This is a genomic window from Petrotoga sp. Shatin.DS.tank11.9.2.9.3, from assembly GCF_003665005.1.
Classification (GTDB): domain Bacteria; phylum Thermotogota; class Thermotogae; order Petrotogales; family Petrotogaceae; genus Petrotoga; species Petrotoga mobilis.
In genome coordinates this window covers 14,179-71,849 of the sequence record NZ_JGVT01000005.1, presented here as the reverse complement: position 1 = coordinate 71,849, position 57,671 = coordinate 14,179, and the positions used below count along the sequence as shown (strand labels likewise).

At 33.9% G+C, this 57,671-nt stretch carries 48 protein-coding genes and 2 tRNA genes (1 of these 50 running past the window's edge); 26 read left to right on the top strand and 24 right to left on the bottom strand.

The window, feature by feature from the left end; genetic code table 11:
* Both BZ25_RS05315 and BZ25_RS05310 read right to left on the bottom strand, forming a co-directional pair.
* Positions 1 to 916, bottom strand: partial view of an amylo-alpha-1,6-glucosidase gene (locus tag BZ25_RS05315; protein WP_121514582.1) — the 5' portion only. It extends 866 nt beyond the left edge of the window; 916 of the gene's 1,782 nt are visible here — the first part of the coding sequence; its start codon is at positions 914 to 916; its stop codon lies beyond the left edge, outside the window.
* A complete protein-coding gene (locus BZ25_RS05310) occupies positions 906 to 1,571 on the bottom strand; it encodes a PIG-L deacetylase family protein (RefSeq protein ID WP_121514583.1) in 666 nt (221 codons plus the stop codon). Before BZ25_RS05310 ends, BZ25_RS05315 begins: the two co-directional genes overlap by 11 nt.
* A gap of 243 nt (positions 1,572 to 1,814) precedes the next feature.
* Here BZ25_RS05310 and BZ25_RS05305 point away from each other — a divergent pair, with 243 nt between their 5' ends.
* Entirely contained in the window at positions 1,815 to 3,104 is a 1,290-nt protein-coding gene (locus tag BZ25_RS05305; RefSeq protein WP_121514584.1) for an RNA-guided endonuclease TnpB family protein, read from the top strand.
* Here BZ25_RS05305 and BZ25_RS10655 read toward each other — a convergent pair.
* Positions 3,022 to 3,414 (bottom strand): ABC transporter permease subunit, encoded by a 393-nt coding sequence (locus tag BZ25_RS10655; RefSeq protein ID WP_158245462.1) that lies wholly within the window; start codon positions 3,412 to 3,414, stop codon positions 3,022 to 3,024. The genes BZ25_RS05305 and BZ25_RS10655 overlap by 83 nt on opposite strands.
* A 67-nt stretch (positions 3,415 to 3,481) precedes the next feature.
* Here BZ25_RS10655 and BZ25_RS05295 point away from each other — a divergent pair, with 67 nt between their 5' ends.
* The 3 genes from BZ25_RS05295 (at position 3,482) to BZ25_RS05285 (ending at position 7,572) form a co-directional block, all read left to right on the top strand.
* Positions 3,482 to 4,207, top strand: a complete 726-nt coding sequence (locus BZ25_RS05295) for a metallophosphoesterase (protein ID WP_121514585.1) — start codon at positions 3,482 to 3,484, stop codon at positions 4,205 to 4,207.
* 191 nt (positions 4,208 to 4,398) lie between these two features.
* On the top strand, positions 4,399 to 6,276 hold the full coding sequence (locus BZ25_RS05290; RefSeq protein WP_121514586.1) for a BMP family ABC transporter substrate-binding protein: 1,878 nt from the start codon (positions 4,399 to 4,401) through the stop codon (positions 6,274 to 6,276).
* A 15-nt stretch (positions 6,277 to 6,291) separates the two neighbouring features.
* On the top strand, positions 6,292 to 7,572 hold the full coding sequence (locus BZ25_RS05285; protein WP_121514587.1) for a hypothetical protein: 1,281 nt from the start codon (positions 6,292 to 6,294) through the stop codon (positions 7,570 to 7,572).
* A 2-nt stretch (positions 7,573 to 7,574) separates the two neighbouring features.
* Here the strand turns inward: BZ25_RS05285 and BZ25_RS05280 are convergent, their stop codons facing one another.
* The 4 genes from BZ25_RS05280 to BZ25_RS05265 all read right to left on the bottom strand — a co-directional run bounded on the left by BZ25_RS05280 (position 7,575) and on the right by BZ25_RS05265 (position 11,996).
* On the bottom strand, positions 7,575 to 8,240 hold the full coding sequence (locus BZ25_RS05280; RefSeq protein WP_121514588.1) for an HAD family phosphatase: 666 nt from the start codon (positions 8,238 to 8,240) through the stop codon (positions 7,575 to 7,577).
* 16 nt (positions 8,241 to 8,256) lie between these two features.
* On the bottom strand, positions 8,257 to 10,200 hold the full coding sequence (ftsH, locus tag BZ25_RS05275) for an ATP-dependent zinc metalloprotease FtsH (protein ID WP_121514589.1): 1,944 nt from the start codon (positions 10,198 to 10,200) through the stop codon (positions 8,257 to 8,259).
* Between the two features lie 4 nt (positions 10,201 to 10,204).
* A complete protein-coding gene (locus BZ25_RS05270; RefSeq protein ID WP_103064596.1) occupies positions 10,205 to 11,143 on the bottom strand; it encodes a radical SAM protein in 939 nt (312 codons plus the stop codon).
* 61 nt (positions 11,144 to 11,204) lie between these two features.
* Positions 11,205 to 11,996, bottom strand: coding sequence for an energy-coupling factor transporter transmembrane protein EcfT (locus BZ25_RS05265; RefSeq protein ID WP_121514590.1), 792 nt, complete (start codon positions 11,994 to 11,996; stop codon positions 11,205 to 11,207).
* Positions 11,997 to 12,214: 218 nt separating this feature from the next.
* Here BZ25_RS05265 and BZ25_RS05260 point away from each other — a divergent pair, with 218 nt between their 5' ends.
* The 9 genes from BZ25_RS05260 to BZ25_RS05220 all read left to right on the top strand — a co-directional run bounded on the left by BZ25_RS05260 (position 12,215) and on the right by BZ25_RS05220 (position 20,445).
* Entirely contained in the window at positions 12,215 to 12,814 is a 600-nt protein-coding gene (locus BZ25_RS05260; protein ID WP_121514591.1) for a hypothetical protein, read from the top strand.
* Between the two features lie 2 nt (positions 12,815 to 12,816).
* Complete coding sequence (locus BZ25_RS05255) at positions 12,817 to 13,632, top strand: type I phosphomannose isomerase catalytic subunit (protein WP_121514592.1); 816 nt, start codon at positions 12,817 to 12,819, stop codon at positions 13,630 to 13,632.
* A gap of 115 nt (positions 13,633 to 13,747) precedes the next feature.
* Positions 13,748 to 15,460 carry a 2-oxoacid:acceptor oxidoreductase subunit alpha gene (locus BZ25_RS05250; RefSeq protein ID WP_121514593.1) on the top strand — a complete coding sequence of 571 codons (1,713 nt, stop codon included), beginning with the start codon at positions 13,748 to 13,750 and terminating at the stop codon, positions 15,458 to 15,460.
* Positions 15,457 to 16,335, top strand: a complete 879-nt coding sequence (locus tag BZ25_RS05245) for a thiamine pyrophosphate-dependent enzyme (protein ID WP_012208299.1) — start codon at positions 15,457 to 15,459, stop codon at positions 16,333 to 16,335. Before BZ25_RS05250 ends, BZ25_RS05245 begins: the two co-directional genes overlap by 4 nt.
* Positions 16,336 to 16,346: 11 nt before the next feature.
* A complete protein-coding gene (locus BZ25_RS05240) occupies positions 16,347 to 16,802 on the top strand; it encodes a peroxiredoxin (RefSeq protein ID WP_012208300.1) in 456 nt (151 codons plus the stop codon).
* Between the two features lie 65 nt (positions 16,803 to 16,867).
* Positions 16,868 to 17,332 carry a DUF192 domain-containing protein gene (locus tag BZ25_RS05235; RefSeq protein WP_121514594.1) on the top strand — a complete coding sequence of 155 codons (465 nt, stop codon included), beginning with the start codon at positions 16,868 to 16,870 and terminating at the stop codon, positions 17,330 to 17,332.
* A gap of 57 nt (positions 17,333 to 17,389) precedes the next feature.
* Positions 17,390 to 18,283: a glycine betaine ABC transporter substrate-binding protein gene (locus BZ25_RS05230; protein WP_012208302.1), complete on the top strand. Its 894-nt coding sequence runs from the start codon at positions 17,390 to 17,392 to the stop codon at positions 18,281 to 18,283.
* A gap of 15 nt (positions 18,284 to 18,298) precedes the next feature.
* A tRNA-Ser gene (locus tag BZ25_RS05225) sits at positions 18,299 to 18,387 on the top strand.
* Between the two features lie 27 nt (positions 18,388 to 18,414).
* Positions 18,415 to 20,445, top strand: a complete 2,031-nt coding sequence (locus BZ25_RS05220; protein WP_121514595.1) for an alpha-amylase family glycosyl hydrolase — start codon at positions 18,415 to 18,417, stop codon at positions 20,443 to 20,445.
* 20 nt (positions 20,446 to 20,465) lie between these two features.
* Here the strand turns inward: BZ25_RS05220 and BZ25_RS05215 are convergent, their stop codons facing one another.
* The 10 genes from BZ25_RS05215 to BZ25_RS05170 form a co-directional block, all read right to left on the bottom strand.
* The gene (locus BZ25_RS05215; RefSeq protein WP_121514596.1) at positions 20,466 to 22,604 is read right to left on the bottom strand and encodes an RNA degradosome polyphosphate kinase; all 2,139 of its coding nucleotides are present in this window, start codon (positions 22,602 to 22,604) and stop codon (positions 20,466 to 20,468) included.
* Between the two features lie 14 nt (positions 22,605 to 22,618).
* The gene (locus tag BZ25_RS05210) at positions 22,619 to 24,142 is read right to left on the bottom strand and encodes an HD domain-containing protein (protein WP_121514597.1); all 1,524 of its coding nucleotides are present in this window, start codon (positions 24,140 to 24,142) and stop codon (positions 22,619 to 22,621) included.
* 2 nt (positions 24,143 to 24,144) lie between these two features.
* Positions 24,145 to 25,086 carry an ROK family protein gene (locus BZ25_RS05205; RefSeq protein ID WP_012208306.1) on the bottom strand — a complete coding sequence of 314 codons (942 nt, stop codon included), beginning with the start codon at positions 25,084 to 25,086 and terminating at the stop codon, positions 24,145 to 24,147.
* A 30-nt stretch (positions 25,087 to 25,116) separates the two neighbouring features.
* The gene (locus BZ25_RS05200; RefSeq protein ID WP_121514598.1) at positions 25,117 to 25,995 is read right to left on the bottom strand and encodes a CHAD domain-containing protein; all 879 of its coding nucleotides are present in this window, start codon (positions 25,993 to 25,995) and stop codon (positions 25,117 to 25,119) included.
* The gene (locus BZ25_RS05195; protein ID WP_121514599.1) at positions 25,962 to 26,447 is read right to left on the bottom strand and encodes a histidine phosphatase family protein; all 486 of its coding nucleotides are present in this window, start codon (positions 26,445 to 26,447) and stop codon (positions 25,962 to 25,964) included. Before BZ25_RS05195 ends, BZ25_RS05200 begins: the two co-directional genes overlap by 34 nt.
* 31 nt (positions 26,448 to 26,478) lie before the next feature.
* Positions 26,479 to 27,168 carry a hypothetical protein gene (locus BZ25_RS05190; protein ID WP_233546292.1) on the bottom strand — a complete coding sequence of 230 codons (690 nt, stop codon included), beginning with the start codon at positions 27,166 to 27,168 and terminating at the stop codon, positions 26,479 to 26,481.
* 206 nt (positions 27,169 to 27,374) lie between these two features.
* A tRNA-Asn gene (locus BZ25_RS05185) sits at positions 27,375 to 27,449 on the bottom strand.
* 40 nt (positions 27,450 to 27,489) lie between these two features.
* A complete protein-coding gene (locus BZ25_RS05180) occupies positions 27,490 to 28,707 on the bottom strand; it encodes an anhydro-N-acetylmuramic acid kinase (protein WP_121514601.1) in 1,218 nt (405 codons plus the stop codon).
* 3 nt (positions 28,708 to 28,710) lie between these two features.
* The gene (locus BZ25_RS05175) at positions 28,711 to 29,721 is read right to left on the bottom strand and encodes a serine hydrolase (protein WP_121514602.1); all 1,011 of its coding nucleotides are present in this window, start codon (positions 29,719 to 29,721) and stop codon (positions 28,711 to 28,713) included.
* A gap of 4 nt (positions 29,722 to 29,725) precedes the next feature.
* Positions 29,726 to 31,411 (bottom strand): protein O-GlcNAcase, encoded by a 1,686-nt coding sequence (locus BZ25_RS05170; RefSeq protein ID WP_121514603.1) that lies wholly within the window; start codon positions 31,409 to 31,411, stop codon positions 29,726 to 29,728.
* Between the two features lie 245 nt (positions 31,412 to 31,656).
* On the opposite strand from BZ25_RS05170, the gene BZ25_RS05165 reads away from it, so the two are divergent.
* The 3 genes from BZ25_RS05165 to BZ25_RS05155 are packed head-to-tail and all read left to right on the top strand — an operon-like array spanning position 31,657 to position 34,631.
* The gene (locus BZ25_RS05165; protein ID WP_121567458.1) at positions 31,657 to 32,919 is read left to right on the top strand and encodes a sugar ABC transporter substrate-binding protein; all 1,263 of its coding nucleotides are present in this window, start codon (positions 31,657 to 31,659) and stop codon (positions 32,917 to 32,919) included.
* A gap of 9 nt (positions 32,920 to 32,928) precedes the next feature.
* A complete protein-coding gene (locus tag BZ25_RS05160) occupies positions 32,929 to 33,804 on the top strand; it encodes a carbohydrate ABC transporter permease (protein ID WP_121514611.1) in 876 nt (291 codons plus the stop codon).
* Positions 33,801 to 34,631 (top strand): carbohydrate ABC transporter permease, encoded by an 831-nt coding sequence (locus BZ25_RS05155; RefSeq protein ID WP_121514612.1) that lies wholly within the window; start codon positions 33,801 to 33,803, stop codon positions 34,629 to 34,631. The genes BZ25_RS05160 and BZ25_RS05155 overlap by 4 nt, the downstream gene beginning before the upstream one ends.
* Before the next feature lie 115 nt (positions 34,632 to 34,746).
* Here BZ25_RS05155 and BZ25_RS05150 read toward each other — a convergent pair whose 3' ends face one another.
* The 6 genes from BZ25_RS05150 to BZ25_RS05120 form a co-directional block, all read right to left on the bottom strand.
* Complete coding sequence (locus tag BZ25_RS05150) at positions 34,747 to 36,123, bottom strand: NlpC/P60 family protein (RefSeq protein ID WP_121514613.1); 1,377 nt, start codon at positions 36,121 to 36,123, stop codon at positions 34,747 to 34,749.
* Positions 36,124 to 36,126: 3 nt separating this feature from the next.
* Positions 36,127 to 37,437, bottom strand: coding sequence for a diaminopimelate decarboxylase (lysA, locus tag BZ25_RS05145; RefSeq protein ID WP_121567457.1), 1,311 nt, complete (start codon positions 37,435 to 37,437; stop codon positions 36,127 to 36,129).
* 9 nt (positions 37,438 to 37,446) lie between these two features.
* The gene (locus tag BZ25_RS05140; RefSeq protein WP_121567456.1) at positions 37,447 to 39,300 is read right to left on the bottom strand and encodes an ABC transporter substrate-binding protein; all 1,854 of its coding nucleotides are present in this window, start codon (positions 39,298 to 39,300) and stop codon (positions 37,447 to 37,449) included.
* A gap of 250 nt (positions 39,301 to 39,550) precedes the next feature.
* Positions 39,551 to 40,381, bottom strand: a complete 831-nt coding sequence (locus BZ25_RS05130; RefSeq protein WP_121514614.1) for an ABC transporter permease — start codon at positions 40,379 to 40,381, stop codon at positions 39,551 to 39,553.
* Between the two features lie 13 nt (positions 40,382 to 40,394).
* Entirely contained in the window at positions 40,395 to 41,348 is a 954-nt protein-coding gene (locus tag BZ25_RS05125) for an ABC transporter permease (RefSeq protein WP_121514615.1), read from the bottom strand.
* A 20-nt stretch (positions 41,349 to 41,368) separates the two neighbouring features.
* Positions 41,369 to 42,871, bottom strand: coding sequence for an ABC transporter substrate-binding protein (locus BZ25_RS05120; RefSeq protein WP_121514616.1), 1,503 nt, complete (start codon positions 42,869 to 42,871; stop codon positions 41,369 to 41,371).
* 631 nt (positions 42,872 to 43,502) lie between these two features.
* Here BZ25_RS05120 and murQ point away from each other — a divergent pair.
* The gene (gene murQ / locus BZ25_RS05115) at positions 43,503 to 44,399 is read left to right on the top strand and encodes an N-acetylmuramic acid 6-phosphate etherase (RefSeq protein ID WP_121567455.1); all 897 of its coding nucleotides are present in this window, start codon (positions 43,503 to 43,505) and stop codon (positions 44,397 to 44,399) included.
* 48 nt (positions 44,400 to 44,447) lie between these two features.
* On the opposite strand, the gene polX is transcribed toward murQ, so the two are convergent.
* Complete coding sequence (polX, locus tag BZ25_RS05110) at positions 44,448 to 46,160, bottom strand: DNA polymerase/3'-5' exonuclease PolX (RefSeq protein ID WP_121567454.1); 1,713 nt, start codon at positions 46,158 to 46,160, stop codon at positions 44,448 to 44,450.
* A gap of 175 nt (positions 46,161 to 46,335) precedes the next feature.
* Between polX and BZ25_RS05105 the strand changes: the two genes are divergently transcribed.
* The 9 genes from BZ25_RS05105 to BZ25_RS05065 all read left to right on the top strand — a co-directional run.
* On the top strand, positions 46,336 to 46,815 hold the full coding sequence (locus BZ25_RS05105; protein WP_012208327.1) for a GNAT family N-acetyltransferase: 480 nt from the start codon (positions 46,336 to 46,338) through the stop codon (positions 46,813 to 46,815).
* A 274-nt stretch (positions 46,816 to 47,089) separates the two neighbouring features.
* Positions 47,090 to 48,820: an ABC transporter substrate-binding protein gene (locus BZ25_RS05100; RefSeq protein ID WP_121567453.1), complete on the top strand. Its 1,731-nt coding sequence runs from the start codon at positions 47,090 to 47,092 to the stop codon at positions 48,818 to 48,820.
* A 94-nt stretch (positions 48,821 to 48,914) separates the two neighbouring features.
* Positions 48,915 to 49,925, top strand: a complete 1,011-nt coding sequence (locus tag BZ25_RS05095; RefSeq protein WP_012208329.1) for an ABC transporter permease — start codon at positions 48,915 to 48,917, stop codon at positions 49,923 to 49,925.
* 1 nt (position 49,926) lies between these two features.
* Positions 49,927 to 50,760 (top strand): ABC transporter permease, encoded by an 834-nt coding sequence (locus BZ25_RS05090; RefSeq protein ID WP_012208330.1) that lies wholly within the window; start codon positions 49,927 to 49,929, stop codon positions 50,758 to 50,760.
* A 5-nt stretch (positions 50,761 to 50,765) separates the two neighbouring features.
* Positions 50,766 to 51,785 (top strand): ABC transporter ATP-binding protein, encoded by a 1,020-nt coding sequence (locus BZ25_RS05085; RefSeq protein WP_199676855.1) that lies wholly within the window; start codon positions 50,766 to 50,768, stop codon positions 51,783 to 51,785.
* Positions 51,778 to 52,584, top strand: a complete 807-nt coding sequence (locus BZ25_RS05080; RefSeq protein WP_121514621.1) for an ABC transporter ATP-binding protein — start codon at positions 51,778 to 51,780, stop codon at positions 52,582 to 52,584. The genes BZ25_RS05085 and BZ25_RS05080 overlap by 8 nt, the downstream gene beginning before the upstream one ends.
* Positions 52,585 to 52,685: 101 nt before the next feature.
* A complete protein-coding gene (locus BZ25_RS05075) occupies positions 52,686 to 54,026 on the top strand; it encodes a GH1 family beta-glucosidase (protein ID WP_121567451.1) in 1,341 nt (446 codons plus the stop codon).
* A gap of 56 nt (positions 54,027 to 54,082) precedes the next feature.
* Positions 54,083 to 56,353 carry a glycoside hydrolase family 3 C-terminal domain-containing protein gene (locus BZ25_RS05070; protein ID WP_121567450.1) on the top strand — a complete coding sequence of 757 codons (2,271 nt, stop codon included), beginning with the start codon at positions 54,083 to 54,085 and terminating at the stop codon, positions 56,351 to 56,353.
* A gap of 79 nt (positions 56,354 to 56,432) precedes the next feature.
* Positions 56,433 to 57,671 (top strand): methyl-accepting chemotaxis protein (locus BZ25_RS05065; RefSeq protein WP_121567449.1); only part of this gene is annotated, 1,239 nt, incomplete at its 3' end.

Below are 57,671 nucleotides of genomic sequence, written 5' to 3'. Positions count from 1 at the left end.
CTTTTGCCTTTTTGGGTAACATATCTTTTTTACTTCTAATAAAAGCCAATTCTTCTTCCCCTAATTTCATAACACCGCTTGGGCAGCTCCCATCTTCGTGAACACCTTCGGACAAAAATAAAATTTGGTTTTTGGCAAATTTTGGATCCACTTTCATTATTGGCTGGATAGTCCAAAAACTATCTCTGAAATATGTTCTATTGGGGAAAGAATAATTAACCCCTGCTGCTAAAGCTAGATTTCCATCATAATCTTTTATCGAGGAAAAAGCCGTGTGCATTGTAAACAAAAACTCTGATTTTTCTAGCTCACTTAAGTCTTTGTTTTGTACTAAACTGTTTAGATAATGAAGGTATTCTGTATTCTTTTCTTCTAAATTTTTTTCATCTTTCCCAATAATAATCTCTATTTCGTTGTTCTCGTCGGATCTTAACACAAAGGCTACTTTTTCACCTTTTATTAGATCTCTTATCTCACCTTTTTTTATGATAATTTTAAAGTCATCAGCGAATTTCAAACCATTATCTTCTACTTCTTGTTGATAACTTATAGGAATTTCTATCTTATCGAAGAAAGGTAGTTTGAACTCTTTTTTAAAAACAGGGGTAAATGAGAACACTAAATTTTTTAAATTTTTAAATTTAACAAGGAAAGAATAAGCAGATGGATCGCTCATAACAGTCATTTTTGATAAGCCATCATTAGCTGACATACCATCAGGCCAAAATCTCACTCTTTGACCTGGGTAAAAGTTTAATCTTATTTTTGAGATTACCGTTCCATATTTATTGGAAAAGATAGAAAAAGGCATGCAATTTTTCAACAACATCGTGGAAGATCTGTTACTTATTATGTATTCTTTCGGAAATATTTGAAAATAAGTTAAGCTTCCATCTTCTTCAATCTTATAATACATAATATCCTTCCCCTTTTACCAAAGTTAGAGGATAAAATACTTCTACTGCTTTGTTTCTTCCCTCTAAAACATCGGCTGCTATGTATTTGTTCATCAAAGGTATGGGCTCTAAGACTTCCCTTTGAGATTCGTATAATCTTAAAACCTTGATTTTATCTTCCAAAAAATCAGTGATATCTACATGAAATTTAGATTGAGGAATCTTTGTGATGTCAGATATGAACATAAGAACGTTGGAACAATTGTAAGGTTCATTCTCTAAATCCTCTCTTTTGGTTCTGGCTAAAAATAAGGCATCTTTAGTACTTTCTCCCACTGCCTTGTGATCGGGGTGCTTGTCTTCAAAATAGTGTGTGAAAAGGATCTTGGGCCTATATTTTCGTATAAGATTTGCGATTAATGCTGCTAAATTATTAATTTCATCTAAATATCCGTCTTTCAGTCCTATCATTTCAAAATAATCAAGTTTCAAAGATTTTGCAGCATGTTCTGCCTCCAATTTTCTTACGTTGATATCGTTGTTTCTCCCTGCAGAGCCATCGGTTAAGATTATTCCACCACAACTCTTCCCTTCTTTTTTCAATCGAAGTATTGTTCCTCCTGCAAAAGCCTCATAATCATCAGGGTGGGCCCCTATGAAAAGTGCGTGCACCATATTTTCTCCTCCCCTTTTTTCTTATTTTAAAGATCCCATTGTTATACCTTTTACAAAATACCTTTGAAAGGCTAAAAATACAATCATAACAGGAATCATAGAAATATTTGGTGCGGATACCGCTGAATTCATCCATAGAAAACACCCCCAAAGGAGTTCAAGGAAGCACCATTCTCCTTTCTTTTTGCTTGATAGTTACATTCCTCCCACAAACATGTTATAATGCTATTGGAATGAGGTGATATTACGTATCGTACCCAGAAGAATCAACTAAGAAATTTAAACAAACAAGAATATATTGCCCTTAAAGAATTATGTAAGCTATCTAAAAACCTGTATAACTCAACTCTATATGCTATTCGCCAATATTACTTTACAGAGAAAAAGTATTTACGCTACGAATCAGTCTACCATATCTGTAAAGAGAACGAAAACTATCAACTTCTTAATACAGACATTGCGCAACAAACCATGAAAGTAGTCGACCGCAACTTTAAGTCTTTCTTTGCTCTTATTTCTAAGGCTAAAGAGGGCAATTACAGGTTTTCAGACATTCGGCTTCCGCATTATCTTCAAAAAGATGGATACTTTATGTTGATTATCCCGCGTTTCAAGGTTAAGGACGGTTATTTTACCGTGCCTATGTCCATCGCCTTCAAGAAGGAATTTGGAGAAGTTAAACTTCCGTTTCCTGAAAGGTTAAACAAAAAGCAAGTAAAAGAAATCCGTATCTTCCCTAAGCACAACTGTAAATTCTTTGATATTGAATTTGTATATGTTCAGGAAGAAGAAAACCTTAACCTTAATACGGGTAACGCTCTTGCTATAGACTTTGGCCTTGACAACCTCGCAACTTGTGTTACAAACACTGGGGCGTCCTTTATCGTGGACGGTAAAAGATTAAAATCAATTAACCAGTGGTATAACAAAGAAAACGCAAGGTTGCAGTCTATCAAGGACAAGCAAGGGATTAAGGGTATAACCAATCGCCAATATATCAATACCAAGAAACGTAATAACCGTCTTAACTATTATATGAACAAAACTGCAAGAATTATCGTTAACTACTGCATCGAAAACGATATTGGCAATATTGTCGTAGGTTATAACCCTAACTGGAAGCGTAATATCAACCTTGGTAAGAGCAATAACCAAAAGTTTGTCCAAATATCACATGGTAATTTGCGTCTTAAAATCAAGTCCCTTTGTGAGCGTTACGGAATTAACTACATTGAGCAGGAAGAAAGCTATACTTCAAAGGCTGACTTTTTCGCCAACGATGATATTCCTGTTTACAATGCCGATAATCCGCAGGCATACAGCTTTAGCGGAAAACGCATATCCAGGGGGCAATATAAAACTTGTCAAGGCACGATTATTAATGCTGATTGCAATGGTGCATTAAACATACTTCGCAAAAGCAACCTGATGGACTTAACCGTCCTACAGGCTAGAGGCTGTTTAAACCAGCCCCAAAGAATAAGGGTAATAAGCCAAACTTCTTTGAAATCCCCTTGTCCTTATTTGCCGTGAGACTGCTTTCAGGAATGGGGAAGTTTAAAGAGAGTGTTGTCATTGCCAAAAGAGATCCCCATTGTACGGTATACTCACCTGAGAATAATGCCAATCCAAGCTGCAGGGTCATATATTTTGGTGAGCTAACAACTAACAAAGGCCAAATATAATCGTTCCATCTCCAAGTAAATGATAACACAGCCAAAGCAGCTATTACGGGTTGAGATAAAGGTATTATGATCCTCCAAAATATTTTTAATTCACTTCTCCATCGATTTTGGCGCTTTCTATCACTTCTGTAGGAAATGATTACCTTATAATAACACAAAATTTCAACTTATCTCTATTTTTTGATAAAATAATTTTATAGAGTCTTTTATTAAAAAGGAATTAAAATGATGATAGATATAATTGCCATTTCTGACGAGGAAGTATACTTAACAAATAAAGACAAGAAAAAGTTTGACTTACTTATTTGTGCAGGAGATCTTTCTCCACAATACATTGATTACGTGATGAACGAATTCAAACCATCCTTTAGCTTGATGGTACACGGCAATCATGATAAAAAGTATTATAAATTATACGAAGAAGAAAATAACTCTTTCTCAAAGGTATACAAAGGAGCTTATGTTTTAAATCATGGCATAGTTAACTTAAAAAAATTCATCGGCAAAGACATAATAGTAGCGGGATTTTCCGGTGCTTTAGCTCATGGATATAGACCTTTTTATTTCAAAGAAAAGGATATTAATAAATTTAATAGAGAGGTACGTTTCAGTACAATCTTTAAAGGTAATAAGTACAAGCAAATCGATATAATGGTTACACACAATCCTCCTTACATTAAAAATACTATAAAAAAATACGGGCAATCTCATACCCCTTCAAGAGCTTTGGGGGAGTTTTATCTTAAAGCATTTCCAAAAATTTGGATATACGGCCATATTCATCCACGATACGACTTTCAAGAACTTGATTTTGAAATTAAATTTTTAAATAATGTATCTTATCTAATAAATGCGGTACCTTATAAATTAATAAAGTACGATGAAGAAAAGAAAGAAGTAATAGAAATTTATACTTATAAGATGATAAGTCCTAAGACCATTTTAATTTAGAAAGTAATTAATTCTTTTAAATAAAATTTTAATTATTTTGCTGTATTATAGAATTATTAATATAAGAATATATCCCTAAAAGGTTTTACTGTTTCTTGCAAAAAATCTTTTTTATAATAAACTTTGATTTTGAACTTGGGGATCTTAAGGGGTTTACCCCTTAACGTGCCCAAAAAAAGGAGGCTAACCTAATGTATAGGACCTCAAGAAGTCTCAGCAGAAGCGAGTACGAAAAAGCTAATAGATTAGCAAAGAAAGACTTTTTGGCTAATATTTCAAAAGGGAAAGAAGGATATCTGCCGTGTTTAGAAGATATCATCCACAACGCTGAAATAATTAAGGAAGAAAAACTTGGTCTTATAGATATCCCTATAGAAAGGATCAAAGGAACGTACTACCATTCTCGTTCACTATCTTTTTCTGCAAATTTTTATCCCTTAATGAAAATTGACTCAGAATTTGCAAGTAAATGGATCAATTTGTATGAAGCTCATATATCTGAAGGAATAAGGGATCCTGTAACAGCCTACGAATATTTAAACTGGTTTTATATTGTTGAAGGGAACAAAAGGGTAAGCGTTTTGAAATATTCAGACGCTTTTTCAGTCCGTGGGGAAGTTACTAGATTGATTCCAAAATGGGATGAAAACAATCCTGAAATAAGGATCTACTATGAATTTTTAGATTTTTATAAAAAGACAAAAATTAATATAATCTGGTTCAACAAAGAGGGCAAATTCAAAGAACTTTACGAGTTAATCAAAGATTATAAGAAAAAAAGTGATTTTGTTGAGAATGAATATGATGAATTAGTCCATTCAGTATATCTTCTATTTAGAAAGCTATATAGGGAAATTGCTAAGGACACGATTTCGCTTACTGAAGAAGAGGCTTTTTTAGAATACCTAAAAAAATTTGGTTTGGAAAATGTTCCCACTATCGAAAGAGAAATGAGGGAGCAAGTAGACGAGTTAGTAGAAGAATTAGAGGAACGTTTGGGTAAGCCATCCGAGCCGTTATTTAAATTGCCTCAAATTTTCGCAGGGAAAACATTAAAAGTAGCTTTTCTATATAACACCTCAATAGAAGAGTCTGCATGGACATATTCCCATGAATTGGGAAGAAGGTACGTTCAAAAACGTTTAGGAAATGAAATAATAACAAAGTATTTTGAAAATATTTCTGATTTAAAAACGTATGAAAAAATATTGGAACAACTCGAAGAAGAAAAATTCGACCTAATATTTTCTACCAGTTTTGACTTCTTACAAAATCAGAACACAAAGGAACTTCAAAATGTTCGATTCATGTATTTTTCCGGATATCGTACTACAAAGAATATTAACACATATTTCGGTCGTATGTACGAACCAAGATTCCTCTCTGGAATGATAGCAGGTGCAATGACCACTAACAATAAAATAGGTTACGTTGCTTCCTACGGTATACCTGAAGTCATAATGGGAATAAATGCCTTTGCTTTAGGGGCAAAGGCTGTTAATCCAAAAGCAAAGATATTTGTTGGATGGACGAATACTTGGCGCAATATAGAATATGAAAGAGACACGTCAGAGTATTTGATAAATGAAATTGGAGTGGATGTTTTAACCCATCATCAAGATTCTCCGGAAGTTTGCAAAGTTGGAGAAGAATACGGCGTCTACACTATTGGTTACCATATTGACATGAAAGATTATGCTCCAACTACCCATTTAACCTCTGTTGTATGGAATTGGGGAGTTTACTACGAAAACATAATTAAAGATGTATTAAGAGGGTCAAATTTTTCTTTATTTAGATTGTTTTCTGGTTCAGAAAAGATTGAGAACTTTTGGGGTGGACTTAAGAGTGGAGTAGTTTGTTTGTCACCTATAAGCAAAATTGTTCCTTCTACAACAAAAAACCTTGTTTACACTGTGAAAACGGATATTATGGAAAATAGGTTTCACCCTTTCAGGGGGGGTATTTTTGATAAAGAAGGTAATATGAAAGTCTCGGAAGGCAAAGATATCTCAGACGAAGAACTAATGAAAATGGATTGGTTTGTGGACAACGTTTATTATTCTTAAAAATGGGGAAAATTTATGAAAAGATTTTTTGTAATGTTTTTATTATCTTTTATTCTCACAAGCGTTTTTTCAGAAGTTAATTTCGATTTTTCTTTATCACCTGGCATAGTACTTAAAAATTATGAAACAAATAAAATACCTGAAGATGTCGTAGAATGGGAGACTTTCGATTACTTACCACCTTTCTTTGAGATTACCTATACCGCTTCTTCTGGCAATAATGATCTTTTTTACCTATCCATACCCATATTACCAGATGCCAGTGTTTATTATTTGGAAAATAATGGTTTGCATAACTTACCAATTCGGAAAGATTTTATACCATTCGTCGATTCAGATATCCCTTATGAAGTTTTTTACGAAATTTCATCTGAACCATTTGATCTTTCTATCGGAAGAAGAAAACTAAAATGGGGGGAGGGTTCTTACTCTCTGGGAATAAACGATAGAATCCCACACATGGACCACCTACTTTTCTCTCTAAATTGGGATACTTCTGTGGGAGATTTTGGATACGAATATGTATTAACAATCCCCGGACCCAATGCCTCAGATAGAAATAAAACATTCGTTGCAAGAAAGTTGTCTTCTGAATTTTTCTCTGTTATGTTCGAAATGGGCGAGATAACTCTTTTATATAATATTACACCAAATTTTGTTGATCTCAACCCTTTCTTAGTTTATCACAACATTTATGAGCCAAGTTCGAACGATGCCGGATATCTTTCATCAACGATAGATTTAAAAAATTATACTCTGTATTCTGAATTTCTTTTAGATCAGTATCAATTACCAACCGAAAGCCAAAGTAGCCCTCCAAACGCTTATGGATTCATGATAGGAGGCAGAAAGAAAGGACAAAAAATAGATTATGGGATGGAGTTTTATAAGACTTCCACATGGTTGTACAATAAAGGTGAAGGTAACGAAGATTTTACTTATCCCGTTTGGAAAAATCTTCTTCTTGCGGAGGATAAAACTATAAACTACTTTCTTGGTTTCCCTTATGGACCTGATGTTGAATTGTTCAAAATTTTTTTAGAAAGTGAACATTTTGGAATAGATTATGAACATCTAGTTAAAGGTACGATCACAATAGACACACCTTACAATGAAGAAGAATGGCAAAAGTATTCCATTCATGGACCGGTTCCACCAACTACTGTTGAAAACATTTTACGACTGGATTTTAAAATTGGAAACAATCCAACTTTTTTTACACAATCAATTTTTCGAAACAAAGATTTATGGATGTTAGTTGGATTAGAATACACTTTCTCATTGAAAATCCCTTAATTTTAAGCTTCCACTTTTTCTAACTTTTCTATCAAATCCAAAGTTATTTCTTTCATATTTTCCACCACTAAATCTGCTTTCGATAGATCCTGGTTGAGTGAGTTTGGGTTTTTAAAACCTATGCACTTCATTCCAGCAGCTTTTGCCGCTTTAACACCATTCTTTGAGTCTTCTATAACTACACATTCTTCTGGTTTAACTTTTAACAAGCCAGCTGTATATATAAAAATATCAGGTTTAGGTTTACCACGAGCAACGTATTCTGAACTCACCACCACTTCAAAATACTTCTCAATGTCAAGCATGCAAAGAACTTCTTTGATCAATCTCATCGTCGAGGAAGAGGCCAACGCTATTTTATAATTGTTTTCTTTCAGTGTCTGTAATAGCTCTATTACACCTTCTATTGGCTCTTTAACCCCTTCTTTTAATAATTCCAAATTCTCTAAGTTTTGTTTTTCAAGTAATTCTTCAACACTTTGTTGTAGATTGTATTCATTTTTTAAGTCTTGCCACATCTCTTGGTTGCTTACACCAATATAATTACTATATGAACTTCTATTAATTGGGATTCCCAGTTCTTCAAAAATTCTTTTATTTGCACTATAATGGATGGGTTCACTGTCAATAATGACCCCATCCATATCAAAAATAATGGCTCTTAACATTATTACCTCCTAGCTTTTACACAGGTTGATAATTAACATGATTCACAACATCTATTTTAAGAAATTCATTTATCTCTTTTTCGCCCCCAATATATTCCTTTAACTCTTCAAGGTCTTTACTCATAAGCTTTTTGAATTCTTCCCCATAAATTGTTTCATTTTTAAAAATATAAGAAGCTAGAAGATCAAGCCTCTCTCTATTTTGCTTAAGAAGTTCGAGAGCTTTATCGTACATAGAATTAATTATTTTCTTGACTTCAACATCAAGTTCTTTAGCGGTTTCTTCCGAATAATTTCTTTGTTTTGTCAACTCACTCCCCAAAAATATTTCTTCCTCTTCTCCTTCCCAATACACAGGGCCCATTCTTTTGGACATTCCTAACCTATAAATCATGGATTTTGCATAATCTGTAGCTTTTCTCAGATCATCTTTAGCCCCGGTAGTAGCAAAATTAAATACTAATTTCTCGCTAGCTCTCCCTCCAAGGGCTACAACGATCCTATCAAGTATTTCAGATTTTTTAATTAAATATTTGTCTTTTTCAGGAATTTGTAAAGTAGAACCTAACGAACCTGCACCCCTAGGAATTATAGTAATCTTGTAAACAGGGTCGGTATTAGGCAATAAATATGCCAATACAGCATGTCCCAACTCATGATACGATAGAATCTTCTTTTCTTTATCGGATATTATCCTGTACTTTTTTGATGGACCGGTTAGTACCCTATCAATAGCCTCTTCAAAATCACTCATCTCGACTTGGTTTTTTTTCTTTCTTGAGGCTATTAAAGCAGCTTCATTAACTAGGTTTTCTAAATCAGCTCCAACGAAGCCCGGTGTCCTTTTGGCTAACAATTTTAAATCAACATCAGGGGCTATTTTCTTTTTACGTGTATGTATCTTTAAAATTTCTTCTCTTCCTTTTACATCTGGAGGACCTACCATTATTTTTTTATCAAACCTACCTGGTCTAAGCAATGCTTTATCAAGAACATCAGGCCTATTGGTAGCAGCCATGACAACAACCCCTGTCGACGTGTCAAAACCATCGAGTTCCACTAACAAGGCATTGAGAGTTTGTTCTCTCTCATCGTTCCCTCCACCAAGCCCAGCTCCTCTTTGTCTACCTACTGCGTCTAATTCATCGATAAATATTATTGCAGGAGCATTTTCTTTAGCTGTTTTAAAAAGGTCTCTAACTCGCGATGCACCAACCCCTACAAAAAGTTCGACAAAATCAGATCCACTTGCATAATAAAAAGGTACATCTGCTTCTCCGGCTATAGCCCTTGCTGTCAAAGTTTTACCAGTTCCCGGAGGGCCTACCAACAAAGTTCCTTTAGGCATTCTTGCACCCAATTCTTGAAATTCTTGAGGGTTTTTCAAAAATTTTACAATATCCTCGATTTCGTCCAAAACTTCATCGATTCCTGCCACATCTTTAAAAGTAACTTTTTCCCCGATAGGTTCATACTTTTTTGCCCCACTCTTTCCAAAGTTCATACTGCTTCTAGCTCCTGCGGAAGCCGAACGATACAACCAAAAAAAGAAAAGAACCATTACTACTATTGGAATTATGTTTATCAATAAACCAAACCACCACTTTGATCCTACACTTTCAACATACTCTACCTTTATACCTTTTTGAATTAAACTATTCACATACTGTTTATCGATTACTAAAGCTGGCGAAAAAGATTCATAAGTAGTACCGTCTTTGCTAAGTATTTCCACGTTTCCATTTTGGTTTATTTTCATGGATTCAACCTGGCCATCATTGATCAAACTCAACATTTCTGAATAGGATATTATAGGATTATTTTCCCAATTCAAAGAAATGAGAGCCCCAATAAAAATAATCGCAAATATAATATAAACCCAAATTATGTTGGAAAACTTTACTTTCTTTTTTTCTTCTTTGGTGTTTTTATTTTCTTTATCGTTTTTATTTTCAGGCATTTATTTACCTCCTCACAGATGTTAACCTATATACATTTAATCCAAAATACTGTACTTTTTCAACGTTTTCATCTTTCTCTAATTTTTCAAAAATTTCATTTTTATTTTCACATTTTCTTTGATCCAAAAAACTTTCTATTTCATGCTGATTCATCGGATGTCTTTTTATTATACTTAAGATAGCTTCCAAATCGTCTTCTATAGAACTGTAAAAATCTTCTTCTTCTAAAAAATCAAGGGATATGCCTCCTAAGATATTTTGCGCTAGCTCAATTTTTTCTTTTTCTGGAACTGTTACCCAATCTTCCGCTGGGGGTCTCATTGGTAAATTTATATACAATCTATCATAACTTATTCTATTAAATATTTCTTTGATTTTCCTTAAAGATTCTTCATCATCATTTAGCCCTTTTATCATCATAAATTCCATCCAGATTTTACCTTTAAAGTTTTTAGAAAAACTTATCAACCCATCCACGTAAGAATCAAAAGATATACTTTTATGAGGTCTATTTATTTTTTTAAAGGTTATTTGATCATAAGCATCCAGTGTTGGCATTACAAGATCGCTCTCATTTAATTCTTCCCTTACTTTTTCTTCACAAAGTAGAGCTCCATTTGTAATTACAGCAACAGGTTTATCAACATAAGCTTTTATTGATTTTATTAGTTCACCAATTCTAGAGTATAATAATGGTTCACCTTCACCAACTATAGTTACAAAATCAAACTGGGATACATCGCTTTTAATATAAGCTTTAAACTCTTCCAAAATATCTTGCAAATTAAAAAATTCTTGTCTTTGGTTTGTCATGTTAGTCGTTTTCCCCAACTGACAGTATACACAAGAAAAATTACAAGTTTTTGGAGGTATTGGGCTTACTCCTAAGGATCTTCCCAATCTTCGAGAAGGTACAGGACCGTATAAATATCGAAAACTCATCAGACACCTCCAATATATACTCGCTTTTTTTACTCATTTAAATTATATCAAATATCACCCTTTAAATAAAAATAATAGTGAAACATACTAAAGAAAAAGAAATGAGGAAAACAGTATCTTTTATTTTCCAATTAAACTGCTTAAATCTCGTCCTCCCTTCCCAACCATTGTATCCTCTTGCTTCCATAGCAATACTCAAATCTTCAGCCCTTCTCAGAGCAGATACCAACAAGGGAATAATTATAGATATAGCCCCTCTAATCCTTCCAGAAAATTTTCTATCATCAAAATTTGCCCCCCTACTTAATTGTGCTTTCATTATACGATCTGCTTCATTTGCAATTACAGGGATGAACCTTATAGCAATCGTCATTACCATCGATATTTCATGAGCAAATCTTTTAGGTACAAAAAACCATCTCAAGACATCTTCTAGAGCATGAGCTAAAGAGGTAGGAGAAGTAGTTAACGTGAGAACAGAAGATAATAAAACTGCAAATAATATTCTGAAGGTAATTATAGCGGCATTAAATAAACCGGTATCTGTTATTCTAATAAACCCGATGCTAAAAAGTGTATTCCCCCCTATTGTAAATAATTGAATTATAAAAGCAAAGATGACTATAAACCATATTGATTTTAAGGATTTCATATAATACTTCAAGCTTAGTTTAGATAACAACATCAAAACCAACGTATAAGAAGACATAATCAAAACATCATAAAAACTGTTTATAGAAAAAGCAAATCCTGCCAAAACAAACAACCCTAAAAGTTTTCCCCTTGGATCCAGTGAATGCATCAATGAGTCTAATTCAACGTACCTTCCCAAGGCAACATTATCCAAAAGCATTTAAATACTCCTTTTATCAATCATTTTTTCTAATTCCCAGCATTGAATATTTTAACATAATTCAAGAATTATTATATTATTTGTGAGAAAAGATTTAGTAGTTTTTTAAAACATTAATAAACAGAATGACTGATTTTTATTAAGTTTTGATTAAGTGTTTTTGTAAAAAGATGATATAATTATTTTAATGTCTACAAAAAATCACTTTGGAGAGACACATGAAAAAATCCTTATCAAATAGAAGTATGAAATACCTATTTATACTTTTGTTGATTTTAATAATATGTATAATAATTGTTTTTTTAGTTTCTAAATCCTCAAACTATAAAAAGCAGATCATTTTTTTTGAAGAATATTTAAAAAACAACTATACTTTGGACGATGCAACGACAAAAGAATTCGTCAAAGTCTTTGAAATATTATATGACGAATTCCCCTATGTAACTGAATATGTTTATCCGATCGAATTGTTAGCTATTGGAATAGTAGAAACAAATTTTGAAAACGTAAAAGGAGATAGTGGTGAAAGTTTGGGATATTTTCAGATACAAGCCCCTACTTATTGGTATTTAAAACATAATTACCCTGAATTTTATCAAAGAATTAATTTCTTAGAACCTTGGTATTGGGATAACATAAAAGAAAGACCTGATGTGCAATTATTGACTTCTATCTTATACTTATACGATATCAAATTACGTTTCGGGGAAGAAGATGCGTATAGTATTTACAATGGTGGTTCAGAAACATATAAAGACAAAATATTATTAAGACTTAATATTTTAGAAAATGAATTCAAAACATTTAACAGGAGGTAAACATGCAGATATCGGAGCCGCTTATTTCAAAACCTATTTTTAGTGAAAAAATTTGGGGAAATAATGAATTGAACAGAATTTTCAACTATGAAAAAACCCAACCAATAGGAGAAGCCTGGCTTTATTCTCCTCTAACTGGATTTGAAACCGTCTTGTATGGAAAAAATAGCCAAAAAAAATATGGCAATGCAAGTGAACTTTTCCCAAATTTTCCTTTGTTGTTGAAATTAATCGCAACCTCATCCTGGCTTTCCATACAATTACACCCGGATGATACAATGGCTAAACAATTAGAAAACGAACCATGGGGAAAATCAGAAGCATGGTATTTCCTAAAAGATAATGGCCAAATTAAAGTTTCAAATAATAACAAACATATTTTGCAAGCTTTTGATGATAATCGATGGGATGAAGTACTAGAAAATTACGAAATGAACAAATTCGATTCCATCTTTATACCTGCAGGAACTGTTCACACCTTAGGTCCTAACAGCCTTTTACTGGAAATACAGCAAAGCTCAGATTTAACTTATAGATTATACGATTGGGGAAGGCCTCGAGAAATCCATATTGATAAATCTAAAAAAGTTCTTAACAACATTCACACCAGTTACTCTATTTCAAGGAAGACCGAAGGTTTATGTACTAAATATTTTAGCTTTTCCAGATTTGCCAACCAAAATAAAAAAGGGTTTGGCGTATATGTTAACTTAAAAAGCTATGAAACAATAGTACTTCCAGAAGAATTAAATTATAATTTTAAAGGTGAATTTGTGGAATTTAAATTAAACGAAAATGGCTGGAAATCACTTTTATAATTTCATAATCAAAAATTATAAAATAATTTAAAATTTTTACATTCCATTTCTTTTTCGACTTATTTTGTCTGATATAATTGAATAAACATAAAATAAAATCTTAGGAGGTATCCTGATGAATAAAACTATCAATGAAGATGTGTCAATCGTCTTATCCGGTGAAGCGGGTCAAGGGATTCAAACGATAGAAGGATTGTTAACATTTATTCTCAAAAGGGAAGGTTATTACGTATTTGCCACAAAAGAGTACATGTCTAGGATTAGAGGTGGAAGTAATTCAACTGAAATAAGGGTAAGCTCTAAACCTGTGAAAAGTTACGTCGACAAAATAGATATACTTATACCTCTCACGAAAAGTTCGGTTGAGCATCTAGGAGACAGAGTGACTGAAGATACCCTTATCATAGCAGACAACGATTCTTTGAATTTAAAAAACAAAAATCTTTTCAACGTTCCTATTCTCTCTATTGCAAAAGAAATAGGTAATGAAATATATGCAAATATAGTTGCCGTTGGTGTAATTTTGGGACTTTTCAAAATAAACAAACAAACTATAGAAGAGTATCTAAAAGAAAGATTTGGAGATAAGGGAGAAAAAATTGTTTCAGATAACATAAAAGCAGCTTCAGAAGGTTACAAATTAGGAAAAGACTTTTCTGAAAGTGGAGAGATAAAAATAAAAATCTCTGCAAATGAAAATCTAAAAGACGATCTATTAATTAGCGGAACCGATGCGGTATCTCTAGGAGCGTTAGCTGGCAATTGTGATTCGATTTTTTCATATCCAATGACACCTGGATCGGGAGTTCTAGTTGATTTAGCCAATTTTTCAAAAAATTTCGATATTTTAGTCGAACAAGCTGAGGATGAAATTGCTGCAATCAATATGGCAATAGGTGGATGGTACGCAGGAGCAAGATCAATGGTGACTACTTCTGACGGAGGATTTGCTTTAATGGAAGAAGGACTTTCTCTAGCTGGAATGATCGAATCACCGTTAGTAATTCACTTAGCCCAAAGGCCTGCCCCTGCAACAGGTTTACCAACGAGAACCGCTCAAGAAGGTTTAAATCTTGTTATACACGCTGGACATGGGGAATTTCCAAGGTTGGTCTTAGCTCCTGGCAGCCTTGAACAAGCCTTCTATTTAACTCAAAAGGCTTTTAATATTGCAGATAAATATCAAATCCCCGTATTCATTTTGACAGATCAATTTTTTGTTGATTCGTATTATAACGTTAAAAAGTTGGACCTTTCCAAAATTGAAAATAAAAAATATTTTGTAGAAACTGCCGAAGATTATAAAAGATATGACCTATCAAAAGCAAAAAACGGAGTTTCACCAAGAGGTATACCAAACTATGGTAATGGATTAGTTGTTGTAGATAGTGATGAACATGACGAAGAAGGTCATATAACGGAAGATTTGGATATCCGAATTAAAATGGTGGAAAAAAGGCTCAAAAAATTTGACGCTTTAAAGGAAGATTTTATTTCTCCCGAATTTTATGGAAATGATAACTACAAATATCTCGTCGTATGTTGGGGTTCAAACTATAATGTCGTCAAAGAAGCTCTAGAAAATATAGATAACAAGGATCTTGCTATGCTTCATTTTAGCCAAGTTTATCCCATCCCGGAAAATGCGGTTGAATTTTTAGAGAAGGCAGAAAAAATAATTGATGTTGAAAATAATGCCACAGGGCAATTTGCAAAGTTAATAAGAGCAGAAACTGGCATAAAAATAGATAGTAAAATATTAAAATTCAATGGAATGCCATTTTCAGTTGAAGAGTTAACCGCTAAGATAAGGGAGGAGTTGCAATGAGCGAAAGAAAAAATATGTTTACTCTAGAAAATGAAAAAGAATTAGACATAGCTTGGTGTCCAGGCTGTGGAAATTTTGGAATACTGAATATATTAAAAAAAGCCTTGGAAGAAATGGAGGAAATAACTCCCAACAATTTTGTACTCGTTTCAGGAATAGGACAGGCAGCAAAAATACCCCATTACTTTAAAAACAATGCTTTTAATGGCCTTCATGGTAGAACCTTACCCGTGGCCTTTGCCATAAAAGCGACTAATCCAGATTTATACGTAGTAGCTGAAAGTGGAGATGGAGATATGTACGGTGAAGGTGGCAACCATTTTATCCACAATATGAGAAGGAACATTAACATCACAAACATAGTTCACGATAATAGAGTCTATGGACTAACGAAAGGCCAGGCTTCTCCTACTTCACAGCATGGAATGGTCACCCCTGTTCAAGTAAATGGAGTAATACTGAACCCCTTCAATCCTATTGCTGTTGCTATAGCTAACGGAGCCACATTTGTGGCACGAGCTTTTGTGGGTGATATGCAAAACACGAAAGAAGTCATTAAAAAGGCTATTAGGCATAATGGCTATGCGCTAATTGATTTGTTTCAACCATGTGTGACATTCAATAAAATAAATACTTACGCTTGGTTTAATGAACATACTTACAAATTAGGGGAAGATTATGATCCATCAGATAAAATACAAGCTCTACAAATAGCTTTTCAAGAGGACAAAATCCCTCTAGGTATAATATATGAAGAAAAGAGTAAGCCAACTTTTGAAGAACAATTGACTATTTATAAGCAAAACAAAGATCCGCTTTTTAAAAGAAGCATAGATTTAAACAAATTAGAAGATTTCATAAACTCAATGAGATGAGAGGTGATATGATGGCATTGAAAGTTGGAGATTTGGCTCCAGATTTTAAATTGAAAGATCAAAACGGTGATGATAATTCTTTATCTGGTTTTAAAGGAAAAAAGGTTTTGCTTTCCTTTCATCCTTTAGCATGGACAGGGGTTTGCGAAACCCAGATGAAAAACTTGGATTTAAAGTATGACGAATTGGGAAAACTCAACGTTGTACCTTTGGGAATTAGCGTTGATGCATCACCTTCAAAAAAAGCATGGGCTCAAAATATGAAAATCAACAAACTTAAACTTTTGTCAGATTTTTGGCCTCATGGAGAAGTTGCTAGAAAATATGGTATATTCGATGAAGAAAACGGTTTTTCCAAAAGAGCGAATTTTTTAATCGACGAAGAAGGAAAAATTGAATTTGTAAAAGTTTACGAATTAAGAGATCAACCAGATTTAAATGAAATTATGAATTATATCAAAAGATGAAAGAAACTTAAATAGGCTTCGACAAAAAGTTCGAAGCCTAATTTATTATAATGGAGTTAAAAATTATGAAGAAAATTTCTTTCACCCTTTTAATTTTGATGATTATTTCAACCAATTTATTTAGTCAAACGATTAATATACCAGAATTTCCAAAAGGGACTCTAACCATTTCACAAGAGGGAAGTAGTGTAACAATCCCTATTGAAATTGCTAATACGAACGAATTAAGAGAATTCGGTCTGATGTACAGGGAAGATATTCCTGAAGATTATGGAATGCTTTTTGTTTTCCCAAGTCCTGGAATAAGAAGCTTTTGGATGAAAAATACCTTTGTTGAACTCGACATTGCTTTTATAGATGCCAATGGAACAATATTGGATATACAAAACATGAAACCTTGTGAAGAATCACCCTGCCCTATTTACATAATTTACACACCTTTCAAATTTGCTTTAGAAGTAAAAGCAGGTTTCTTTGATCGATACGGATTCACCGAAGGGGCAAAAATTGAATGGTCAATAAAGGAATGAGAAACAGGTTTTACTGTTTCAAAGCCCATAAAAAACACAAAAGGAGGAATAATAAAAATGAAAAAAATACTTATTTCGGTACTTATTATTTTGTTTGGTATGAACTATATCTATGCAGCTGAAAAGGTAGTTGTAGGAGCAAAAGCTTTTACAGAAGGTTATATATTGTCAAGCATGGTTTCTTTACTTCTTCAAGGGAATGGGATTGATGTAGAAGAAAAATTTGGACTATCCTCTTTTCCCCTACGCAAGGCCATGGAAACCGGTCAAGTTGACGCTTATGTAGATTACACAGGAACTGCTTGGGCAGCATATTTTAGACATACAGAAAACATATATGATCCCGAGGAACTGTTTGATTTAGTAGCAAAAGAAGACTTAGAGAAACACAACATCGTGTGGTTAGATATGATCAATTTTAATAATACTTATGGTTTGGCGGTACGAAGCTCTTTTGCTAGAGAAAACGGAATACAAAGTTTAAGTGACTTGGCTGATTATATTAATTCGGGAAAAGGAAAGGATTTAATTTTTGGAGTTAATCCAGAATATTATGAAAGAAGCGATGGAATCTTTGCGGTTATGGATACATACAATATGAATCTGCCAAAAAATAATGTGAGAACTATGGAAGCAGGGTTAACATATGAGGCCTTAGCACGTAAAAATATTGATGTGGCTATGATATATTCTACCGATGCGCAAATCTTACGTTTTGATTTAGTGATTTTAGAAGATGATAAATCTTTCTTTCCACACTACAATCCTTCCGTTTTGGTTAGAAAGGAAACAATAGATGAATACCCTGAAATAAGAGAAATTTTAAAACCATTGACATTGTATTTAAATGAGGATATAATTATAAGGCTGAACTACTTGGTTGATTTTGAAGGTTTAGAACCAGAAATTGTTGCCAGAAAATATCTACAAGGTTTAGGCCTTATTAAATAGTTTACAATAATTTGTGGAGGCGTGCACCGAATTGGCTAAGGGGCCGGTCTCGAAAACCGGTGGGGTTTATCCCCTTGTGGGTTCGAGTCCCACCGCCTCCGCCAATTTTTATATGAGGAGGGAAGTAAAAGATGCCTATTCTATCTGAACTTAATAAATACTTACAAAGTAAAATTTCACAGGGGAAAGACGATTATGCAATACCGAAAAGATGGATGCCACCTAATTATACTGGTAAAGTTAAACTAGCGGGGAGGAAATTTTTTGTTAATCCCTATGAGTTTATATCCAACATAATCGATAATCTATTAAAAAATGCTGGAAAAGATGTGGATTACAGCAAACCCCTTTCTTTCATTAAAAATGTTAAAGAACCTGATTGGATAAGAACGAGCATACTTTATTCTGCTCACGTACGAGCTACAGCTGCATATGTTCATGATCAAACTACTTTATTCGTTCCAATAGATGAAAAAGGTTATACTGAATCGGGTACATTCCTAAAAATGTTGATGTTAATCCCTTATTTTTCTACGTACAAAGTCGATAGTATATACTTACTTCCAATAACTCAAGCCAGCAGTAAATTTAAAAAAGGTGAAGTTGGTTCGCCTTATGCAGTTAAAAATTTCTTCTCTGTAGAAAAAGATTATCACGACACACTTTTGGAAAATGAATTCACCCCTAATGAAGAATTTGGAGCTTTTGTCGAAGCCGCTCATATGGCTGGAATGAGAGTCTTGTTGGATTTTGTACCAAGAACAGGATCAAGGGACAATGACCTTATTTTAGAACATCCCGAATGGTTCTATTGGATAGATATAGACGAAATGAACGGTTTTGCACCTCCTAAAGTTGAAGGTCTGGGATTTGTTCAACCGAGCAAAGAAAATTTAAAAATTGTGTACAATGACGAACAAGTCAAAAATCATCTTAAAAAATTTAGATGGGATCCAAGAACTCAGAACCCACAAAAATGGGAAAATTTTATAAAACTAAATAAAGACAACCCAGATTTTTTGGATGAAATAGCAAGAGAGTTTAAAGTAATAACCGTTCCAGGATTTTCAGATTGGATAAATGATCCCCAACCAGCATGGGAAGATGTCACTTTCTTAAGACTCTATCTTTCTCATCCAGAAGAAGCTCTAAAATATATAGACGAGACAAATCAACCTCCTTATGTGCTCTTCGACGTAGTTAAATCAAGTTTGTTCCCAGGGAAAGAAAAGAATGCCGAACTTTGGAACCTAATAGCAAATATTATTCCATTCTATCAAAAAAATTTCGGTATAGATGGTGCTAGGTTGGACATGGGTCACGCTCTACCTGATGAACTTGAAGCTGAAATTATAAAAAGGGCAAAAGAATACGACCCTGCCTTTGTAATCATAGCTGAAGAGTTGAACATGGACAATCATTTAAAAGCTAAAAAAAGTGGTTACGATGGAATTTTGGGAAATTCATGGTGGGCTGAGCCAAGAATAAAAGAAGGCTGGTTCAAAAAATTCATCTCAGAAGTAGCACCAAAATTATCTTTGCCTACATTTGCAACGGCAGAGACACCAGATACCCCAAGAGCGGTTACAAGAGAAGGTGAAGAAACTTTCTCAAAATTGACAGCGGTGGTAAATACTTTCATGCCAAACGGAATAACATTTATAAACTCCGGATATGAGCTTTTTGAACCTCAACCTATGAACACAGGCTTAGATGTAGAAGATCCTGTGGAAGAAAGATTTAAAAATTTACCTTCAACAGATCAATTTTATGGCAAACTCGCATTCTTTGATTGGTATGTCCTACACTGGGATACAGACCATCATATGGTGAAATTACTTTCCTTATTAGGCACACTAAAAGAGGAAGTCAAAGATCTTTTGAAAAATCCTAACAATTACCATTTTATTGATTTTTCTGATGATGCAAGTGCAATGTTTTGGTGGAACGGAAAAAAAGGAGTTGTAATAGCTATCAATACTAACTTTAAAAATCCTTATTTCTTCGATATAGACCTTGGATATTATACCTGGAAAAGTGAGCATAACATACAAACAAAATTGGAAAATTACAGAAGAGGCGAAAGCTCTTGGAACGTTCAGGATGCACATTTAAGAGTAACAATCAATCCAGGGGAAGCCAGAGTTTTTTTTGTATATTAAAAAGGGCTTTTAGCCCTTTTTTATTTTAATTTTGGAAAGTTAAACTTGTCAACTTCTTGCTTTTTTATAAATTTTCTAAACTTTTTCTTTGCTTCCTTCATAAGCTCCTCTTGAACTATAAACAAGCTTGACTTTTTACTGGTAGGCTTTCTATATTCTCCATTCGGTTGTAACTCTCTTGCTTTGAAATTATCCTTTAAATAAAGGTTCAATACATCTATCAATCGTTGCTTCAAATCTTCCTGCTCTATTGGTATCAAGGTCTCAACCCTTCTATCCAGATTTCGAGGCATTAAATCGGCACTTGATATAAATAATTTAGGTAATCCATTATTTTCAAAATAATATATTCTACTATGTTCTAAATACCTTCCCACTATACTTCTAACCGTTATACCTTCACTGACACCTTTTATTCCAACTTTTAGAGCACATATCCCTCTAACGATCAAGTCAACCTTCACACCAGCCATGGAAGCCTTATATAAAGCTTTTATTATAGATACATCTAGTAAGGAATTAACTTTTATTATTATTTTCCCTTTCCCACCTTTTTTAACTACCTCTATTTCATTATCAATCCAGCGTATGAAAGTTTCTCTCAAACTTGTAGGGGCAACTCCCAATTTTTTCCATGTTGGAGGTTTTGAATACCCCGTTAAGATATTGAACAGAGCCGATACATCTTGAGCATAGCTTTCCTTACAAGTAAAAAAATCTATGTCTTCATATAATTTTGCGGTTATGTAATTGTAATTCCCTGTGCTCATATGAACGTATCTTCTGATACCACTTTCTTCTCTTCTAACAATCAACAAAAGTTTTGCATGTACTTTTAATCCAACAAGTCCATAAACCACGTGGCAACCTGCTTTTTCCAACTCTTTCGCCCATTGGATATTATTTTCTTCATCAAATCTGGCTTTGACTTCTACCACAACGGTTACTTGCTTGCCGTTCTGGGCTGCTCTAATAAGATAATCTATGATTGGGGATCTTTTTCCGACTCTATATAAAGTTTGTTTGATTGCCAACACTTGAGGATCCTCTGCCGCCTGTCTTAAAAAATCTATCACATGCTCAAAAGATTCATAAGGGCGGTGTAAAAGAACATCCTTTTCCCTAATTACCTTAAAGATATCCTCCTTACCATAAAAGCTTGGGGAAGGTTGAGGAGAATAATACTCAAATTTTAAATGCTCATACCCTTCTAAATTAGCTATTTCCATGAGAGAACTTAAATCTAAAAGATTGGAAATCTCATAAATATTATCACTTCTTAAATTTAGCGAATTTACAAGGAAATTCCTCAGGTTCTGCCCCATATTTTTGGATATTTCTAACTTTACAGGAAAACCTGTTTTTCTTTCTTTAAGTGAACTTTCAATCTCAATTAACAAATCTCTGGCATCATCCTCGTCAATAGAAAGGTCTCCATCGCGTGTGATTCTGAACTCAGAAATCTCAATTACTTTGTATCCACTAAAAAATAAATCAGAATGCATTTTTAAAAGATCTTCAGTTAAAAATAAACACGTACCATCTTTGCAGGGGATTTTTATAAACCTTGGAAAAATCGTCGGTAGTGGTATAAAAGCAAATAACCTTTCCCCTTTATCATCTTCTAACTCAACACCTAGATTTATGCCACTACCCGGTAATATCGGAAATGGCCTACTTTGATCGACTGCCATGGGGGTAACTACGGGAAAAACCGTTGTTTGAAAATAATTATCTAAAAACTCCTTTTTTTCTTCATCAACTTCATTAACTTTGAGAACTTTGATATTCTCCTTTTCTAAAGAAGGTAGTAACTCATTTTCTAAACAATTATATTGCTTTTCCACCATTTCATGGGTTTTTTGAGAAATCTTCGTTAATTGATCTCTAGAAGTTAAGCCCGAAAAATCCGTTCCACTGAAACCAGCTTGAAGTTGTTCCTCCAAGCCAGCCACCCTTATCATGAAAAACTCTTCGAGATTGGATGAGGTTATGGAAAGAAATTTAACTCTTTCTAAAAGAGGATTTGTTGTATCATAAGCTTCCTCTAACACTCTAAAATTGAAATCTAACCAACTCAGCTCTCTATTGTTATAATGTTTGTAATCGTTCAAATCAATCTTCTTTTCTTTAGTTTTGTTGCTGCTAGTTTTTGCCATAAAATTTCATTCCTTTATACTTTTTTTAATAACTCTGGAAGTATTCCAAACACTTCCAAAAAGAAGTTGTCCTTTCTTTTCAATGCCCACTCTTCCAACAAAGTTTCTTTTGGTGAATGAGTAGTTATACTCAGACGATTACCCTTCAAATTGATTTCAATATCTCCCAATTTATTTTCATGAGCGACATCTAAGGCGTCAGCAAGCCTCAATATGGCAAGCATCTTTGTTATCAAAATCTTATCAGGTATGTTTTCCAGCTGTGATGAATAATCATCAATCTCCAAATCTTGGGCACTGTGGAAGTAAGCGATCCTTGATACAATGTCCAATTCTCTTGAAGTTAAACCTATAATCTCTGAACCTTTTATTATGTTATACGAATGCAAATAATGTCTCTTAATATTTACATATTTTCCAATATCGTGTAAGATAGCAGCCACTTGCAAAAGGAGTCTATGTCTTTTACCTAACTGGTGAACTGGTTCTAAAGCATCAAATAATTTCATCGCATATTTTTCTACTGTTTGGCTGTGAGTCTCCTCATAGAAATATCTTTTACCAATATTTCTAGAAGAAATGATCGTACTCTTTTCCAGTAAATTAAAAAATCTTCTATATTTTCTGCTCAACAACCGTTGAAATAACAGGCTCCTGCTTAAATTAACCTTCGGAAAAACCAATATATTTTCAGCTCCAGATACTTCTAAAAGCAATCGATAAAAAGCTAAAGCTGATAACAACGAATTCGCTTTACTTTCAGAAATATCGTATTCTCTTGATAATTCGGTGGCATTCTTTGATTTCAAATTCTGGAAAAGTTCATTCAACTCCTCTTGGGGAATGTTTAATACTTCTTCCTCATTTTTCCCTAAAAGTCCAGCTAAAAACTCGATTTCATTGCCACAAGTTACAAAGGTCTTGATCTTTTTATTACTAAGCCAAACCTTGATAGGCTGATAAAATGTGTTTAAATACTCTCTGATTAAATTACTATAGTGCAAGGTGTTTTCTTCCAACTCCCTAAGCATCTCTGAGACTTTAACAGAACCTATTTTTATATTTTGAGAGCTGTCTATTAAACCCTTAGAATACGTTGCTAATCCCATACTTCCAGTCCCTATGTAAACGAATAAAATATCATCCCTTTTGTACTTTTTATATTTTTCAAAGTTTCTTATCAAATCCATATAGATATGTGATTTTTCTTCGTAGTCATCTAAAACATCGATAGTAAAACCTGTTCTTGTTTCGATCTGATCCAAAATAAAATCTAAATTTTCTGCTTCTCTCAAAGCGGTGGTGCCTACTACCTTCAATTTACTTGCTCCATATTCCTCTGCTACCCTTTTGAATCCTAAAAGTTTTTTACTTAGGATCTCCACTTTTTCAAAAGATATCCTTCCTGTTGTGAAGGTATCTCTTCCCAAGAATAAGGGGTAATCCAAACTTTCTATTATATCAATATCATCTTGATCGTTCTGAGCAATATCAAAAGATATATTTTCTGTTCCTATGTTTATAACACCTGCTACCATTGTTATACACCTACTTTTTCTTTAACAAGCGAAAAAGCCCCATACAAGCATGCATCATCTAGCAATTGTGATAGTTTAAACTCACAACACTCGAAGATATGAGGTATAGAGTACTGCTTGGCTGTTTCAACTACTATAGGCATCAATTGTTCTCCTAAAGCCTCCATTACTCCCCCTCCTAAAACGATAACTTCAGGATTTAATAAATTAATGATGGAACCAGCATTTATTCCTATATACCTTGCGGCGTCGTTTAAGATATTTCTTATTAGATCGTCCCTTTGATCATAAGCAGCTTTTAAAGTAGAACTTTTCACTATGCCTTTCAAATCACTATTTTTTATTAAGGTCTTTTCGCCTCTCTCTTTTTTTCTAACTATTTCTCTTTGGATAGCTACTTTAGAAGACAAACTTTCCAAACAGCCACGAAGATTACAACCGCAAAGAGGTCCTTCAGGGTACACATTCATGTGTCCAATCTCAGCAGCAAAATTGAATGAACCTTTATATAATGATTCATTCAATATTAAACCGCCTCCAATTCCAGTTCCTACAAAATAACCTACGGCATTTTTTGCTCCTTTAGCGGCACCAAACTTCCATTCCCCATACATACTCGCATTGGCATCATTTTCTATAATAGTTTTGATGTTGTACTCTTGCTCAACAAAATCGACTACATTAAATTCATTCAAAGGCATGTTAGGAGTAAAGGTAATTTTTCCATCTTTTATAACCCCCGGTACCCCTATCCCTATCCCTTTTACATCTTTATTTTCTGTCAGCAAAGAATCTAAAACTTTCTTCAATTGTTCGACAACTTTTTCTTTGCCTTTTGAACTTTTGGAACTCTTTTTTTCCGTCTTCAATTTGTTACCTTTCTCATCGAATAAAGTCCCGAGTATTTTAGTTCCCCCTATGTCTATCCCAATCCAATTGCTCATTTTTTACACCCCTTTTTATAAGATTCAAATTTAAGCCTCTTGACTAGAAATATTGTTGCATAACTTTTCAAAAATCTCGTTCACCTCAACGTTAATCTTCCCTTGTATTTGGGTTAGTTCCTTATCAATTTCTTTTAATAACGCAATGACATTATCTCCTTGAATTTTTTTTACCAACTTTTTCTTTAAAACAATCAAATCATGATGAGTCCCCAAAATATCTTGAATCTGCTTAAATATGTCTTCTTCAGGTAAAGTTTTACCTTTCAACTCCCCTAATATCTCTATTTTATAACGCAGATCTTTAACCTTTATCCTTATTTTATGCAGTTTTTTATCGTCACTTTTATCGGTATTTTTAAACTCTTCATAAACTTCCTCAAATTCTTTTGTGTAAAGATTGGCAAAATAAGGCTTATTTATCTGAAAATTTTGTATAAAATCAAACACCAAGAAGCTTAAACAACTTTCTAGTAGATGATCTAACTTTGAGATTTTTAAAGATTTTAAATAACTTTTAAACTTCTCCTTCTCTTTACTGTATTTTTTCTCGAAATAATCAATTATTTCATTATTTTGCCCTTCAATTTTTAAAAGAAAGTCTATGTGAACTTGATAATCTCTTGATTTATTGCTTTTTTTTAATATCTTATTTACTTTTTTCTTAGCTTTCTTAGAGCTTTCGCGTTTTGAAAATCCTTCCAAAAAATCTATACTTGCTTCTATCCTTCTACACGATGTTCTCATGTCGTGAACAGTATCGACACCCTCTTCATCTAAAACATTAGAGATGTTTTTTAGAAGACGGTTTTTCATCTTTTCAAAATATTCGATGTACTCTTTCAAAAACATCCATGGATTTACTGAAATATCGTTTAAGAGCTTAGTGACTTCGGATCCACCATCCATTTTAATTTTCCTTTCCCAGATAAAATATCATCGAATGATTCTCCTTCAATACAAATTACTCCGGCCTTTCTCAAATGCAAATCATCACCTGTTAATTTTTTTGCAAGTTCGTCAAAAGTTGGATTGTGTCCAAACATGATCACATTGTTATATCCCTTTGTAATATTTGAGATTTTTTCAATTATCTCTTCTACTTCTCCTTCATACAATAATTCTTCTTCTACTATCTTTGGTTTTGATTTAAAAGACCTTGCAAAGATTTCTGCGGTTTCTTTTGTCCTCAAAGCAGGAGAGGTAATCAAAAGATCAACCTTATTTAAAATTTTAACCACATAATCGGCGACTTCTTTAGCATCGCTCTTACCAACTTTTGTCAACTTTCTATCCAAATCATCAATTTCCGAGGATCTTTTTTCTGCTTTAGCGTGCCTAACTAATATTAGGTTTTTCATATCTAAAACATTCCTCCTCGTATAAACGTTTTTAAAAAGAATTCACATAATCTCTTAAAGTTGATCCGATTCTTTCTAATAGGGAATCCATATCACGCGTTTTGTTCAATCTTTTGAGAGTATTCCAAAAAATATATATTCCAGTAAGACTACCTATAAAATTCCCAATAAAATCCGTCATTGTATCGAAAAGGCTATCTTCTTGAGCTAATCTGTATCCAGGATAATCTCTAAAGATTAGATCCGAAGTAAACTCTCCTATTTCCCAAAATACTCCTAGTGTCATAACAATAGAGAGGGTAACAACAAATACTTTTAGAAAGAAAAAAGACATTTTCATCCTAGTCCAGATTAGTTCAGAACCCATCACCAATGGATATATAAGAAATGAAAGCCAAATACCTCCCGAAAAATGAAGAATAAAATCGTAAATTTCAAAGCGATCATAAAATTGATACCACATCCCGAATACACTATGTAAAGAAATTTGTATTATGGTTATTGTACGTATTTCTTCAAGAATCGTAGACTTTGTTACCCATTCAAAAATCCAAGTTAAATAAACTCCAAAGGCACTTAAGATGTATCCTAAAAAATGCGGTAAGTTAAAATCCCATATGCTTCCTATAATAGGGATAAATACAACAAACGAAAAAAATAAGTTAATGGTTCTTAGAACAGAATATACCGTTGAACTCGAGGTAAACAAGGTTTCTTTCACTATAGGGTCTCTTACCAAAAAGTGATGAATTTTGTCAAATTCTATTTTTGCTTTTTTCAATGTTTTCGAAAATCTTGGTGTAATTGATATCACCTCATTTTAAGTTTTTGCATATTCTATAATTTATTTCAATTATACCATTTAGATACAAAAACAAAAAAAGCAGCGAAATAATTCGCTGCTATGAGGGGATGATACGACTATGGTGGCTCCGGGTGAGGGATTCGAACCCCCAACCTAGTGGTTAACAGCCACCCGCTCTACCGTTGAGCTAACCCGGAAAAAATAAAATACTTTCAAAATCCAAAAATGATTATATCATCAAAATGGTGTTTTGTCAATATTTTTATTTTTATCTACGGGGGCTACTTCACCAAGGGTAACAAACCTTTTGGCTCCAGTTATTTGAGGTACATTATTTTTTCTTTTTTTGTAAGTTTGATAAGCTATCACTGCAAACGCTACCGCTTCTTTAGCATCACTTGAAAAACCTATTTCTTCCAGCACCATCACGGAAGTTTTTTCGCTTATCATCTTTTTTGCATAATCTTCTATCATCGATACCAAAGTAGGATTATAACTTCCTCCACCAGAGATTATAACTTGGTCTATGTTAGTACCTATAAATCTTAAGTAAGCATCGACAATCGATTTAGCTGTAAAAGCTGTTACGGTTGCAACAATATCTGCGTCGTTTAATTTCATACTTTTTCCTTTGTTTATTACCTCTTTAGCGTAATTTAACCCAAAAACTTCTCTCCCTGTGGTTTTGGGAGGTTCTTTTTTTATAAAAGGATGAGCCATTAAATCAGCTAAAAGAGTCTCAGAAATCTTACCCTTTTCACTAATCTTCCCATCTTTGTCATAACTTTGTTCTCCATTGGTTAGAATTTGAACTACGCCGTCTATAAGCATATTTCCTGGGCCTGTGTCAGTACCTTTTATATCTTCTAACTTGGATTTTTTTGGTATATAGGTGAAGTTTCCTATTCCTCCAATATTTTGCATAACCCTGTTGTAATCATTACTTTTGAACAAAATATAATCAACATATGGTACAAGTGGTGCACCTTGCCCTCCCGCTGCGATATCTCTCGCCCTAAAATTGCTAACGGTGGTAACTTGAGTTCTTTCTGCTATTACACTAGCTTCACCTATTTGAAGCGTGGAAATAAAATCATCACTCACATAATGGTAGATAGTTTGACCATGGGAACCTATTAAACTAACATCTTGCATATTCAAACCTTTTGATTCAACAACCTCTTTGGCGGCTTGAGCAAACAATTCTCCAAGCTCGAAATTCAATCTGCAGATTTTATCTACGCTACCAGTTGCAGGGTCGGAACATTCTAAAATTTTCCCTCTCATTTTTTTACTATATGGTGTATTTATAAAATTAACAACCTTTACATTTAACTTTTGCTCACCCTGTTCTGTTATTTCAACTAGTGCAGCATCTATTCCATCCACTGATGTCCCTGACATTAAACCTATCACCAACATAATATCTTCTCCTTTTACTTCCAAAGTGTTCATTTATTAATGATCTTTTCGAAAAATTATATTATTTATCTTATTTCTTATCACATTCAATTCAGGTTTTTTTAAGAATCTATCGTAATAAACAGAATTTGTCAAAAATATTGAAAATAACCCGTCTTTTCTAATCCAAATGGATGTACCTGTAAAACCATTGTGGCCGAATCCTGTACTATCAAGTGAGTATTGGCATCCTGCAACAGGTGGAGCCATCCAGGCTATATGAGTAGCATTTTCCCCTCTTTTTACCACAGTATTGGTAAAAAGATCTAAAGTGTCTTTTGTAACTATTTCTCTATTTAACAAACTAATTATAAAAATCCTTAAATCACTTGCATTAGAAAACAAACCTGCGTTACCACTCACTCCACCTAAATAGTAGGCGAGTTCATCCTCGACCACACCTTTTAACCTTTTACCTTCTCGGATAGATGTGGATACGGCTTTATCTTGATTCTTTGGGTTGAAACAAGTATTTTCCATCCCTATTTTTTTAAAAATACCTTCAACATACTCTTGGTAATTCTTTTGAGTAACTTCTTCAACAATTTTCATCAGTGTTATGAAATTCAAACAAGAATATTCGTAACACTTGTAAGGGTTTTCTTGGGGCTGAATATTGATTATGTGCTTAAGCAACTCTTCTCCTCGATACTCTTCCCATAGATTTGAATAAGCTTGCATTCCAGAAGTATGAGTTAATAATTCAAAGATAGTAATTTCGCTTTTTGGACTACTTACCTCTATGAATTTGCCTATTTTATCTTCCAATTTTATTTGATTTTCATCTATTAGTCTCATAACCGCGGTTGCAGTTCCAACCACTTTGGTAACACTTGCTAAATCAAAGATATCCTCTTCAGTAAGTCTTTCTTTTTCATCTTTTGTTCCGAAAGTATTTTTATACAATATTTTTTCTTTTTTACCTATTAAAATGGATGCCCCTGTATACACATTATTTACTCCCGATGAAACAATTTCGTTTAAAGATTCGATATCTTTGTCTTTCAAATCATCACTTCCCTTCGAAATCTTCTATAAATCTTTCTAAAATACCATCACAAACCACATAAGAGTCTAACTTATCTACTTCAATTTTTATCTCAACTTTTTCATTAGAACTAAGCAGTTTACTAGCGATTTCTGCAAGCTGGGAAAGCTTTTTTAACCATGGATGTATGTCTTCATATAACTTTTTATCTTTTAAATATTTCAATTTTCCTTCAAGATTGCCCAACCTCTCTAAATATTCCTTTAGCTCTTTTCCCTTATTCAAAGGATCTTTTCTGAATTCTTTTATTAGACTTTTCAACTTAAAGGATGTCTCCTCAAAAATTCTAGATTTTAGAAAATTTTCACTGAATAATTTCATATCTTCAAAAAAGTCTGACCCTACCAAATTAAAAATAGATTTGTTCCAAGAACGCCAAGGATCGTAACCTTCTGAGTTCCAAAGATAATCAGCTATTGTTTGTTCTGCAAGCATCGATGCATATGGCTGATTCATCGGATTTGAGATAACCCCTTTTACTCTTGAAATGCATAAGTCGTTTTCTCTGTTCATTAACGGGGCTAAGAAAAGTTCGCCTTGATCTGCATCGTTTACCGGATAATTATCCCATAAGATCAAATCATGACCGAACTGGTTTGAAATCTTATCTGCGTTTTTTCTACTTACTCTTTTTGACCATACACCATTCCCTGTCCATATTACAGGAATTTCAGGATTTAAGTGTTCTTTCATCGTCCTTCTGTACATCGAATCCTCTTCCTGCCAATATTCAGTTGGGCAGAGGTACAGGTTAACCTCTGAATCTTTCCCCTTTAAAAATTCGTATAACTTGTTTGCTATATACGTCTGAGCCAAACCGTAATTCCCTTCAAACTTTTTTTCATCCTCTTCGTAATTCAATTTTTCAGGGATATCATCGAAAAGAATAGCAAATTTTTTTACACCTTTACTTAAAATTTCATAGTATTTTTTGCACAATAAATCAAACTCTTTTTGATCGCTAAATTTCATGCTAAGTCCTGGGCTTACACAAAACACAAAATCGACGAAATTGTCTTTTGAGACTTTTATTAGCTCATCTATTTTTTCCATTTCTTCCTCTGGATAATCCTCTCGCCATTTTTCCCGGTGATATGGATCGTCTTTTGGAGCGTACCAATAGCTATTCATTTTATTTCTTCCACAAAAATTTATCAAATCAATTCTGTTTTGATGGCTCCATGGTTCCCCATAAAAACCTTCAATTACTCCTCTCATTTTAAAAGAAGGAGAATCGAATATCTCAACTACAGGCAGAAGTTTATTTTCTAAGTCAATAAGTTGTCTTAGAGTTTGTAGCTCATAGAAAATACCTTTCTTTGATTTAGAAAAAATTTTAACCGTTCTATTTTCTTTTTCCACTTTCATTAAATAGCTTTCTACATCCATAATATTGATGCTTAACTCTATATCATTGCTTTTGATAAATTCATTTAAGTCCTTTTCAGAAGGAGAAATAAAAGATTCTATTTTTAAGTCGGCATTAACTGGGTCTTTTACAAAAACAAAATGTTCACTCGGAAAAATCTTAACGAAACTTTCTTCTTCAAAATTTTTGAAAATAGAGAGCTTTGAACTTTCAAAGTGAATATTTGCACCTTCATAGAATAACTTTTTGGGTTTTGGATTTAATCTAAGAAACAACTCCATTAAAACTCCTCCATTCCAATATGAAATAAATACTGTTTTTAAAAATTCTATAACTTGATTTAGCGCCCCTTCGCCCCGCTCCCCACCCTTTTTTTATTTATAAAATATTTTAATATGGGATAAAGTAATTACTTTATTATCAATAATTGTTTTTTGTATTATATCATGTTTATTTTTAAAATGTTCATCTTTTTCGCAGATATGATATAATTATACAAAACTTATTAAACTAGGGGGTGTGTTTTATGAAAAAATTATTTGTTTTAATGTGTGTTTTGATTGTTAGTTTGTTCGTTTTTTCTGAAGAAGTTATAACTTTGAATTTAATTGAAGCCTTTTCAAGCCCCTACAGAACACCTACCTTAAACAACATAATACAAATGTTCGAGACTTTGAATCCTGGAGTAAAAATTAATGTTATCTCTCCACCATACGAAACAGCCTATCAAAAGATCAATTTAATGGTAAGTACAGAACAACCACTTGATATTGTAGAGATAGGCGACTGGGATTTAAGTGCATTAGCTGCTATGGGGAAATTAGAAGATTTGACTCCTTATATCGAGTCTTGGCCTGAAAAAGATGACATGGTCGAAGGGGTTTTAGAAGCCGCCAGCATTTATCAAGGTATCCCTTATTTGTTACCTCACGGCATTTTTGTAAAAGCACTCTTTTACAGACCAGATATTTTAGCAAAATACGGGATTGAAAACTATCCAAAAACAATGCCTGAATTGTACGAAATATCAAAGACATTAACAGAATCCGGCAAAAATCAGTATGGTTTCGCATTTAGAGGTAAGGGTTATCCAACCGCGTTTATTGATATTGTTATCACTTCATTCTTTGATGATATAGATCCAAACAATATGTATTTAACTAAATCTGGTGAAATTATTTTTGAAGATCCAAGGGCTGTAGAAGCGTTAAATTTCTATGTTAGTTTGTATAAAGACACATCTCCAAAAGATTCAATTAACTGGGGATGGGATGAACAAGTTAATTCGTTTGTTTCTGGCATAACACCTCTATTATTTCAAGATCCTGACACCACTGGCATGCTAAACGAAATGCTTCAACCAGGCCAATATAAAACTGCCCCACTTCCCCTAGGAACAAGTGGAAAAGCTTACCCTTCCTTTGGATTCGTTGGCTGGGGAATTCCTACATATTCAGAACATAAGGATTTGGCTTGGAAATTCATTAAATTCGTTGCTTCAGCTGAAATAAACGGATATTGGAGCAAGAGTTATGGTGCTTTACCAGTATTAGAATCAGTTTATACGTACGATTCATATTTCAGCTCAGAAATTTTCGAAGGTTGGACCAGGATGTTTGACGATCCCGAACATTATCAATTCACTCAGTACCCCTTAGATAATGAAAACTGGGGAAAGTGGAATGAATTCCAGGAAAAAACAATGCAGCAGGTGTTGCTCGGGCAACTTTCTGTGGAAAGTTGCTTAAAACAATGGACTGACTTTTGGAAAGATGCAGGCATTAAATAGGTGGTTTAATTGAAACGAAGAAAATTCATTTTTTTCTTGTTATTACCCACTTTGTTATTAATATCTTTTATCATTTTATACCCCACTATCAGTGGGGTAATGTTGTCTTTTAAAAATTACTCCCTTTATAACTTCCAAAACATTGAATGGATAGGCTTTGAAAATTTTAAAGCCATTTTTTCCGACCCTTTTTATATAGATACTATTTGGAACACTTTGGAATGGGTTTTATTCTCTGTGCTTTTCCAGCTAATCTTAGGTTTTATTTTAGCTCTTTTAATGAAAGAGCCTTTTAAAGGTAGAGGCATATATGCAGGATTAGTCTTTTATCCATGGGCAATCTCTGGATTTGCCATAGGCTTAATATGGTCATGGTTGTTAAATGGTCAATTTGGGGTGATCAATGATATATTAATAAAAATTGGAATTATTGAAGAAAACATTAGTTTCCTTTCGGATCCTTCGTTAGCAATGTTTTCTGTTATTTTAGTGAATGTTTGGTATGGAATACCTTTTTTTGCCATTATGATTTTAGCAGCCTTACAGTCTGTCCCTGATTCTCTTTACGACGCTGCGGAAATCGACGGTGCAGGTTACTTCACAAAGCTTTTTAATATCACTATACCATATATTAAACCTACTTTGATAAATACCATTTTATTGAGAACCATATGGGTTATGAATTTCCCTGATATCATTTACGGCATGACACGTGGTGGACCTGGTGGAAGTACTGAGATTTTAGCTGTAAAGATGATAAATACCGTTTTTTATGAATCAGACTATAGTAAAGCCGCAGCACATGGTGTGGTTATTATTTCAATTCTTTTCATTTACACTATTATTTACTTAAAATTAACTTCTAAACGGGAGTTTAGCCTATGAAGAAAAAATTTTTTCCTAAATTTATACGTATAATTTTACTATCTATGTTTTTTATTTTTGCAATTTTTCCATTATACTGGATTATACTAACTTCGTTAAAACCCACGCAGGAAATATACTCATTTCCAATTAAGTATTGGACAAATAATCCTACTTTACTAGGGTACAAGAGATTATTTGAATTCGTCAATTTTAAAAGGTATTTTGTAAACAGTATTTTCGTATCTTTAGGCGCTTCCTTTGTTTCAACAATATTTGCCATGTTAAGTGGGTATATACTTTCAAGGAAAGAATTCAAATGGAAATATCCTATTATATTATTCTTATTTTTTTCTCAGATGATCCCAACTTATTTAATCATGGTTCCACAATACACAATGTTTTCAAATTTAAATTTAATCAATAAACTCATAAGCCTAGTGATAATTTATAGCGGTTTTGGAGCAGCTTTTAGTACAATAATGGCTAAGGGTTTTTTTGATAGAATTCCAAAAAGTATCGAAGAAGCCGCTTTAATTGACGGATGTAATGAAATCCAATCTCTATTCAAAATCACTATTCCCTTAATGTTACCTGGTTTATCGGCTATTCTTAGTTTTTCTTTTGTGAATAACTGGAACGAGCTGTTTACTGCTGTGATGTTTTTAAATACTTCCGACAAATATACCGTACCTGTAGGACTATATTCCATTGTATCAAAGGCTGGTGTGCAGTGGAATGTGCTGGCTGCAGGAATCGTGATCGCTCTTTTACCAACAATTATAGTATTTTCCATCTCACAAAAGTATATTATCGCAGGGCTTACACAGGGAAGCTTAAAAGACTGATAAAGATTTTTAACAATCATTTCTTTTTTCGCCAAAAAAATTTTAGAAAAGCTAAAAAAATTTCAAAAAATATACCTCCCCCAAAAAGATAGAAAGATATAAATACTGTTATTTTTTATATTTTAAGAACTTGTGTGATTTTTACAGCAGATGAAAGAGAGTCCAAATAAGTAGTTCTCGTACCTAAAGTATAAGCAGAAAGAGGCATAATAAATGTACCATGAATATCGAAACTCTCAAAATCTCCATTAGTTTTTTTCTCTTTAAAGCCCGCCCCTTGATGTATTACATAGTATTCATTTCCAAATTTACCTAAATACATCATCACGTGACCTTTCATAAAAAGAATATCCCCGGTTTTTAAACCATCTAATATTATTTTTCTTTCTTCTGCTTGCTGAGGGAAAGAAGTTCTTTCAGCAGGAGTCATGATTTCTTGATACTTAGTATCTCTTGGCAAATATATTCCAAAACATTTAAATATATCCATTATATAACGTGAACAATCTCTATTGTAATCGCTCCCTCCCCAGCCATATCTTTCACCAACCATTTTAAACGCTTGTTTAATTAAATTTCTCTGGTTGAAATCAAGGAAAGAAGTTTTTACTTCTTTTGCCGAAGAAACTGGAAAAATCCCATATGTTTCATTGTCCAATCTATTTTTAAGAGGGATTTTTATCGGATAACACCCTTCAGGAAATAGGGTGTTCATTTCAAAATAAAATTTTTTTGTTTCATTTTCATCTGCTAGAACTAACTTATCTCCCATCTGAAAACGAAATTTACCAATGGTAGGCAACTCTTCGGTGCAAACTTTACTTTCCATCAATATTAGAGTTCTTGTTGATTTATTGTAATCAAAAAATTCTTTTTTAGAAACTTCAATTAAACTTTTTCTGTTTATCCATCCTGAATAAAAAGAGCTCTGAACAAAATACCAATTTAGTTTAAAACTTCTTCTGTATATTAAAATCGGTTCTCCTGGTGAAAGAGTAGTGAGCCTGGTAATATCATGAAAAGGATAATTTGGTGTTATTCCCAATGGATATTTAAAAGGTAGTGATTTTAAGCCGCTTCTATCAGTTATTAAGCCAAAAGATATCGGAATATCCCCAGAAATCCCTTTTTTGAAATCTCGAAAATTTGAAAGAAACTCTTTTAACTTATCTTTGTTCAAAGGTCTTATTTTTTCACTATCTTTGAAAAATAAATTTTCTTCGATTAATTTTTTTAAATCTTCCATTGGCATTACTTTTTCAATTTCTTTTATAAAATCATTCCCTGTTATTTCACTTTTTGCATTTGAAAAATCGTAATAATAGTTTTCTAGATGAGATTCAACCATCTTCTTATGAAGAAGATGGTTGAATGATTTTATTTCATATTCATCCATTAAAATTTCATCGGGGTTATCCAACCTATCTATCCAAAAATCAGGATCATATAACCTTTTATCTTTTAAATGAGTATATATAAATTCATTTACCATTCTTTATCTCCATTCGCTATTTTCAACATCCCTTTTTATTAAATCATCGTAAATTTCTCTTCTTGTTATCACCTTGTGTTTTCCATTCTTGACTAAAACAATGGCGGGTTTTAGAAAACCATTATAATTACTTGACATCGAATAGGTATAATCTCCAGTAGAGGGGATCGCTAACAAATCTCCCGGTTTTATTTCTGGAAGGTAGGTATCTTCAATTAAAATATCTCCTGATTCACAAGCCCTACCAGCTATTGTAACCTTGTCTAAGTTCGTTTTTTCCTTTGGACAATTCGCAATAAACGCCTCATATTTTGCGCCATACAATGCAGGCCTAATATTATCAGCCATACCTCCATCAATAACTACGTATTTTTTATTTTCGGCTTTCTTGATTGTGCCAACAGTGTAAAGTGTGGTCCCAGCGTTAGAAATAATGTATCTACCTGGTTCTACTATTATTTTTGGAGAAGGATAATGAAACTCATTTGACAAAAATCTAACTTCTTGAATGACCCCTTTTATAGCATTCTGAATATCTATAGCTTTTTCAAAAGTCGAGTGCGCTACACCAAATCCTCCACCAATATCAATTTCTGGTAAAACAACCCCTGTTTCTCCTCTTATTTTGTTCAAAAGATCAAAAAAAGTCTTTACTAACTCCACATAAGGTCCTGATTCGTTTATTTGAGAGCCTATATGTGCATGAATACCTTTTATCTCCAAATTTTCAGAATTTTTGATGGATTTAATAAGTTTCAACATGTCATCAAAAGACATCCCAAACTTGGAATTTTTTTGACCGGTTGAAATATACTTATGAGTGTCTGGAGAGATGTTGGGGATAACCCTAAAATAAATTTTTGCCTTTTTTCTTAATCTTTTACTGATCTTTTCGATGTTTCTAAATTCATCTTCATTATCAACTATAATGTGACCTACCTCATTCTTGAGAGCCATAACTAATTCTTCGTTAGTTTTACTGTTTCCGTTAAAGAAAATTTTGTTTGCAGGAAAAGAACTATGAAAGGCTATATACAGTTCTCCTCCTGAAACCACTTCTAAAGACACATTCTCACTTTGTAAAATTCTACAAAGCTCTGTATTCAAAAATGCCTTCGAGGCATAAGCGATTTCATAATTAGTATAATCAGCACTCTCGAAGGCACTTTTTAACTTTTTAATATTCTCCCTAATTTGAACTTCGTCTAACACTAATAATGGAGTACCATACTCATTAGCTAAATGAGTACTTTTTACCCCAGAAATTTCCAATACTCCATCTTTATCTATTTTCAAGTTTTCCGTTAAAAACATTCTTTCTCCTTAATCTTCTTTAGTATAAAGGTAATAATAATCTCCAGGCCAGATGGGATTATCTATCCACCCTTTTAACCAAGATCGCTGAACCCTTATCCCTTCTGGTTGATAAAGTGGAACACAAACCGCATATTTTGATACGAATTTTTGAACTTCTATATAGATTTCCTCTCTTTTTTGAGGATCTGTTTCAATTGCCGCTTTTTCTATCATGTCGTTAAGTGATTGACCAACAAATTCTGACCTAGGCAAGGTTGCAAAAGAGACATAATTTTCTCCATAATACAATCCATAACGTCCTTCACTGTGATAATATGTAAAAATGAAATTGTGAGGATCAGGATAATCTGCTATCCATGCTATAACAAAAGCGGGCATCATCAAGTTTTCTCTTTGATCAAGATAAGTTGCCCATGGTACTCCTCTAACCTCAACTTGAAACCTTGGATTGATTTTTTCCAAATTATCTCTTATATTTTCTGCAGCTATTCTCCTTGTATCATTCCCTGTATTGTATAATATTGACATTTTAAAACCAGTTTGCCATAATCTTCCATTGTAAGCCAGTTTAAAATATTCTTCTGCTTTTTGAAGGTCAAATTCATATAAGGGAAGAGTTTCATCAAAACCTAAAAATCCACTTGGTAAAGCTGTTGGTATACGCGCTCCCAAACCATTTAAAACTCCTTCTATCATACCTTCATAATCAAAAGAATAAGCAAAACCTAATCTTACGTTTTCGTCTCTAAAAAAATCAGTTGGTATTCCTTCTCCATCTAACTGACCCGATCCTATGTAAGGCGATTCTGGATTAATTGTCCAATTGAATTGTAAAGTCTGAGTTTGAACTTCCGGTGTACCTTCAAAAACTGTTACATCTTTCATCGATTTTACAATATCTAAATATTCAACCGGAGTATCTATAATATCTGCATCTCCTGTTTCAAGCATAGCTCTTCTTGTTGACCATTCCTCTATGGCTTGAATGATTATTCTTCTTATTGGTGCGGGACCTCTCCAGTAATCGTCGTTCCTTTCAAGTGTTACCCTTTGTTGAGCGTGATCCCATTCTACTAATTTATACGGACCAGTTCCCATCGCATGGTCTGCGTATGGGGATTGTTCTTTTGTCCATCCGTGATACTTCCACCAACCTTCGGCATTTCCATCCCATATGCCTAATTCTATAGAGTATTCTTCATCTAATATTGCACCCCAACCACTTCCAGCAGCAATTACATTCAAAAATGGGGCAAAAGGTCTTGCCAAATGAACATGAACTTCGTTACCTTGAACTTCTACTGCAGGATCTATTACATCATAATAGAAATTAACTAGAGCATCTTCGTATTCTGGAGTTGCTGGATTCATATCATCATCAAATATGGTATCCCATGAAGCACCTACATAATCTTCTACCAAAATTTTAATATCCGAAACCCCAAACATAGGATCTAAAAACATCCACATTGGACCTCCGGCAGGAGCATACAAGATGCCTCTTTCGAAGGTATATTCGACATCTTCAGGGGTTAAATCGTTACCGTTGTGGAATTTCACACCTTCTCTTATTGGGAAGACATATGTTGTTCCACCATCTCTCAAATAACCATTTTCAACTGAAGGGACAACCGTTGAGAGCATAGGAACAAACTTACTCAGACTTTCTCCATCGTATGCTACCAAGTTATCGTAAACATTGAAAATAACTTCACCACTTGCAGCGTCGTAAGCATGGTGAGGATCTAGAGTATCCGCTTCTCCGATAGTGGCATCGAAGATGATATCGGGGTTTTTCACCTGAGACCAACCAGAGACAACAACTAACACAGCTACCAAAAGTACAAACAATCTTTTCATACTAATACCCCCCTTTTTGTTAATAAAAAGTTAAATAGATTAACTAGTACACACATATGTTTATATTATACAACAAACTTAACGCTAATTCCTAATTAATATTAAAATTCAGTGTTAGTAGGGGGTTTTTCGTACAAAAAACATCTCACTTTTCTGTTATCTACCTGAAAGTATGGAGGTAGATAATTCTTGCATTTTTCCATAGCAAAGGACAACGAGGTTCAAAAATAATTGGATTCTTACCCCACATTTATCTAAAAAATTTGGGATCCAGAACATCTCTTAAGCCATCTCCTAAGATATTTATACTCAAAACTATAATTGCTATAATGGCACCTGGAAGTAAAGTCAGCCACGGTGCTGTTAAAATAAAATTCGTTCCTTGACCTACCAATCCCCCTAATGTAGGTTCTGGAGGTGGAACTCCTAAACCTAAAAAACCCAGTGAGGCTTCTGTTAAGATGGCTGTTGAAAAATTCGTTGTAAAGGTAACAATAAAAATGGAAAAAATATTAGGAAGGATCACTGTTAGCATAATCTTAAAATCACTTTTCCCTACTATTTTTGCTGCCTTTACAAATGTTAGCTCTCTGATTGAAATGACTGATCCTCTTATAGTTCTAGCAAAGATTGGTACATAAACAATTCCTATAGCCACTATTAAATTAAATGTTGTCGCTCCAAACAAAGCTACTATAAATAAAGCAAGTACTAAAGAAGGAAAGGCAAAAAAAGCATCAATTACTCTGGAAATGATTTGATCTACTAACCCTCCATAATAACCAGATAGAAGGCCTAAAAGAGTTCCTAAAACCGAAGAAATTATCATTGCACTTAAAGCTATTTCCATACTATTTTGTATTCCGTATATGCTCCTGGAAAATATATCCCTACCAAACTGATCCGTCCCAAAAATATGAGTAAAATTTGGTGATAATAAAATACTTTGAGAATCCATTTTAAGTGGGTCATAAGGAGCAATTATTCCCGGAAAAAAAGATATAAATATCACGATTCCCAGAATGATAATACTTATTACGTTTAAAGGGTTTTTAATAAAATTTTTTAAAAATCTTTTCATATATACATACCTCTTACTCTAAATTTACACGTGGATCTATAATGGTATAAATGAAATCTATTAACAGATTCAAAATTACTATAACAATAACGATAAAAAGAATAATTGCCTGAATGACAGGATAATCACGTTGATTTACCGATTGTAAAAGAAGTCTTCCTAATCCAGGAAGCGCGAACATGTTCTCAATAACTATAGATCCACCAAATAAATATCCTAATTGAATTCCTGTAATAGTTATTATTGGTGTTAATGCATTTCTAAAAGCATGTTTATATATGACTTTATTCTTGCTAAGCCCTTTGGAATATGCGACTTTCACATAATCCATCGAAAGCACGTCGATCATACTAGTTCGCGTGATTCTTAAAATCTGAGCTGCTATCATTAAGCCAAGGGTGAATGAGGGTAACAAAAAAATTTGAAGGTTTTTTAATGGATTTTCAATGAAAGCAACATATCCAAATATACTAAAATTATCAAAATAGAACGAAAATAAAACAATAAAAATGGTTCCAATCCAGAATGCCGGAGAAGACAATCCAACCAGACCAACAACTTTAATTGAATTATCCACGTAGGTATTCTTTTTTAGAGCAGAAATCATTCCCAATGGAATTCCAATAATAATGCTAAATAAAATCGATAATAAAGCCAATTCTAAGGTAACAGGAAGACGTTGCACCAACAAATCTGCAACCTCTTCCCCCGTTCTTAGAGAAACACCTAGATTCCCTGTAAACAAACTTTTTAACCAGATAAAATACTGACTTATTAAGGTTTTATCAAGCCCAAAATCTTCATACATTTGATATATTTGTTCTTCGGATAAAAAATTTTGGGTACCTATGATCAGATCAACTACATCGCCAGGCACGAGTCGAACTAAAACAAAAACTATAAGAGTTACTAAAAGAACAGTCGGTATAGCAAGCAATATTCTTCGAATAAAATAGCTAAAACTCATTAAACATACTCCTCCAAATGTTATTCTTCAATCCACGTTTCCCTCAGGAAAATAAGACTTTCATTTGCAAGTGGCTTGAACCCTTCTACATAATTCTGACTTGCATACAAAACATTAGGTGAATACAAAAATAAAATAGGTGATTCTTTTACTAAAATGTTTTGTAGTTGATTGTATATTTTTATCCTTTCTACCACATTAGGCTCTTTTCTACCTTCTTCTAACAATTTGTCAACTATACTATTATTGTACAAAAACACGTTTGTAGAACCATTAGAATGAAAAGTCCTAAAAAATTGCACATCTGGGTCTATAGATCCAGAATTTAAAGAAACAAAGCTGTCAAAATCGCTTTCTCTCCATTTGCTGATAAAAATCCCCCATTCTACTAATTCAATATTAACTTTAACACCTATTTTTGATAACTGAGATTGTATAACCTGAGCGATTTTATCAAAACTATATCTACTGGCGACAACTATATTAAATTCAAAACCATTTGGATATCCTACTTCTGCTAATATACTTTTTGCTTTTTCAGGATTGTATTCATATTCTTCAAAGTTTTCTGGAGATATAGCCCATGGTTTGACAGTTGGATTCATAGGTCCTACAACAGTACCTTCTCCAAAAGCGACCATATTAATAATTTCTTCTCTATCAATTGCTAAACTTAAAGCAGAACGAACACGAGGATTATTTAGAGGTTCTCTTGTTGTGTTGAAACCTAGTAGATAATAACTCAATACCGGCTGTCGATATATTTTAAAACTATTACTTTGAAGTGATCTTAAGGTAAGAGGCTCTTTAATTTCTATTAAATCAACGTCTCCATTTCTTAAAGCAGTTGTTCTCGATATTTCTTCTGGAATAATTCTAAAAACTATCTTATCTAAATAAGGTTGTTCAGGAACAAAATAGTTAGAATTTTTTTCCAAGGTGATATGATCCCCTGGAACATATTCTGAAATAAAAAATGGTCCTGTTCCATTAGTTTTTAATTGCAAATTATTACCAGCTTCAACGAATTCTTTTGAAACTATTGCACTATTGGTACTTGCAAAATTAATAAGCAAAGTATTAGCCATAGGAACTTTTAATTTAAATTGAATTCTTTTTGAATCTAAAACCTCAATGCTTTCTACTTCTGAATAATATGCAGCAGCAGGAGACCCAACCTCTTTATCCATAATCCTCTCAAATGTATAAAGTACGTCTTCTACCGTTAATCTTTCACCATTGTGAAAGTAGACATCATCTCTTACCGTGAAGATTATCGTATTAGGATCTGGTATTTCATATTTTTCTGCAATATTTGGAACTAAATTCATATTTTCATCATATTTTAACAACCCATCATAGACGTTTTCTAATATTCTAAAGGATGCAAATGCCGTAACTAAATTTGGATCAAATCCTACAGGTTCTGTTTCAATTCCAATTTGAAGTACACCTCCACTTTGTTGCGAAAAGCCGAATATAACCAAAGTAAGAACACTCAATACCAAAAAAAACTTTTTCATCTTTGTTCCCTCCTTAAAATTTTTTGAAAATACTATATTCAGAAAAACTAAAACCTATTTTATACTCCTTCTCTCCTATACTCCCTAATTTATTCAAAAATAATCAAAGTAAATTTGGTTTCAAATTTCAAACTCTTTCTCTTTCATCTTAACTTTATTGTATAGATATGGTGCTATGGTTAACCGTATAAACAGATTTTATACTTTTGCCCTCTTCGTATAGTTAGTATAATACCAAAATTTTGTTAAGATTGAGAAAGTATCAAACTGTAAAAAAAAGAAATTAAATTTGTATTTAAGTAATAACTTTTATTTGAAATGCTTTTATTTTCTAATTATACTATTATATTTTTTCTTTTGCAAATTAGAAATAATGAGCTATAGTCTTCTAATCCAAAATAATTGCCTGTAATCTCTAATAATCACCCTTAACTAAAAAAAATAGTATTGACATATTGTTATAACTTAAGATACAATATATATAATCAAAAAAATGGGAGAGCATATAAGCTATAAAAGTACGGAATTTGCACATACGGTTTTAATGAAAATATTCAAACTTCTTTGCTTAAAATGCTCAAAGGAGAAATAAAACCAACTGGGAATTTACCAATTAAACGGAGGCTAGAAAATGCTAGAGAATCTGGAAACCGAAAAAAGTAACCCTAAGACTCAGAATTTGGACGAGATGGACATACATGAAATACTAAGAATAATTAATCAAGAGGATGCAACAATAGCGTTATCCATCGCCGAAAATTTAGAGAATATAGAAAATGTGGTTGCCAACTGTATTTCAGCCATTAAGAATCACGGAAGAATCATATATGTTGGGGCAGGGACGAGTGGTAGAGTAGCCGTTGTAGATGCGGTAGAAACAGTTCCAACTTTTGGTATAGATTCAGGAATCTTTCTCCCCTTAATCGCGGGAGGAGAAAAAGCCTTCTTTCAAGCTACAGAACATGTTGAAGATTACGAAGAAGGTGGGAAAATAGACTTAGAAAAAAATAATGTCCGTTCTGAAGATTATGTAATAGGTATAACTGCTAGCGGGCGAACCCCTTATGTAAAAGGTGCATTATCCAAGGCAAAAGAAATAGGATGTAAAACAGCTTTGATTTGCAACGTAAAAAACCCCGAATTGATGAAAATCTCAGATATTGTAGTTTCTTTAAGAACGGGCCCTGAAGTCATTGCAGGAAGCACAAGAATGAAAGCTGGCACAGCCCAAAAAATGGTTTTAAATATGATAAGCACCGTTACTATGATAAAACTTGGAAAGACTTTTAAAAACTATATGGTGGACGTTAAAATCATGAATCAAAAATTAGAAGAAAGAGCAGAAAGAATAATTTCTGAGGTAACTGGATTGGATAAAAAAACCTGCAAAGAGTACTTAATCAAGGCTGATATGAAACCCAAATTGGCAATATTGATGATTTTATCTGGAAAAGACAAAGAATTTTGTATCGAAGCTCTAAAGAAAAACGAAGTATTGAATGAAGCATTGAAAACATTAAAGAATTAAACTCATAGGAAAATCCCCATATTTGGGGATTTTTTATCAAATTATATTTCATTTTCGTTTGAAAATTTCATACATTTGATCGATATTATAGGTATTTATCACGTCTTTTGCTTCAAGCCAACCTTTACGTGCGATACCCACTCCATATTTTACGTCTTGTAGTCCTTCAACTCTATGAGCGTCTGGACAGATGGCAAGTTCAACTCCTTTTTCTTTTGCATATTTAATGTAACGCCAATCTATATCTAACCTATGAGGGTTTGAGTTTATTTCAATTATTTTATCGTATTCAGCACAAGCATCGATAACTTTATAAACGTCAAGATCATATCCATCTCTTGAAAGTAATAGTCTACCCGTTAAGTGTCCTAAAATCGTTGTGTATTTATTTTTTACAGCTTTTATAATCCTTTCAGTCATCTCTTCTTTGCTCATCTTAAAATTAGAATGTACCAAAGCAATTACAAAATCAAACTGTTTTAATAAATCTTCTTCATAGTCCAGTGAACCATCTTTCAAGATATCTGATTCTATGCCTTTTAGTATCTTTATATCCGTATATTTTTCATTCAATCTATCAATTTCATCGAACTGTCTTAATATATCTTCCTCTTTTAAACCATTTGCATATCGGGCAGATTTACTGTGATCTGTAATACCGATATACTTGTAACCTAGTTCTCTTGCACCATTTACCATCTCGGTAAGAGTATTCGCCCCATCGCTGTAATTAGTATGTACGTGAAAAATACCTTTGATATCTTTTTCTTCAATCAATACTGGTATTTCACGTTTCTCAGCCGCTTCAATTTCACCCATATTTTCACGAATTTCAGGTGGGATATAAGACAAATTTAATTTTCTGAATATTTCTTCTTCATCGTGGCATTCGATGAGGGTATCCCCTTTAAATAACCCATATTCGTTCATCTTTATACCCATTCGTTTTGCCCTATTTCTCATGGCGGTGTTGTGCTCTTTACTACCGGTGAAATGGTGCAAAGCGTACGGGTACTCTTCATCCTTTACTACCCTTAAATCAACATTAATACCAGATTCTAAAGTTATACTTGTCTTCGTATTCCCCTTAGCAATCACATCTCTTGTTTTGCCATATTCTACAAATCTTTCCATTAATTTTTGTGGATCATTAGTAGTTGCCAATATATCTATATCTTTTACTATTTCCTTTTTTCTTCTGATACTTCCAGCTATCTCACACCTTATAACGAGCCCTGTTTTAAGTAAATATTGTTTGAGTGAATCAGCTTCGGAATATGCTTCTGAAAATAGATGCTGGTTGCTAAACCTTTTTACAAATTTAATACCTTCTAAGATTTTCTTTTGAGTCTTTTCTCCAAATCCTGGGAGCTCAACCAGCCTATTTTCAAGGCAAGCATACTCCAGTTCTCCAACGGTTTTTATATCCAATTTATCGTACAAAGTTTTTATCTTCTTAGGTCCCAGACCTGGTATTTTTAACATCTCAACCAGACCTCCGGGAATCGATGCCTTTAAATTTTCGTAGTATTCGAGTCTTCCTGTGGTGATAAGTTCGGTAATCTTTTTATTGATGGCTTCGCCTATCCCTTTGACCTCTTTTAGTTTGTTATCCTTCACTAATACTTCTATATCTTCATCAAGAGTTTCTAGAGCACGTGCAGCATTATAATACGCCCTGATTTTAAAAGGGTTTTCTCCTTTTAATTCCAGTAAAAGACCTATCTCGTCGAGAATATCTATAACAGTTTTTTTATCCATTTTACTTCAGCTCTCCTTCGTTCAGCAACTCTCCCAGATAGGATTGGGTAGGGCTGGAAAAGCAGTTGACCTCGGTTGATATTATATCATTCTTAACGTCCATTTTAAAACGATTAATCTGATGGTATAATCGTTTAAACTTTAGTAACTCAAATAAATTAAGAGGAGTGAAAAAATGGCAGATATGCTTGTGAAACTTTACGATTTGAATTATGATGAGAAGGTATTTACTGAATTAAAAGATTCAAAAATAACAGTACGGAGGGCAAAGGCACCTGAAAAATTTATCGTTTTGAATTGGATCAAAAAAGAATTTGGTGATCACTGGGCAAGTGAATGTGATGTATCTTTTTCTAACAAACCTATCAGTTGTTTCATAGCTGTAGACGAAGATAAGAACAAAATTATTGGTTTTTCTTGTTTTGATGCTACAAGCAAAAATTTCTTTGGTCCAATGGGTGTAGACAAAAATTACCGAGGAAAAGATATTGGTAAAGCGTTACTTTTAATAGCGCTAAAGAGCATGGAAGAAAGTGGTTATGCATATGCCATAATCGGAGGAGTTGGTCCTGCTAAATTTTACGAAAAAGTGGCAAACGCTACATTGATAGAAAATTCTGAACCAGGATTCTATAAAGGGATTTTGAAAAATTAAGAAAAACTACAAAAAACAGAGTTTTTATTAAATAAATTAAAATAATTACCCCTAATTGCTTCTCATCACCCATAATCAGATTTGCGATGTAACATGTTTCAGGGTAGTATTGTGTTGAGTCTCAATGAAACTTGTATTTTAGATACTACGAGCACCTTCCACCTTTTTGAAATTAAGCTGGGATGTTAAAGGGAGATAGGGGAATTTAATATAATTTTTTCATGGAAAGGCCTTTCCTTGATAATGTAACAAAAATATTGGAGGTGAAAAGAGTATGAAAAAAGCGTTTGTTGTGTTTCTTTTATTGGCAAGTTTGGTTATGGGAAGCGCGTTATTCGCTCAAGTAACCCAAATCCCCAGAGAAGAAGCAGTTTATGTCGCAGGTTTTCAGTGGGGACCACCAACAACGGATAATCCGCTTGCAGGTGGGCCAATGACGTTCGTTTCTGATCCTAGACAACATATTTGGATATATGAAACATTATTCACATGGGATCCCCTCAATGGAAAGTATGTTCCTATTTTGGGAGAATCCTATAAGTGGCTTGATGAACTAAGATTAGAGGTAAAAGTAAATCCAAAAGCATATTTCCACGATGGAGAACCCGTTACTGCAGATGATGTTGTATATTCCTACAAATTAGGGCAAAAATATCCACTAGGTCTACAGATTTGGGAATGGTTGAAAGATGTTTACAAGGTAGATAGCCACACTGTAATCTTCGAGATGAAACCAGATAATCCAAACAGATTGATGGTAGAAGACGCACTTGGAGCTACCTTCATTCTTCCAGAACATATTTGGTCTAAGGTTGAAGCAGAAAATAATTATGATTTGACCAAAATCAGACAGTTTAGAAATGAAAATCCCGTAGGCTCTGGTCCATACAAAGTTTTTTATGAAAGTCCAGAAACTATTATTTTAGTAAGAGTAGATAATTATTGGGGAAACGAAGCTTTACACGGTGGGAAAAAACCAGCCGCCAAATACATAGTGCATCCTATTTTCAAAAGTAATGACGAAGGTAGTTTGGCCTTTGAAAACGGTGAAGTAGACGTTTCTCAGCAGTTCACTCCAAGAATATGGGAAATGTGGGAAAAGAAAGGGCTTCCTGTTGGTACATGGTACGACGAGATCCCTTATCATATGCCTGCAACAATGCCTTCGTTGTGGTTTAACGTGAACAAATACCCTCTCAGTTTGCCTGAAGTTAGAAAAGCTATTGCATATTCGGTAAATTACGCAAGAATTTCCGAACTTGCCATGTCTAATTATTCTCCTAAGGTTCAAGCCAGTCTTATAATGCCCTACGGTGGTGAAGCAAAATACTTCGATGAAAACTTGGTAAAACAATACGGTTGGGAATACAATCCGAAAGAAGCTATAAGGATATTAGAAGAAGATTTGGGAGCAACAAAAGGTAAAGATGGAATATACGTTCTTCCCGATGGAACAAGGTTAGGCCCCTTTACCGTAGAATGCCCATACGGTTGGACAGACTGGAATGCTTCTTTACAAATCGTGGCACAAGGAGCAAGAGCAGTAGGTATAGACATCCAAACATCTTTCCCTGATGCACCTATAGCCTATGATAACAGACAAACAGGTAACTTCGATATGACGATGTGGGCACCTTCACAACCTGGACCTGCTCAACCCTGGTTGAGATTCCAAATAGCTCTTTATTCAAAAGGTGTTCCCCCAGTTGGACAAATCGCATACAGTAACTTTGGAAGATATAAAAATGAATGGGCTGACCAACTCATCGATATGATTCCAAAAGTTACCGACGAAAAAGAATTAAAGAATCTCTATACAGAGTTAGATCAACTATACAGAGAAGATATACCGATGTTCCCATTAATGTATAGACCTCAAACATTTTACGAATACAATGAAACTTACTGGACAGGTTGGGCAAACGCAAAAAATCCTTATGCACCACCGATGCCTTTGGTAGGTGCAGGGATGGAAATGTTGTGGCATTTAGAACCTGCTAAATAAAGTAATTTATTATCCATCGATTAAGCCAAGAGTTCGTGGAGGAAGTTTCAGCCTCCATGAACTCTTTTAAATATACCTTCGAGAGGTGAAATACGTGAAAGGATTTACGAGGTATTTTTTTCAAAAGCTTTTTTGGTATCTAATAGCTTTTTTCTTGGCTTTATTTTTGAATTTTTTCTTACCAAGACTCATTCCAGGAGATCCTATTTCAGTTATAGTAAGTAAAATGATGTCTGGAACCGTAGCAAGTGAGACGCAGGAAAGGGTTTATCAATCTTTTGTCGAAGAGTTTGGATTGGACAAACCTTTACCTATCCAGTTTTTCAACTATATAGGAAATGTTTTTAGAGGTGATTTAGGAACGTCGTTCAGTTTGTACCCCCTTTCTGTTAATGAAGTTTTGGGAAACGCTATTGTATGGACTATTTCTTTACAATTTCCGGCAATAATTGTAGGGTGGATATTAGGAAACTTACTGGGAGCCGCTGCTGCTTACAGAAAAGGAGTTTTCGACAAAACTATTTTTCCAGTGGCACTATTCGTTAATTCTATCCCTTATTATGCTTTGGCAATCATATTACTATACTTTTTTGGAGTTTACCTGGGATGGTTCCCAATTGGCGGTGGTTACAGCAGAACCTTGCTCCCTTCTTGGAGTTGGGCTTTTGTAATTGATGTCTTACACCATTACTTTTTACCCTTTATTTCGATTGTTTTAGTAACAATAGGGGGACAAGCCATAGGTATGAGAGAGATGTCAATATATGAATTAAATACAGATTATGTTACCTACAGTAAGATGTTAGGTATCAAAGATAAGAAGATTCAAAGCTATGTCTTCAAAAATGCAGTTCTTCCTCAAATAACAGGACTTGCAATAAGTTTAGGTACGATGGTAGGGGGAGCTCTGATCACTGAGATAGTCTTTGGATACCCCGGAGTGGGAACGTGGCTATTCAACGGAATAAGACAGCTAGATTATCCGATGATCCAAGGTTCAACCCTTATAATAGCGATGATGGTTTTAATTGCTAATTTTATTTTGGATATGGTCTATGGACTAATAGATCCTAGAATTAAAGCTGCGCAAACGGAGGAGGGTTAATATGAATACAATAAAATTACTTTTGAAATCTCCAAAATTTTTAATAGGATTTGGCCTATTTATGTTTTTATTCTTAACTGCCTTCATATACCCTGCTGTTTCACCAAAAGATCCATTGGAGATGGTTGGATTTATGTACGAGCCCCCTTCCTCAACTTACTTGTTGGGAACAGATAACTTTGGAAGAGATGTGTTTGTAGAGCTTATTCACGGAATGAAATCCTCGTTGATTATAGGATTAATTTCAGGTGTTATTGCAACAACAATAGGTATAACTATAGGCCTTTTTGCTGGCTACAAAGGAGGAACCACTGATAACATATTAAATTCAATAACTAATATATTTTTAGTTATACCTCCATTCATAATACTGATATTGATTACGGTTAGTTTAAAAAGTAGGTCCTTGTTTGTTATGGGATTAGTATTAGGAGTAACCTCTTGGCCATGGACTGCTCGTGCGGTCAGGGCGCAATCACTCAGTTTAAGAAATAGGGAACATGTTGATATAGCCAGGTTAAACGGTGCCAGTACTGTAGAAATTATAATACGCGAAATAATGCCTTATATCTTATCTTATATATTCATGGCATTTATACTCCAAGTTGCCACTGGTATTTTAAACGAAGCAGGAATAAGTATGTTAGGACTGGGTCCAAGTAATATAGTTTCACTCGGTACAATGCTTTCATGGGCACTATTATTTGAGTCTGTTAGATCAGGTGCCTGGTGGGCTTTTATACCTCCAGCTATAACCATAGCTTTAATCACTTTTTCGCTATATTTTATGAATTCGGGGATGGATGAATTATTCAATCCCAAACTTAGGAGTTGATGAGATTGGAATCTAAAAAGGTTATTTTAGAAGTTAACAATCTTAAAACCTACTATCAAACAAGGTTAGGAGAAAAAATAAAGGCAGTTAACAGCGTTTCGTTTAACCTATATGAAGGAGAAATCTTGGGAATAGCAGGTGAATCAGGTTGTGGTAAATCTACTTTAGCAATGAGTTTGTCAGGCTTATTTTTATCCCCTTTGAAATACGAAAGTGGATCAGTGTTTTTAAACAACGAAAATATCATGCAAAAAAAAGAAAATGAGTTGAGAAGTAATATACTGGGGAAAAAATATTCGTATATCCCTCAAAGTGCTATGAACGCCTTGAATCCAACACTAAAAATCAAAAATTTTGTTATAGATCTACTGAAAGAACACAATCCTAATATGACAGAAAAAGAGATTTTAAATTTGGCAAAAGAACGTTTTGAATCTCTTTCTTTGCCCCCAAGAGTTTTAAACCTCTACCCTTTAGAACTTAGCGGAGGTATGAAACAAAGGGTAGTTGTCGCAATCTCTACAATCATGAACCCAGAAGTTGTAGTAGCAGATGAACCAACTTCTGCATTGGACGTAACCTCACAAAAAATAGTGATAAAATTAATTAAAGATCTTTTTGACAAAAAAATAGTAAAAAGTATAATTTTTATAACTCACGAATTACCCATATTAAGACATATATGTGACCGTATCGCTGTAATGTACGCTGGAGAATTTGTAGAGATAGGAAATATGAAAGATGTAATCTTCGATCCTATTCATCCTTACTCACAAGCATTAATGCAGTCTATTTTAGTCCCTGAAAAAGGTATAAAAGGTAAAAAACTACCAAGTCTTCCTGGGTCACCACCTGACCTAAGAAAAATCCCACAAGGATGTAGGTTCGCTGATAGATGTCCTTTGGCAACTGAAGATTGTAAGAAAGAAGATGTCACTTTAACCAAAGTAGGAGAAAGATTTGTAAGGTGCATCAGAATAAAACATATTTTAACACAAGGGAAGAGGGTGACACCGTATGTCTAATCTCTCAAATGAAGATATAGTAAAAGTAGAAAATTTGACCAAAATATTTGGAAGTGGGAAAAAAGCTGTTAAAGCCGTAGATAACGTTACTTTTTCTATAAAAAAAGGGGAAATCGTCTCTCTTGTTGGACAAAGTGGAAGCGGAAAAACAACGGTAACTAGACTATTACTCAGGTTGTTAAAAGAAACAGAAGGCAAAATTATTTTTGAAGGTCAGGATATAACAGGTTTAACAGGGAAAGAAAAAAAGCTTTACTGGAAAAAAGTTCAAGCAATATTTCAAGATCCCTACGCCTCGTTCAATATATTTGCCCCGGTAAAAAAAGTTTTAATTGATGCTTTCAAGTTATTTGACAACAGCTTTACCAAACAAGAAAAAATGGCAAAGGTTTACGAAGCTTTGGAATCAGTTAATCTAAGACCTGAAGAAGTAGCAGATAAATATCCTTTTGAATTAAGTGGTGGTCAAAGGCAAAGGATAATGATAGCAAGGGCTCATTTGATAAAACCAAAATTACTCTTAGCTGACGAACCAACTTCTATGATCGATGCAAACTTAAGATCGGGAATTTTGGAGTTATTGTTAGGTTTAAGGGATACGGAAGGTACAACTATCATGTTCGTAACTCACGACCTTGGTTTGGCTTACTACGTCAGTGATAGACTTTTCATCATGCATGAAGGGAAAATAGTAGAAAGGGGAGATGCTGATAAAGTAATAACACACCCTGAGCACCCATATACAAAACAATTAATGATGGATGTACCAAAACTATCTGAAGAATGGGTTTTAAAATAACTTAAAATGAAATATGGGTGGGCTGCGGTGCGAAGGGGAGCTAAAGTAAGTTTTTGAGTTTGTATAGACAATAAAAACAACAACATAGGAGGAATAAAAATATGTCTGAAAAAGTTTTTCCAAAGGATTTCATGTGGGGAGCAGCTACTGCATCTTACCAAATAGAAGGTTCTCCTTTAGCAGATGGAGCTGGTCCTTCGATTTGGCATAGGTTTTCTCATACACCTGGAAATACATATAATGGAGACACTGGAGATGTTGCAGACGATCATTATAACAGGTACAAAGAAGATATTGCTTTGATGAAAGAGTTAGGATTAAAAGCGTACAGGTTTTCTATATCTTGGTCAAGAATTTTTCCAAACGGTAAAGGTAAAATCAACGAAAAAGGTGTTGATTTTTACGATAGATTGGTTGATGAATTACTCAAGGCAAATATAACCCCTTTTGTTACGTTGTATCATTGGGATTTACCTGCAGCTTTACAAGATCTGGGGGGCTGGACAAACAGAGACATTGCTTGTTGGTACACCGATTATGCCGATTACATGTTTCAAAGATTGGGGGACAGAGTAAAAAATTGGATTACTTTAAACGAACCCTGGGTAATGGCTTTTGTTGGACATTTTATGGGTGAACATGCACCTGGAACGAAAGATCTTTATGCCGCTTTTTCAGTTGTTCACAACCAGTTGCGAGCTCATTCAAAAACGGTTAAAGCGTTCAGAGAAGAAAATATTAAAGAAGGAAAAATTGGAATAACTTTATCAAATACTTCCCACGATCCTGCTACGGATTCACAAGAAGATATAGATGCCGCACGGTTGGCACACGAATGGACAAATTATCCATTGTTTTTGAATCCAATATACAAGGGTGACTATCCAAAGGGGATAAAAGAACATGCCTCTGAGTTTTTACCTTATAATTACGAAAATGATTTGGAAGAAATAAAAGAAAAAATCGATTTTGTAGGCATCAATTATTACTCTGGAGATCTTGTCAAGACCGATACAAAATCATTTCTAGGTGGAAAAACCATTGAAAGAGGTCTTTCAAAAACTGAAATGGGATGGGAGATTTACCCTGAAGGTTTCTACAAAATACTAAAAGGGGTTCAAGACGAGTACAATCCAAAAGAAGTGTATGTAACTGAAAACGGTGCTGCTTTTGACGATAAAGTAGTCAACCAAGAGGTACACGATGAAAAAAGAATAGAATATTTAAAGGAGCATCTTGAACAAGCTTTAAGAGCTATTCAAAATGGAGTTACTCTCAAAGGATACTTCGTATGGTCCTTATTAGACAATTTTGAATGGGCATGGGGCTATTCAAAGAGGTTTGGAATAGTATACGTTGATTACAAGACTCAAAAAAGGATCATAAAAGATAGCGGTGAATGGTATTCACAGGTTATCAAGAATAATTCTTTTGAATTCTAATCTTGCATTTAAAAGAAAAGACTTTTTTAATAGCAAACCAAAGGATGTGAAAAAATATGGAGAGGGATATAAAAAAGTTGATTTCTCAGATGACACTTGAAGAAAAGGCAAGTTTGTGTTCAGGCTTAGATAATTGGCACACCAAACCTATTGAAAGGTTAGGGATACCTTCAATTATGATGAGTGATGGGCCTCACGGCTTGAGAAAAGAAATCACAAATCCTGAAGAAAGCTTGTTGGCAAACAGCGCCCCCGCTACGTGTTTCCCAACAGCCGCTACAACAGCCTGTTCTTGGGATAGAAAATTAATTGAAGAAGAGGGAAAAGCCTTAGCTGAAGAATGTCAAGCTGAAGAAGTTGATATTATACTAGGCCCTGCTATTAACATTAAAAGGTCTCCATTGTGTGGAAGAAATTTCGAATATTTCTCTGAAGATCCATTCTTATCAGCAGAGCTGGCTACAGCATATATAAACGCTCTACAAAGTTATGGAGTAGGAACCTCTTTGAAACATTACGCTGCAAACAATCAAGAGCACAGAAGAATGAGTGTAGACGAAGTAATAGATGAAAGAACCCTAAGAGAGATTTACTTAGCAAACTTCGAAGGGGCAGTAAAAAACGGTAAACCCTGGACAGTAATGTGTTCTTACAACAAAGTGAACGGCACGCATGCTTCTGAAAACAAATACTTATTGACAGATATACTGAAAAAAGAATGGAACTTCGAAGGATTCGTTGTATCCGATTGGGGGGCAGTAAACGAAAGGGTAGACGGGTTAAAAGCAGGATTAGACTTAGAAATGCCTTCAAGTTTTGGAATAGGAGACAACAAAATCATACAAGCCGTAAAAAACGGTCAATTAGAAGAGAAGGTATTGGATGAAACTGTAGAAAGACTTTTAAAAATTATTTTCAAAGCGATCGACAACAGGAAACAAAACGCAACATACGACAAAGAAGCTCATCATCAATTAGCGAGAAAGATCGCAAGAGAAAGCATGGTACTTTTGAAAAATGAAGACGATATACTTCCAATTAAAAAAGAAGGAACTATAGCCATAATTGGAGAATTCGCCACATCACCCAGGTATCAAGGCGGTGGAAGTTCGCATGTAAACCCTATCAAGATAGATAATCTGTTAGAAGAGATAGAAAAAATAACTCAAGGAAAATCTAAAATTCTTTACGAAAAAGGATACCATCTTGACTCAGATGAAATCGATGAGGAACTTATAGAAAAGGCTAAAAGATCTGCAAAAGAATCTGACGTCGCTGTAATCATCGCAGGTTTACCTGAAAGATACGAATCAGAAGGGTACGATAGAGAACATATGCAGATGCCCCAAAGCCATAACAAGTTGATAGAAGAAATCACTAAGGTTCAACCAAATACGGTGGTGGTATTAAGTAATGGTGCCCCAGTTGAAATGCCTTGGGTTGATAAAGTCAAAGGGCTACTAGAAAGTTACCTAGGAGGCCAAGCATGGGGAGGAGCTGTTGCAGATATACTCTTTGGTGAAGTTAATCCTTGTGGGAAATTGGCGGAAACATTTCCAAAAAAACTGAGTCACAATCCTTCGTATCTAAACTTCCCAGGGGAAGACGATAGGGTAGAATACCGAGAAGGCGTATTTGTAGGGTACAGATATTATGACAAAAAACAAATAGATCCATTGTTCCCATTCGGATACGGTTTAAGTTACACCAATTTTGAATATACCAACCTAACAATAGACAAAAGGGAAATAAACGATAACGAAACGTTGAATGTTAAAGTGAAAGTTAAAAATACAGGAAATATGAGAGGCAAAGAAATAATTCAATTGTATGTAAAAGATATAGAAAGCCGAGTAAATAGGCCAGAAAAAGAACTAAAGGGGTTCGAAAAAATACAACTTGAACCTGGCGAAGAAAAAACTGTAAATTTTAAGTTGGATAAAAGGGCTTTTGCTTATTACAACACAGAGTTAAACGATTGGCACGTAGAAAGTGGAGAGTTTGAAATATTGGTGGGAAAATCGTCAAAAGATATAATATTAAAAGAAAAAGTAAAAGTCCACTCCACAAAAACAATAAGAAAGAAGTTTCACAGAAATTCCACGATTGGCGATTTAATGGAAGACCCTATTGGTTCGCAGATCTTAAAAGAACTTATGAAAGATCAGCTTTCACAAATTTTCCCCGTCGATGAACACAGAAACGAGGAGTTGGTTTTATCGATGATGAAGTATCTGCCTCTGAGAGGACTAATAAACTTTGGAAGAGGAAAATTTACTGAAGAAATGCTGGAAGATCTTCTTAAGAAATTGAACGAACAAAGATAGAAATCTTTGGAGACGATCTCTTAGATCGTCTCTTTACTTTAATCACTCATTTGAATAAAAAAGGGGAAGGTGATCTTTTATGAAATCAAGATCCATTGGTAAAAGAATAATAAGTATAGTAATAATCATATTCATATTGTTCGGCCTTTCTATAATTTTCAATACCACTTCTCTTACCAAATCAAATGCTGGTTTGGAATCTTATAAAAATTTGTCAGACCAAGTTAATAATATAACAGAAGTAGAAACAGCATTTTTTGAAGCTTCTTTGAATTTTAAAGATTATAAAGATAATTACGAAAAGAATTTTGAAAACGCCTTTAGAGGAAATTTATCTAAAATAGAATCATATATGAATAATTTGCTTGACACCACCGAAGAATCTACCTCTTTAGTTTATATTAATGAATCTTTAAATACATATGAATCTAATTTCGATCAAATTGTACAATTAAATTTTCAGGCTAATACTTTTCTTTCGGAATACAATAAGCTAAGCGAATTACTTATTCAACAACTAAATGATTTCAATACTTTAACTAAACAATATAGTGTTTTGGCTTTTTCACTATTATCAGAAGATCCTGTTGTAACAGTGCAAAATATCAATGAAGAAGTTAAAAAATATTTCTCTTCTAAATCTTCAAGCGATAAAAACAATGTATTAAATATATTCTCAACCTTTAAAGACAATTTAGCTTTTGTAGAATTTGGATTAACCAACGATGAACTTAAAAATGCTTTTTCTGAGCTAATGGAAAGCCTCAACAATTTAGAAAGCACCTTCAACCAAATAGTCACAGCGATAGAATCCCAACAACCCATAATCGAACAGATGGAACAAGCAAGGGTAGAGATAATAAACCTGTTAGAAGAACAAAGAAATGAATTAAAGGTCCAACAAGACACCCTAGGTCCATCACTCATAGAAGAAAACAATCAAGCAATAACCTTGACAGCCATCTTAACCGCGGTTGCCTTCATAGTATCAATAATCATGGTTATCTATCTAATAAGGAGTATAACGAAACCACTGTTAGACTTCAAAAACAAGATAAACCAATTCAAAGAAGGAGACCTAACGGTAAACTTTGAAAGTAAAAGCAAAGACGAGATAGGTCAGATGGCTAACGCCCTATCAGAAATGAGTAAAGAACTGAGAAGATCCATGGGATCAATAAGACAGGCTTCAGACAAAGTAGAAAACGCATCAGAAAGTCTAACACGATCATCACAAGAAAGCAGGAAGAACTCAGAAGAACTCAAAGACCAGATGGACAAGATACAAACAAGTACGGAAGAAACGGCAGGAAACGTA

Coding starts and splice junctions, on each gene's coding strand:
- BZ25_RS05180 (WP_121514601.1), bottom strand. CDS start 28,707: ATGAACACTTTGGAAGTAAAAGGAGAAGATATTATGTTGGTGATAGGT.
- BZ25_RS05070 (WP_121567450.1), top strand. CDS start 54,083: ATGGAGAGGGATATAAAAAAGTTGATTTCTCAGATGACACTTGAAGAA.
- BZ25_RS05105 (WP_012208327.1), top strand. CDS start 46,336: ATGGCAGATATGCTTGTGAAACTTTACGATTTGAATTATGATGAGAAG.
- BZ25_RS05205 (WP_012208306.1), bottom strand. CDS start 25,086: ATGAGCAATTGGATTGGGATAGACATAGGGGGAACTAAAATACTCGGG.
- BZ25_RS05220 (WP_121514595.1), top strand. CDS start 18,415: ATGCCTATTCTATCTGAACTTAATAAATACTTACAAAGTAAAATTTCA.
- BZ25_RS05130 (WP_121514614.1), bottom strand. CDS start 40,381: ATGAAAAGATTTTTAAAAAATTTTATTAAAAACCCTTTAAACGTAATA.
- BZ25_RS05120 (WP_121514616.1), bottom strand. CDS start 42,871: ATGAAAAAGTTTTTTTTGGTATTGAGTGTTCTTACTTTGGTTATATTC.
- BZ25_RS05165 (WP_121567458.1), top strand. CDS start 31,657: ATGAAAAAATTATTTGTTTTAATGTGTGTTTTGATTGTTAGTTTGTTC.
- BZ25_RS05310 (WP_121514583.1), bottom strand. CDS start 1,571: ATGGTGCACGCACTTTTCATAGGGGCCCACCCTGATGATTATGAGGCT.
- ftsH (WP_121514589.1), bottom strand. CDS start 10,200: ATGCCTGAAAATAAAAACGATAAAGAAAATAAAAACACCAAAGAAGAA.
- BZ25_RS05230 (WP_012208302.1), top strand. CDS start 17,390: ATGAAAAAAATACTTATTTCGGTACTTATTATTTTGTTTGGTATGAAC.
- BZ25_RS05290 (WP_121514586.1), top strand. CDS start 4,399: ATGTATAGGACCTCAAGAAGTCTCAGCAGAAGCGAGTACGAAAAAGCT.
- BZ25_RS05240 (WP_012208300.1), top strand. CDS start 16,347: ATGGCATTGAAAGTTGGAGATTTGGCTCCAGATTTTAAATTGAAAGAT.
- BZ25_RS05295 (WP_121514585.1), top strand. CDS start 3,482: ATGATGATAGATATAATTGCCATTTCTGACGAGGAAGTATACTTAACA.
- BZ25_RS05150 (WP_121514613.1), bottom strand. CDS start 36,123: ATGGTAAATGAATTTATATATACTCATTTAAAAGATAAAAGGTTATAT.
- BZ25_RS05265 (WP_121514590.1), bottom strand. CDS start 11,996: ATGCTTTTGGATAATGTTGCCTTGGGAAGGTACGTTGAATTAGACTCA.
- BZ25_RS05170 (WP_121514603.1), bottom strand. CDS start 31,411: ATGGAGTTGTTTCTTAGATTAAATCCAAAACCCAAAAAGTTATTCTAT.
- murQ (WP_121567455.1), top strand. CDS start 43,503: ATGCTAGAGAATCTGGAAACCGAAAAAAGTAACCCTAAGACTCAGAAT.
- BZ25_RS05285 (WP_121514587.1), top strand. CDS start 6,292: ATGAAAAGATTTTTTGTAATGTTTTTATTATCTTTTATTCTCACAAGC.
- BZ25_RS05245 (WP_012208299.1), top strand. CDS start 15,457: ATGAGCGAAAGAAAAAATATGTTTACTCTAGAAAATGAAAAAGAATTA.
- polX (WP_121567454.1), bottom strand. CDS start 46,160: ATGGATAAAAAAACTGTTATAGATATTCTCGACGAGATAGGTCTTTTA.
- BZ25_RS05140 (WP_121567456.1), bottom strand. CDS start 39,300: ATGAAAAGATTGTTTGTACTTTTGGTAGCTGTGTTAGTTGTTGTCTCT.
- BZ25_RS05125 (WP_121514615.1), bottom strand. CDS start 41,348: ATGAGTTTTAGCTATTTTATTCGAAGAATATTGCTTGCTATACCGACT.
- BZ25_RS05250 (WP_121514593.1), top strand. CDS start 13,748: ATGAATAAAACTATCAATGAAGATGTGTCAATCGTCTTATCCGGTGAA.
- BZ25_RS05215 (WP_121514596.1), bottom strand. CDS start 22,604: ATGGCAAAAACTAGCAGCAACAAAACTAAAGAAAAGAAGATTGATTTG.
- BZ25_RS05090 (WP_012208330.1), top strand. CDS start 49,927: ATGAATACAATAAAATTACTTTTGAAATCTCCAAAATTTTTAATAGGA.
- BZ25_RS05280 (WP_121514588.1), bottom strand. CDS start 8,240: ATGTTAAGAGCCATTATTTTTGATATGGATGGGGTCATTATTGACAGT.
- BZ25_RS05235 (WP_121514594.1), top strand. CDS start 16,868: ATGAAGAAAATTTCTTTCACCCTTTTAATTTTGATGATTATTTCAACC.
- BZ25_RS05195 (WP_121514599.1), bottom strand. CDS start 26,447: ATGAAAAACCTAATATTAGTTAGGCACGCTAAAGCAGAAAAAAGATCC.
- lysA (WP_121567457.1), bottom strand. CDS start 37,437: ATGTTTTTAACGGAAAACTTGAAAATAGATAAAGATGGAGTATTGGAA.
- BZ25_RS05260 (WP_121514591.1), top strand. CDS start 12,215: ATGAAAAAATCCTTATCAAATAGAAGTATGAAATACCTATTTATACTT.
- BZ25_RS05210 (WP_121514597.1), bottom strand. CDS start 24,142: ATGGTAGCAGGTGTTATAAACATAGGAACAGAAAATATATCTTTTGAT.
- BZ25_RS05270 (WP_103064596.1), bottom strand. CDS start 11,143: ATGAGTTTTCGATATTTATACGGTCCTGTACCTTCTCGAAGATTGGGA.
- BZ25_RS05075 (WP_121567451.1), top strand. CDS start 52,686: ATGTCTGAAAAAGTTTTTCCAAAGGATTTCATGTGGGGAGCAGCTACT.
- BZ25_RS05200 (WP_121514598.1), bottom strand. CDS start 25,995: ATGGATGGTGGATCCGAAGTCACTAAGCTCTTAAACGATATTTCAGTA.
- BZ25_RS05155 (WP_121514612.1), top strand. CDS start 33,801: ATGAAGAAAAAATTTTTTCCTAAATTTATACGTATAATTTTACTATCT.
- BZ25_RS05255 (WP_121514592.1), top strand. CDS start 12,817: ATGCAGATATCGGAGCCGCTTATTTCAAAACCTATTTTTAGTGAAAAA.
- BZ25_RS05080 (WP_121514621.1), top strand. CDS start 51,778: ATGTCTAATCTCTCAAATGAAGATATAGTAAAAGTAGAAAATTTGACC.
- BZ25_RS05100 (WP_121567453.1), top strand. CDS start 47,090: ATGAAAAAAGCGTTTGTTGTGTTTCTTTTATTGGCAAGTTTGGTTATG.